The 56,101-nt window shown below is 66.9% G+C and carries 50 protein-coding genes, 7 tRNA genes, 1 pseudogene and 1 riboswitch (1 of these 59 cut by a window edge); of the genes and pseudogenes, 20 read left to right on the top strand and 38 right to left on the bottom strand.

Annotation, left to right across the window (positions count from 1 at the left end; all coding sequences use genetic code 11):
- The 8 genes and pseudogenes from ACYQ1Z_RS15180 to ACYQ1Z_RS15145 form a co-directional block, all read right to left on the bottom strand.
- Nucleotides 1–1,509, bottom strand: the 5' portion of a protein-coding gene (locus ACYQ1Z_RS15180) for a bifunctional 3-(3-hydroxy-phenyl)propionate/3-hydroxycinnamic acid hydroxylase (RefSeq protein ID WP_459793378.1). 135 nt of this gene lie to the left of the window's left edge; the window shows 1,509 of its 1,644 coding nt (coding positions 1–1,509); its start codon is at nt 1,507–1,509; its stop codon lies off the left edge, out of view.
- Nucleotides 1,506–2,258: an HpcH/HpaI aldolase family protein gene (locus ACYQ1Z_RS15175; RefSeq protein WP_459793377.1), complete on the bottom strand. Its 753-nt coding sequence runs from the start codon at nt 2,256–2,258 to the stop codon at nt 1,506–1,508. The genes ACYQ1Z_RS15180 and ACYQ1Z_RS15175 overlap by 4 nt, the downstream gene beginning before the upstream one ends.
- On the bottom strand, nt 2,255–2,707 hold the full coding sequence (locus ACYQ1Z_RS15170) for a nuclear transport factor 2 family protein (RefSeq protein WP_459793376.1): 453 nt from the start codon (nt 2,705–2,707) through the stop codon (nt 2,255–2,257). The genes ACYQ1Z_RS15175 and ACYQ1Z_RS15170 overlap by 4 nt, the downstream gene beginning before the upstream one ends.
- Nucleotides 2,700–3,494, bottom strand: coding sequence for a 2-keto-4-pentenoate hydratase (locus ACYQ1Z_RS15165; RefSeq protein WP_459793375.1), 795 nt, complete (start codon nt 3,492–3,494; stop codon nt 2,700–2,702). Before ACYQ1Z_RS15165 ends, ACYQ1Z_RS15170 begins: the two co-directional genes overlap by 8 nt.
- Before the next feature lie 5 nt (nt 3,495–3,499).
- Nucleotides 3,500–4,360 carry an alpha/beta fold hydrolase gene (locus ACYQ1Z_RS15160; protein ID WP_459793374.1) on the bottom strand — a complete coding sequence of 287 codons (861 nt, stop codon included), beginning with the start codon at nt 4,358–4,360 and terminating at the stop codon, nt 3,500–3,502.
- The gene (locus tag ACYQ1Z_RS15155) at nt 4,357–5,298 is read right to left on the bottom strand and encodes a 3-carboxyethylcatechol 2,3-dioxygenase (RefSeq protein WP_459793373.1); all 942 of its coding nucleotides are present in this window, start codon (nt 5,296–5,298) and stop codon (nt 4,357–4,359) included. The genes ACYQ1Z_RS15160 and ACYQ1Z_RS15155 overlap by 4 nt, the downstream gene beginning before the upstream one ends.
- Nucleotides 5,299–5,659: 361 nt before the next feature.
- Nucleotides 5,660–6,811, bottom strand: a pseudogene (locus tag ACYQ1Z_RS15150) (IS30 family transposase).
- Between the two features lie 950 nt (nt 6,812–7,761).
- Nucleotides 7,762–7,843: transfer RNA gene (locus ACYQ1Z_RS15145), tRNA-Leu, on the bottom strand.
- 202 nt (nt 7,844–8,045) lie between these two features.
- Between ACYQ1Z_RS15145 and ACYQ1Z_RS15140 the strand changes: the two genes are divergently transcribed.
- Complete coding sequence (locus ACYQ1Z_RS15140) at nt 8,046–8,651, top strand: ANTAR domain-containing response regulator (RefSeq protein ID WP_459793372.1); 606 nt, start codon at nt 8,046–8,048, stop codon at nt 8,649–8,651.
- Nucleotides 8,652–8,780: 129 nt separating this feature from the next.
- On the opposite strand, the gene pyk is transcribed toward ACYQ1Z_RS15140, so the two are convergent.
- From pyk to hisI, 11 genes are all read right to left on the bottom strand, one after another.
- Nucleotides 8,781–10,286: a pyruvate kinase gene (gene pyk, locus ACYQ1Z_RS15135; protein ID WP_459793371.1), complete on the bottom strand. Its 1,506-nt coding sequence runs from the start codon at nt 10,284–10,286 to the stop codon at nt 8,781–8,783.
- 70 nt (nt 10,287–10,356) lie between these two features.
- Nucleotides 10,357–11,814 (bottom strand): glutamate synthase subunit beta, encoded by a 1,458-nt coding sequence (locus ACYQ1Z_RS15130; protein ID WP_459793370.1) that lies wholly within the window; start codon nt 11,812–11,814, stop codon nt 10,357–10,359.
- Nucleotides 11,807–16,420 carry a glutamate synthase large subunit gene (gltB, locus tag ACYQ1Z_RS15125; protein WP_459793369.1) on the bottom strand — a complete coding sequence of 1,538 codons (4,614 nt, stop codon included), beginning with the start codon at nt 16,418–16,420 and terminating at the stop codon, nt 11,807–11,809. The genes ACYQ1Z_RS15130 and gltB overlap by 8 nt, the downstream gene beginning before the upstream one ends.
- Before the next feature lie 260 nt (nt 16,421–16,680).
- Entirely contained in the window at nt 16,681–17,862 is a 1,182-nt protein-coding gene (lgt, locus tag ACYQ1Z_RS15120; RefSeq protein WP_459793368.1) for a prolipoprotein diacylglyceryl transferase, read from the bottom strand.
- 5 nt (nt 17,863–17,867) lie between these two features.
- Nucleotides 17,868–18,713 (bottom strand): tryptophan synthase subunit alpha, encoded by an 846-nt coding sequence (gene trpA / locus ACYQ1Z_RS15115; protein WP_459793367.1) that lies wholly within the window; start codon nt 18,711–18,713, stop codon nt 17,868–17,870.
- Nucleotides 18,710–20,029 (bottom strand): tryptophan synthase subunit beta, encoded by a 1,320-nt coding sequence (gene trpB, locus ACYQ1Z_RS15110; protein ID WP_459793366.1) that lies wholly within the window; start codon nt 20,027–20,029, stop codon nt 18,710–18,712. Before trpB ends, trpA begins: the two co-directional genes overlap by 4 nt.
- 130 nt (nt 20,030–20,159) lie before the next feature.
- Nucleotides 20,160–20,981 (bottom strand): indole-3-glycerol phosphate synthase TrpC, encoded by an 822-nt coding sequence (gene trpC / locus ACYQ1Z_RS15105; RefSeq protein ID WP_459793365.1) that lies wholly within the window; start codon nt 20,979–20,981, stop codon nt 20,160–20,162.
- Complete coding sequence (locus ACYQ1Z_RS15100) at nt 20,981–21,268, bottom strand: HGxxPAAW family protein (RefSeq protein WP_459793364.1); 288 nt, start codon at nt 21,266–21,268, stop codon at nt 20,981–20,983. The genes trpC and ACYQ1Z_RS15100 overlap by 1 nt, the downstream gene beginning before the upstream one ends.
- Nucleotides 21,269–21,373: 105 nt before the next feature.
- Nucleotides 21,374–22,021, bottom strand: a complete 648-nt coding sequence (locus ACYQ1Z_RS15095) for a Trp biosynthesis-associated membrane protein (protein ID WP_459793363.1) — start codon at nt 22,019–22,021, stop codon at nt 21,374–21,376.
- Nucleotides 22,021–23,583: an anthranilate synthase component I gene (locus ACYQ1Z_RS15090; protein WP_459793362.1), complete on the bottom strand. Its 1,563-nt coding sequence runs from the start codon at nt 23,581–23,583 to the stop codon at nt 22,021–22,023. The genes ACYQ1Z_RS15095 and ACYQ1Z_RS15090 overlap by 1 nt, the downstream gene beginning before the upstream one ends.
- A gap of 131 nt (nt 23,584–23,714) precedes the next feature.
- Nucleotides 23,715–24,137, bottom strand: a complete 423-nt coding sequence (gene hisI, locus ACYQ1Z_RS15085) for a phosphoribosyl-AMP cyclohydrolase (RefSeq protein WP_459793361.1) — start codon at nt 24,135–24,137, stop codon at nt 23,715–23,717.
- A gap of 123 nt (nt 24,138–24,260) precedes the next feature.
- Between hisI and ACYQ1Z_RS15080 the strand changes: the two genes are divergently transcribed.
- The gene (locus tag ACYQ1Z_RS15080) at nt 24,261–24,905 is read left to right on the top strand and encodes a TIGR03085 family metal-binding protein (protein WP_459793442.1); all 645 of its coding nucleotides are present in this window, start codon (nt 24,261–24,263) and stop codon (nt 24,903–24,905) included.
- Between the two features lie 67 nt (nt 24,906–24,972).
- On the opposite strand, the gene hisF is transcribed toward ACYQ1Z_RS15080, so the two are convergent.
- The 14 genes from hisF to ACYQ1Z_RS15010 all read right to left on the bottom strand — a co-directional run bounded on the left by hisF (nt 24,973) and on the right by ACYQ1Z_RS15010 (nt 36,247).
- The gene (hisF, locus tag ACYQ1Z_RS15075) at nt 24,973–25,749 is read right to left on the bottom strand and encodes an imidazole glycerol phosphate synthase subunit HisF (protein WP_459793360.1); all 777 of its coding nucleotides are present in this window, start codon (nt 25,747–25,749) and stop codon (nt 24,973–24,975) included.
- A gap of 56 nt (nt 25,750–25,805) precedes the next feature.
- Entirely contained in the window at nt 25,806–26,666 is an 861-nt protein-coding gene (gene hisG, locus ACYQ1Z_RS15070; protein WP_459793359.1) for an ATP phosphoribosyltransferase, read from the bottom strand.
- A 90-nt stretch (nt 26,667–26,756) separates the two neighbouring features.
- Complete coding sequence (locus tag ACYQ1Z_RS15065; protein WP_009358176.1) at nt 26,757–27,020, bottom strand: phosphoribosyl-ATP diphosphatase; 264 nt, start codon at nt 27,018–27,020, stop codon at nt 26,757–26,759.
- Between the two features lie 107 nt (nt 27,021–27,127).
- On the bottom strand, nt 27,128–27,616 hold the full coding sequence (gene ribH, locus ACYQ1Z_RS15060) for a 6,7-dimethyl-8-ribityllumazine synthase (RefSeq protein ID WP_459793358.1): 489 nt from the start codon (nt 27,614–27,616) through the stop codon (nt 27,128–27,130).
- A gap of 18 nt (nt 27,617–27,634) precedes the next feature.
- Nucleotides 27,635–28,399, bottom strand: a complete 765-nt coding sequence (gene ribA, locus ACYQ1Z_RS15055) for a GTP cyclohydrolase II (RefSeq protein ID WP_459793357.1) — start codon at nt 28,397–28,399, stop codon at nt 27,635–27,637.
- Entirely contained in the window at nt 28,396–29,085 is a 690-nt protein-coding gene (ribB, locus tag ACYQ1Z_RS15050; RefSeq protein WP_459793356.1) for a 3,4-dihydroxy-2-butanone-4-phosphate synthase, read from the bottom strand. Before ribB ends, ribA begins: the two co-directional genes overlap by 4 nt.
- Nucleotides 29,082–29,735 carry a riboflavin synthase gene (locus ACYQ1Z_RS15045; RefSeq protein WP_459793355.1) on the bottom strand — a complete coding sequence of 218 codons (654 nt, stop codon included), beginning with the start codon at nt 29,733–29,735 and terminating at the stop codon, nt 29,082–29,084. Before ACYQ1Z_RS15045 ends, ribB begins: the two co-directional genes overlap by 4 nt.
- Nucleotides 29,735–30,868, bottom strand: a complete 1,134-nt coding sequence (gene ribD / locus ACYQ1Z_RS15040) for a bifunctional diaminohydroxyphosphoribosylaminopyrimidine deaminase/5-amino-6-(5-phosphoribosylamino)uracil reductase RibD (protein WP_459793354.1) — start codon at nt 30,866–30,868, stop codon at nt 29,735–29,737. The genes ACYQ1Z_RS15045 and ribD overlap by 1 nt, the downstream gene beginning before the upstream one ends.
- A 173-nt stretch (nt 30,869–31,041) precedes the next feature.
- Nucleotides 31,042–31,199: riboswitch (FMN riboswitch) on the bottom strand.
- A gap of 39 nt (nt 31,200–31,238) precedes the next feature.
- On the bottom strand, nt 31,239–31,916 hold the full coding sequence (gene rpe / locus ACYQ1Z_RS15035) for a ribulose-phosphate 3-epimerase (protein WP_459793353.1): 678 nt from the start codon (nt 31,914–31,916) through the stop codon (nt 31,239–31,241).
- Nucleotides 31,917–31,984: 68 nt separating this feature from the next.
- A complete protein-coding gene (locus ACYQ1Z_RS15030; protein ID WP_459793352.1) occupies nt 31,985–33,595 on the bottom strand; it encodes an RsmB/NOP family class I SAM-dependent RNA methyltransferase in 1,611 nt (536 codons plus the stop codon).
- Nucleotides 33,592–34,512 carry a methionyl-tRNA formyltransferase gene (gene fmt, locus ACYQ1Z_RS15025; protein ID WP_459793351.1) on the bottom strand — a complete coding sequence of 307 codons (921 nt, stop codon included), beginning with the start codon at nt 34,510–34,512 and terminating at the stop codon, nt 33,592–33,594. The genes ACYQ1Z_RS15030 and fmt overlap by 4 nt, the downstream gene beginning before the upstream one ends.
- On the bottom strand, nt 34,509–35,117 hold the full coding sequence (def, locus tag ACYQ1Z_RS15020; protein ID WP_459793350.1) for a peptide deformylase: 609 nt from the start codon (nt 35,115–35,117) through the stop codon (nt 34,509–34,511). The genes fmt and def overlap by 4 nt, the downstream gene beginning before the upstream one ends.
- A 92-nt stretch (nt 35,118–35,209) precedes the next feature.
- Complete coding sequence (locus ACYQ1Z_RS15015) at nt 35,210–36,070, bottom strand: cytochrome (RefSeq protein WP_459793349.1); 861 nt, start codon at nt 36,068–36,070, stop codon at nt 35,210–35,212.
- Nucleotides 36,071–36,172: 102 nt separating this feature from the next.
- A tRNA-Val gene (locus ACYQ1Z_RS15010) sits at nt 36,173–36,247 on the bottom strand.
- A gap of 302 nt (nt 36,248–36,549) precedes the next feature.
- Between ACYQ1Z_RS15010 and ACYQ1Z_RS15005 the strand changes: the two genes are divergently transcribed.
- The 7 genes from ACYQ1Z_RS15005 (at nt 36,550) to ACYQ1Z_RS14975 (ending at nt 38,986) form a co-directional block, all read left to right on the top strand.
- A tRNA-Gly gene (locus tag ACYQ1Z_RS15005) sits at nt 36,550–36,622 on the top strand.
- A 47-nt stretch (nt 36,623–36,669) separates the two neighbouring features.
- Nucleotides 36,670–36,740 (top strand) — tRNA-Cys (locus ACYQ1Z_RS15000).
- A gap of 40 nt (nt 36,741–36,780) precedes the next feature.
- Nucleotides 36,781–36,852 (top strand) — tRNA-Val (locus ACYQ1Z_RS14995).
- Between the two features lie 51 nt (nt 36,853–36,903).
- Nucleotides 36,904–36,976 (top strand) — tRNA-Gly (locus ACYQ1Z_RS14990).
- 36 nt (nt 36,977–37,012) lie between these two features.
- Nucleotides 37,013–37,084 (top strand) — tRNA-Val (locus ACYQ1Z_RS14985).
- 204 nt (nt 37,085–37,288) lie between these two features.
- On the top strand, nt 37,289–37,549 hold the full coding sequence (locus ACYQ1Z_RS14980) for an antitoxin (protein ID WP_459793348.1): 261 nt from the start codon (nt 37,289–37,291) through the stop codon (nt 37,547–37,549).
- A 195-nt stretch (nt 37,550–37,744) separates the two neighbouring features.
- The gene (locus tag ACYQ1Z_RS14975) at nt 37,745–38,986 is read left to right on the top strand and encodes a benzoate/H(+) symporter BenE family transporter (protein ID WP_459793347.1); all 1,242 of its coding nucleotides are present in this window, start codon (nt 37,745–37,747) and stop codon (nt 38,984–38,986) included.
- Here ACYQ1Z_RS14975 and zapE read toward each other — a convergent pair.
- The gene (gene zapE / locus ACYQ1Z_RS14970; protein ID WP_459793346.1) at nt 38,983–40,020 is read right to left on the bottom strand and encodes a cell division protein ZapE; all 1,038 of its coding nucleotides are present in this window, start codon (nt 40,018–40,020) and stop codon (nt 38,983–38,985) included. The two genes, ACYQ1Z_RS14975 and zapE, sit on opposite strands and share 4 nt — an antisense overlap.
- 229 nt (nt 40,021–40,249) lie before the next feature.
- Here zapE and ACYQ1Z_RS14965 point away from each other — a divergent pair, with 229 nt between their 5' ends.
- Genes ACYQ1Z_RS14965 through ybaK form a run of 3 tightly spaced genes read left to right on the top strand, consistent with a single transcriptional unit; the run spans nt 40,250 to nt 42,196 of the window.
- Entirely contained in the window at nt 40,250–41,176 is a 927-nt protein-coding gene (locus ACYQ1Z_RS14965; protein ID WP_459793345.1) for a sulfurtransferase, read from the top strand.
- Between the two features lie 31 nt (nt 41,177–41,207).
- Complete coding sequence (locus ACYQ1Z_RS14960) at nt 41,208–41,669, top strand: SufE family protein (protein ID WP_459793344.1); 462 nt, start codon at nt 41,208–41,210, stop codon at nt 41,667–41,669.
- 17 nt (nt 41,670–41,686) lie between these two features.
- Nucleotides 41,687–42,196: a Cys-tRNA(Pro) deacylase gene (ybaK, locus tag ACYQ1Z_RS14955; protein ID WP_459793343.1), complete on the top strand. Its 510-nt coding sequence runs from the start codon at nt 41,687–41,689 to the stop codon at nt 42,194–42,196.
- Here ybaK and ACYQ1Z_RS14950 read toward each other — a convergent pair.
- Nucleotides 42,165–43,739: a succinic semialdehyde dehydrogenase gene (locus ACYQ1Z_RS14950; RefSeq protein ID WP_459793342.1), complete on the bottom strand. Its 1,575-nt coding sequence runs from the start codon at nt 43,737–43,739 to the stop codon at nt 42,165–42,167. The two genes, ybaK and ACYQ1Z_RS14950, sit on opposite strands and share 32 nt — an antisense overlap.
- Before the next feature lie 48 nt (nt 43,740–43,787).
- Nucleotides 43,788–45,059: an alpha/beta hydrolase family protein gene (locus ACYQ1Z_RS14945; RefSeq protein WP_459793341.1), complete on the bottom strand. Its 1,272-nt coding sequence runs from the start codon at nt 45,057–45,059 to the stop codon at nt 43,788–43,790.
- 113 nt (nt 45,060–45,172) lie between these two features.
- Here ACYQ1Z_RS14945 and ACYQ1Z_RS14940 point away from each other — a divergent pair, with 113 nt between their 5' ends.
- From ACYQ1Z_RS14940 to ACYQ1Z_RS14905, 8 genes are all read left to right on the top strand, one after another.
- Nucleotides 45,173–45,664: a hypothetical protein gene (locus ACYQ1Z_RS14940; protein ID WP_459793340.1), complete on the top strand. Its 492-nt coding sequence runs from the start codon at nt 45,173–45,175 to the stop codon at nt 45,662–45,664.
- A gap of 14 nt (nt 45,665–45,678) precedes the next feature.
- Nucleotides 45,679–46,218 (top strand): peptide-methionine (R)-S-oxide reductase MsrB, encoded by a 540-nt coding sequence (gene msrB / locus ACYQ1Z_RS14935; protein WP_459793339.1) that lies wholly within the window; start codon nt 45,679–45,681, stop codon nt 46,216–46,218.
- A 143-nt stretch (nt 46,219–46,361) separates the two neighbouring features.
- On the top strand, nt 46,362–47,729 hold the full coding sequence (locus ACYQ1Z_RS14930; RefSeq protein ID WP_459793338.1) for a DUF6421 family protein: 1,368 nt from the start codon (nt 46,362–46,364) through the stop codon (nt 47,727–47,729).
- Nucleotides 47,726–48,445, top strand: coding sequence for an SDR family NAD(P)-dependent oxidoreductase (locus ACYQ1Z_RS14925; RefSeq protein ID WP_459793337.1), 720 nt, complete (start codon nt 47,726–47,728; stop codon nt 48,443–48,445). The genes ACYQ1Z_RS14930 and ACYQ1Z_RS14925 overlap by 4 nt, the downstream gene beginning before the upstream one ends.
- A 41-nt stretch (nt 48,446–48,486) precedes the next feature.
- Nucleotides 48,487–49,584: a threonine aldolase family protein gene (locus tag ACYQ1Z_RS14920; protein ID WP_459793336.1), complete on the top strand. Its 1,098-nt coding sequence runs from the start codon at nt 48,487–48,489 to the stop codon at nt 49,582–49,584.
- A gap of 55 nt (nt 49,585–49,639) precedes the next feature.
- Nucleotides 49,640–50,290, top strand: a complete 651-nt coding sequence (locus ACYQ1Z_RS14915) for a DUF3000 domain-containing protein (RefSeq protein WP_459793335.1) — start codon at nt 49,640–49,642, stop codon at nt 50,288–50,290.
- A gap of 24 nt (nt 50,291–50,314) precedes the next feature.
- Nucleotides 50,315–51,640: an HRDC domain-containing protein gene (locus tag ACYQ1Z_RS14910; protein WP_459793333.1), complete on the top strand. Its 1,326-nt coding sequence runs from the start codon at nt 50,315–50,317 to the stop codon at nt 51,638–51,640.
- Between the two features lie 124 nt (nt 51,641–51,764).
- A complete protein-coding gene (locus tag ACYQ1Z_RS14905) occupies nt 51,765–53,930 on the top strand; it encodes a 3-hydroxyacyl-CoA dehydrogenase NAD-binding domain-containing protein (RefSeq protein WP_459793332.1) in 2,166 nt (721 codons plus the stop codon).
- A gap of 12 nt (nt 53,931–53,942) precedes the next feature.
- Here ACYQ1Z_RS14905 and ACYQ1Z_RS14900 read toward each other — a convergent pair whose 3' ends face one another.
- Entirely contained in the window at nt 53,943–55,484 is a 1,542-nt protein-coding gene (locus ACYQ1Z_RS14900; RefSeq protein WP_459793331.1) for an ABC transporter ATP-binding protein, read from the bottom strand.
- A partial coding sequence (locus ACYQ1Z_RS14895; protein WP_459793330.1) for an energy-coupling factor transporter transmembrane component T occupies nt 55,481–56,101 on the bottom strand: 621 nt, incomplete at its 5' end. The genes ACYQ1Z_RS14900 and ACYQ1Z_RS14895, both read right to left, overlap by 4 nt.

Here is a 56,101-nt window from a genome sequence, read left to right as displayed (position 1 = left end):
GTCGAACCAGGACTTCAGGACTCCGCTTTCGTCGCCCACAACGCGAACCCCGGGCGCGGCGGCAGCTTTGGCCCACGGCAGCTGCGTAGCAGGCACTGCGTGGACAAGGACGCCGCCAAGCCTTGAAAGCTTTTCCGCGTCGACCTCACTCACGAACGCCATGGGATCGTTGTTCCAGACCACCACCCGCCAACCTTGTCCTGTGGCGTCGTCCAGCAGGACCGACTTGCCGTCCTCGTTGCGGACCGTTGGCTGCGGGAACAGTGTTCCGACCGTACGTGGCGCGTCTTCCCTGTCCGGCAAGGACTTCCATGTGGGGAGCTTGGACGGAACCACAATGCCGTGATCGTACTTTGGCATGGGTTTGTAGCCTTGGCTGTTCAGGCGGGCGCGGGCTCTGGGGAGCCGGTCCACCACGGCGGCAGCCATGTCCCGGACGGCCGTGCGCAGTCGGTTGTGGTCCGTGACGAGGTTTGCCATGTTCAGCGACAATGCCACCATGGCCTTCACGTGTTCACGGCGCTCGACTTCATAGGAATCAAGCAGGTGGTCGCTGGCTTTGCCCTGGACAACAGCTGCAAGTTTCCAGCCCAGGTTCAAGGCATCCCGGATGCCGGAGTTCCACCCCTGGCCCGCCACGACCGGCATAACGTGCGCGGCATCGCCCGCCAGCAGGAAACGTCCCACCCGGAACTTCTCAGCGACGCGGGCATGATGGGCATAGACCCGACGGCGGATGATATTCAGGCTCGCGGGGTCGGGCACGTGGGGAGCCAAGAGAGAGAAGACGAACGCATCGTCCTGGGCCACTTCTTCCGATTCACCCTCGAAGAGCGTGAACTCCCAGCGCCGGATACCGTGGGGCAGGCTGAGCGTTGCGTAGCCGCGGCTTGGGTCTCCACCGAATACCGCGTGCGGTGTGCCGATGGGATCGTTTGCGACGTCGATCACGAGTCCGCGCGTCGATCGGGTTTCGCCTTCAAACTTGAGCCCAAGGTGCTGGCGCGTCAGCGAGCGGCCGCCGTCGCAGCCCACGACATAACTACCGGTTACCCGCTCCTCACCGGTGGGCGTGCTCACCATGGCGGTGACGCCGTCGGAATCCGACTCGAAAGCCTCAACCCGGCAACCGAAACGCACCTCGACGTGGGAGTAGCGTGCCAAGCCCTCCAGCAGCGCCTTGTCCACCAGAGGCTGGATAAAGCCGTTCCGTCGAGGCCAGCCGAACTCACGCGTCGTGGGATTGATTTCCGCCAGCACCTTGCGGTCGCCGTTGACGATCCGGATTTTCTGATCCGGTACGGTGTGCGGCAGCACCTTGTCGACCAACCCGATGGTCTGCATGGTCCGGAGCGCCTCATCATCAATGCCCACGGCCCGCGGGTAGTCGATGAGTTCATCGCGGCTTTCAAAAACCACGGTGCTGACGCCGTACTTGCCCAAGAGGTTGGCCAGCGTCAAGCCGACCGGGCCGGCTCCGATGATAATAACGTCCTTGCGGTCGCTCATTCCGTGCCCCTCAGGGTCTTGATGGATTCCTGTGCCGCACGGCTGAGGAATACGAGGTCGATGCCGAGGCCCACGTAGTCGACGAGTTCCCGGTCAAGAAGGTCCGCTGCATAAGTACTGGAGCCCGAATAGATGCCCAGGGTGACGCCGCGCTTCCTGGTCAATACTGACAACTGGACTATGGCTTCGTGGACGGGGCCGTCTTCCCAGTCTCCCCTGCCCGGAAGGCCGAAGGACACTGCGAGGTCCGCCGGTCCGATGTAAATGGAGTCAAGGCCGGGAGTCGTCACGATCTCTTCGGCGTTCTTCAGGCCTGCCACTGTCTCAATCTGCGCGATGGTGGAAACCGCACGGTTCCCTGCCTCAGTGTAGGACTCCCCCTCGTATAAGGCAGGCCTGCTGGGACCGAGGCTGCGGTTGCCCACACCGGGGTACTTGGTAGCTTCCACAAGCATTCGTGCCTGCTCACCGGACTCGATAGTGGGTGCGATGATTCCGCGCGCGCCACTGTCGAGCAGGCGAAGGATGGGAGCCGAATCCAGGCTTCCCACTCGTGCATAGCTGTAGGCGGAGTCACGGGGTGTTGCCCGCAGCATGGTGCAGGCTGCTTCCAATCCCACTTCGCCATGCTGCAGGTCCACCACCACGCCGTCGTAGCCGGCGGCCAGCGCCCACTCGGTGACGGACAGGGAGGGAATCGCCTGGTGCAAGAGTGCCGGCGGCCGTCCGCCGCGGCTGTCCCACTTCACTTCGCGGCGCTTTCGGTCAGGCGCTTTGCGTGCGCGGCAGCGTTTACTCCGCCGAAGATGGGGTTGATCTCGCGTCGTGCGATCTTCCACTCCCCGTCCACTTCCCGGTAGACCTCCCGGAATTCGCCCACACTGGCAGGCATGAGTGGGTTGTCCGAGGAGTCTCGGAACGTCAGGTACTGTGTCCAACCGTAGAGCTCTTCGCCGACCCATTCCAGGCGGATGCCGCCGATGAGGTGGCGCCCTATTACTCCAGTGACTTTGGCACGGCGTTCACCCCAGGCCTTGATAGCGTCACGGCCGTCCATGTCCCCCAAGGGACCGGTCGATACAGCGTCTTCCGTGTAGAGCTCCCAGGTAGTGTCAGCTTTTCCATGGTCGAGGCGCCACAGCAACTCCGCTATGAGCGCTTCAACGGCAACGCGGGTTTCGACCGTCACCTTACGCATTAGTACCTTCCTTCAGTGTTGCGACGACGTCTCCGAACCCGTGTGAGTACTTCGCCGTGTAGGTGACATTGGGGTCCCAGTCCATAATCAGGCCGATGGATCCGGAGAGCAGGAGTTCGCCCGCACGGAGGGGCTTGCCGATCGTCAATGAGGTTTCCGCCAGCCACTGGACTGCATTGATGGGATCGCCCATCACATTGCCGCCGACGCCGCGCGTCAGTTCTTCGTCGCCGCGGTAGAGGACCATTTCCACCTGCTTGAGATCGATGTCGCCGTAGGGGATGCGGACCGTTCCGGTGACGACTCCTTCGCAGGCGGCGTTGTCGGCGATGGTGTCAACGATGCCCATTTTGTAGCTGTGGTAGCGGTTGTCGACCAGTTCCATTGCGGGCGTGACGTAGTCGATGGCTGCTTCCACTGATTTGAGGTCTGATGTCAGTATGTCCGACTTCAGGACGAAGGCGAGCTCGGCTTCGATCTTGGGGTGGAAGTACGCTGACGAGGGCCGCTCAACCGGGGACTCGAAGACCATGTTGTCGAGGATGATGCCGTAATCAGGCTCGTCCACACCGGCACGCGCCTGGACGACAGGATTGGTCAGGCCAACCTTGCGGCCAACACGACGGCGGCCTTCCGCGGCCTCGCGCTGCTGAGTGACGAGTTCGGAGATGCGGTAGGCGGCGTCCTTGTCCTTTTCAGGCAGCCGGTGGCGCACGAACTCGATAGGGGTGCGCGTTGTTCGCGCTTTGTAGAGATCGTCGGCGATCTCCGTGATGATGTCCGACATCGGGGTCAGGCCTTTCTGCGGAGGAAGTCGAGTGCTTTTTCGTTGAATGTCGCGGGGTCCTCCCACTGTGGCCAGTGGGCGGCGTTGCGGATCAGAACGAACTCGCCGTCCGGAATTGCTGCTGCCAAAGTCTCGCCCGTTGCCACGCCGCCGGTCGGTTCGTGGTCCGTCCATACGAGCAGTGCGGGCACCGGGATGGCAGCGTAGTCTTCCTTGGTCACTTGGTTCCGTGCGCGGATGTCCGGCACTTGGAGCGCCATAATGTGCTCCATGGAGGTGATGAAGCCCGGCCGGCCGTAGACGGCACGGCGTACTTCCACCAGTTCGTCTGTGATCTGTTCGGGGTTGTGGATGACCACCTGGAGCCGTGCCTTGACGTTTTCATAGCTTGGGTCTTCCACCGCCTTGCGGCTCACCGGGCTGACTCGGTCCATGGACTTCGGCCCCACCATCCGGCCGCCGGGGGCGCTCAGGACGATGGTGTGCAAGCGTTCGGGGTGCTGTGTTGCGAACTTGATCGCAATCCAGCCACCGAGTGATTCGCCCAAGAGGTGCACCTTCTCCAGGCCCAGCAGGTCGAGGAGTTCCAAGAGGTGCTCCTCATAGTCCGGGATCTCCAGGTCCGCTTCAGCCAGCGTTGAAAACCCATGCCCGGGGTAGTCGTAGCCAATGACCTTGTAATCCTGCGCCAGTGCACGGATGTTGTGGGTCCACGCTTCGATATGCCCGCTGGTGCCGTTAAGGAGAACCACGGTCTGTTCGCCGGCACCCACCGTCAGTACCCGCGTCCGCCATGCCCCTATCTGGACATACTCAAGGGTGTGGGGAAGGTCGGCGATCGCACCCCACATGGTTAGCTCGGTCATGCGTTCTGGGGAATAGCAGCTGTGATGCCGAAGCCAGCGCCCCAGGTCTTGACCGGCCAGTACCGGTCAACGACCATGCTGTAGTCACCCGCCGTCGACAACGCGCTGAAGGCTGCGATCCAGGAGCGCATCTCGTGCGCTGCGCTTCCGCCTTCGGCGATGAATTCGTCGTTGTCCCAACCGTCGACGTCGCTCAGGGAACCCGAACGGAACACCTTCATCAGTTTCTGGTCCCATTCCTCATTAAGGGGCGCGCTCGATGCGCGACCGTCCGCGATGGCCTGGATGCCCTCAATGATCTTTCCTTCGCGAGCCGCCCGGTCTTCCTTCGACGGTGAATAGGAGACCAAGCGTTGCTGGACAGGCTCGGGCGCGCCGTCGTACTCCGGAATCGGCGGGTTATGGGAAAGCCCTCCGGATGCAACGAGGAGTACGCGCTTGTCCAGTTGCTGTGCAGCGCGACCCAAGGCTTCGCCCATCAGGCGGATGCGGGCCATGGGGGTAAGGGGCTTGCCGATCGCGTTCACGAACACAGGGACGAACGGATTGGTGAAGCCGGAGCCGAACAGAAACTCCAGCGGCTGCATGACGCCGTGGTCAACTTCGAGACGCTCGGAACGCGCGATGTCGATTCCTTGTGCGATGGTCAGCGCGTGCAGTTCCCTGGCGGTTTCGGAATCGACCGGGAGGGGGCCCTCGCCGGTTCCGTAATCTCCAACGCCGACAGCCTGCGCACCGATGGCGAACGGCGGCATCATCGAGTAGAGCACACCGTTGAAGTGGTCGGGTCCGAAGATGACGGTAACGTCCGGGGCGAAGTCCTCCACGAATGAACGCAGTTCCCGAAGCGTCTCATTGATTTCTGCGAAGATCTCTCCGCCAGGATCGACGTTTCCAAACGATGGCGCGTGTGACAACGCGGCTAGCGCAAGCGACATTGCTTTCCCTCTCAGTGATGGCGGCCACATCCGGCCTTCCCTAGAGTGTAGATTCTAGATTCGTCAGTAGCAAGAGTCCTGAACCAAGTATTCCGTGATGTGGGTGGCGTAAAAACTGGTCAGAGGGGCGTTCCAGCCTCAATTTCTTTTTGTGGAAGCGCCCCTCACGGAATGGGCACAGTGCGGCAGCCATGTAAGCGACGGAACGTCAGCCTCTCAACTTCCTTGCTTAGCGGGCCCGAAACTCAACACCACAGGTGGAGATTCGGAGGGACCCACCGGCGGGGAAGGAAATCTGTCAGCGCTGGTCGAAAAGTGAGCCATTTCGCGGGCGGCGGAGTTCAGCGGTGGTTGCAACGATTTATGGTTCGGTCGAAGGTGAGACCAGTCTAGTCAGGTGCTCCAAAGGGCTTTGCCATCCGAGGATTTCGCGTGGTCGCTGATTGAGTTCGGCGGCGACCATAGCCAGGTGTCCGCGGGTATGGACGCTGAGATCTGTTCCTTTCGGAAAGTATTGGCGGAGCAGGCCGTTGGTGTTCCCGTTGGATCCGCGTTGCCAGGGGCTGGCTGGGTCGCAGAAGTAGACAGGGATGAGTGTTTGCCGCGTGAAATCCTGGTGGCAGGCCATCTCAGTGCCCTGATCCCAGGTTAGAGATCGGCGCAGATGGGCCGGTAGCGGTCCCATCGCTTCGGCTAGTCGATCGCGCAGATTCTCCGCTCCGCGGTTACCGGCCAGGTGTACGAGGACGATGAAGCGTGTGGTCCGTTCGACCAGCGTGCCGATGGCAGAGCGGCCTCCCTTTCCAATGATTAAGTCCCCTTCCCAATGCCCTGGTACTAATCTGCCGATTGCTTCTGCCGGCCGGTCTCGGATCATGACCATGTCCGGGAAGCGCCTGGTTCGGTGTTCCTTCCGAGGACGCGGCCGGCGACCGGTCCGTCCGGTGCGCAGGGAGACTGCAGGATCAACGGCCAATTCCAGGCTTCCGCGCCCGTACAGGGCTTGATAGACGGTCTCCGGCACGACGTGCATTTCTGTTTGTCCAGGGAAAACAGCGCGCAAGCGGTTGCTGATCTGACGGGGACTCCAGCGCTGTTTCAGGTGTTCGCGCACGAACTCCCGCAGCACGGGATTGGATGCGATCTTCCCGGTCCGCTGGCGGCTCCGTCGACGCTCGGCATGGCGCTGGGCCGTGCGCGGACGGTAGTTACCGGAGGGCTCGTGCACGTTCCGGCGTATTTCCCGGCTCACTGTTGATGGACTTCACCCGAGCTCTGTGGCGATAGCGCGAATGCTGCGCCCGGCATGCAGGAGGTCCGCGATCGTGATTCGTTCCATCTCCGAGAGAAACCGGGCGGAGATGACGGCCGGCCTCTGATGCGAGATGGGAGCAACCTTTTTGATGTCTCCGGACTTCAGGACAACCGAGTGGCCGTGCCGCCATCGCGTACCCGAGCTACGGCTGATTCCCACAATTCGGCAGGCCTCAGAATTGCCTATTCCCTCTTTCATCAGCTGATCATAGTGAGCCCGAGCGGCGTTCTTTGGAGGGGCGCCCCGGGACTTTCTTGCTCTTTTCATCTCTGCCAATTGCAACTCCTACAAGCTCAGGTGTTGCAACGACCACTAGACGCCAAGCCGTCACAATGGCTCACTTTTCGACCGTCACCGACAAAATCGGGGACGTGGGCCCCTGAACCCCGACGAGGTACGCCAGTGTGATAGCTGCGTATGGACGAATCCCTTGGACGTGGCTCGCGTAGTGACGCATCGATGCCCTGAGTGACTGAACTGCGGCGCTCTACTCGGGTTGGTGCATAGCTGGACCGGCCGGCTCGTGAAGTGATGACCTCCGCGCCTTCACCCGTGATTACGCGCTAGGTTGCGGTGAAGTTCGCCAGAGCGAACTCGGTCTTCCAGGCAACGAACCAAATGGCCAACATCGTTCCTCCGGCAATGAGCGCGATTTCAAAAGTTACGGCATTTCCTCACCAGTGAACGCCAGCGGGAAGGTATCGCCCTTGCTCGGGGCGCTGCTCCTTGGCGGCGCGAAGAAGACCCAATAACAGGAGTAGGCAGAAGAGTGGGGTCCAAGGCGCTAGCGGTGTTCGGAAAGTGGTCCTGGGCGCAACTGCTGGACCAGCCGAGACTTGGTCTGCAGTATCTACGCTGAGCACCGCTGGACGGGAACTGGCCCCAGTCATGTTGTTCCCGCTCCCCCGGCCCATAAACAGGTGTAGGCCACCCAGGGCCCACCCGACAGAACCGGAACGAGGAATCACATAACCCCAGCCCAGCAGGCGGAGCGCCCATCAGTCAGGGCACTGAGCCCGCCACCCCACACATCTGCATCGGCTCCGCGGCAGCCAGGCCAAAGCCCGCACCCCTAGCGTAAGAGGCGCCTCAGCGCAAGCTTTGTCCACACGTCAAAGCAAAAAACCCTCTGACGAGGGAATCCACTGTGCCCGAGGTGGGACTCGAACCCACACACCTTTCGATACCGCATTTTGAGTGCGGCGCGTCTGCCAATTCCGCCACTCGGGCGCGGAATACATGGAGCAAACCGTACGCCCACAGCTGATTGTGAGCAACGCGATCGCTTCACGTACGCGGAATTACTCTACATGCAGATAGGCTGAATTCCAGAATCGCGCCGCTGACGCCGCAACCGACCATCCAGACCAAGTACCGGACCGGGCGCACCTAAAATAGTGATGTTCCCGCCGTACCTTTCCAAGGAGATCCCGTGACTGAACAGACGGAGTCAAAGCCATCGCCCCAGCCGGCGCGCCGCGTCGTCGTGGCCGAGGATGAAACGCTCATCCGCCTCGACATTATCGAAATCCTGCGCGGCGAAGGCTATGACGTCATCGGCGAAGCAGACAACGGCGAAAAGGCCGTTCAGCTCGCTGAGGAACTGAAGCCGGACCTTGTCCTCATGGACGTCAAAATGCCCGTTATGGACGGCATCTCCGCGGCCGAGAAGATCGTCAAGGCACGCATCGCCCCCGTCGTGCTGCTGACCGCGTTCAGCCAGAAGGAACTTGTGGAGCGCGCCCGCGACGCTGGCGCCATGGCCTACGTGGTAAAGCCCTTCACCCCCGCCGACCTCATCCCCGCACTCGAGATCGCCCTCTCCCGCCACGAGGAGATCAAGGCCCTCGAAAGCGAGGTCTCCGACCTGCAGGAGCAGTTCGCCACCCGCAAGCTTGTGGAACGCGCGAAGAGCCTCCTCACCACCAAGATGGGCCTGACGGAGCCGGAAGCGTTCCGCTGGATCCAGAAGACCTCGATGGACCGCCGCCTCAGCATGCGCGAGGTTGCCGAGACCATCATCAACCAGGTCAACTAGTCCCGGCAGCCCGGCAGGCAGCGCACGACGGCGGCCTGCCGGGTTCCTGCCGCCCGGCGCCACCCGCGGACCCCGCCAACGCGAAGGACCCCTGCCAACCGGCAGGGGTCCTTTGCGTAGTCCGAAGCCCTAGGCCTGGGCGGCCTGGTTCTTCTTCTTCTTTTCCGGCCAGGGGCCGAGCTTTTCCTTGTTGCTGGCGAGTTCCCCAGCGCGGGTGGAATCGGCGAGGTCGCCCACCTTGTGCACCTTCAGGGAGTTGGTGGAACCGGCCTTTCCGGGAGGGGAACCGGCGGCGATGACCACCAGGTCACCGTCCTGCACGAGTCCCATTTCCTCGAGGCTGCGGTCAACCTGCGCGGTCATCGCGTCGGTGTGATCCACCATCTGCACCAGCACCGGCTGGATGCCCCAAGTCAGTGCCAGCTGGTTCCAGACCTGCTCCACCGGGGTGAACGCGAAGACCGGCTTGATCGGCCGGAGGCGCGACAGGCGGCGTGCCGAGTCACCGGACTGGGTGAACGCACAAATGTACTTGGCGTCCAGCTGGTCCGCGATTTCGACGGCGGCACGGGTGATCGCGCCGCCACGGGTCTTGGGCTTGGTCCCCAGCGGGGGGACGCGCTCCAGGCCGTGGACCTCGGTGGACTCAATGATCCGCGCCATGGTCTTCACGGTGTCGATCGGGTACTTGCCCACACTGGTCTCACCGGACAGCATCACAGCGTCCGCACCATCGAGCACGGCGTTGGCGCAGTCAGACGCCTCCGCACGGGTCGGGCGCGGGTTGTCGATCATGGACTCCAGCACCTGGGTGGCCACGATCACCGGCTTCGCCCAGCGGCGGGCAAGCTCAATGGCACGCTTCTGCACGATCGGCACTTCCTCCAGCGGAAGCTCCACACCCAGGTCGCCACGGGCCACCATGATCGCGTCGAACGCGTCAATGATCTCGGGCAGCTGCTCAACAGCCTGCGGCTTCTCGATCTTGGCGATGACCGGCGCACGGCGGCCTTCCTCGTCCATGATCTCGTGCACGCGGGTGATGTCCTGCGCGTCACGGACGAAGGACAGCGCCACCAGGTCCACGCCGCGGCGCAGCGCCCAGCGCAAGTCGTCCTCATCCTTCTCGCTCAGGGCCGGAACATTGACCGCAACACCGGGCAGGTTAATGCCCTTGTTGTTGGACACCATCCCGCCCACGGTCACCTCGGCAACAACCTTGACGTCGTCGACCGCGACGGCGCGCAGTGCCACCTTGCCGTCGTCGATCAGCAGGGCGTCGCCAACGTTGACGTCCTCCGTGAGGCTCTTCAGCGTGGTGGAGCAGATGTCCTTGGTGCCCGGAACGTCCTCGGTGGTGATGGTGAAAGTGTCACCAACAGCCAGGGCGTGCGGGCCGTCCACGAAACGGCCCAGGCGGATCTTCGGACCCTGCAGGTCGGCCATGATCGCCACGGCCTTGCCCAGGTCCGCGGCCGCCTTGCGGACGTTCTCGTAGGTGTTGTCATGCACGGAGTAGTCGCCGTGGCTCATGTTCATGCGGGCGACGTCAACGCCTGCTTCGAGCACCGCGAGGGTGTTCTCATAGCTGGCAATTGCCGGGCCGAAAGTAGCCACAATTTTTGCGCGTCTCATATACCTACCCTATTGGTCAGTTGCATTGGTTAAGTTGTCGCGGGGATGAACTTAAACCCCCGGTGCAGCGCTAGAGGACGGCGATGGCACGGTCCGTCGGCGCAACGGGCGCGGGAAGGATGGTGCTTCCCATCAGGTACTTGTCGACGGCGGCCGCTGCGGCGCGGCCCTCGGCGATAGCCCACACGATCAGTGACTGTCCGCGGCCGGCGTCACCGGCAACGAAGACACCCTCGGTGTTGGTCATGTAGTACCCGTCGCGGGCCACGTTGCCGCGGCCGTCGAACTCGGCCTTCACCTGTTCGGTGATGTTGGCGGGCTCGGCTCCGGTGAAGCCCAGGGACAGGAACACCAGGTCCGCGGGAATGATGCGCTCGGTACCGGCCTTGGGCAGCCGCTTGCCGTCGACGAATTCCGTCTCGGCCACCTTGACGCCGGTCAGCTTGCCGTCCTCGCCCACGAACTCAACGGTGGAGGCGAGGTACGTGCGCTCACCGCCTTCCTCGTGCGCACTGGCAACCTCGAAGAGGGTGGGGAACGTCGGCCACGGCTGGTGGCTGGCGCGCTCGGCCGGAGGCTGCTTGCCGATGGCCAGGGTGGTGACGGACGCAGCGCCATGCCGGTGCGCGGTGCCGAGGCAGTCAGCTCCGGTGTCGCCACCACCGAGGATCACCACGTGCTTGCCCTGGGCGTGGATCTGGTTTTCGATGGTCTCCCCCGCCACGACGCGGTTGGCCGGGACCAGGTAGTCCATGGCGAAGTGCACGCCGTCCAGGTCGCGGCCCGGGATCGGCAGGTCGCGGGGCACGGTGGCGCCGGTGGCGATGACCACGGCGTCGTACCGGCGGCGCAGCTGCTCCCAGGTCACGTCGGTACCAACAGCGACGCCGGTGCGGAAGCGGGTGCCCTCGGCCTTCATCTGCTCGAGCCGGCGGTCCACCTGCTCTTTCTCCATCTTGAAGTCGGGGATGCCGTACCGCAGCAGGCCACCGATCTTGTCGTCCCGCTCGTAGACGGCGACGGTGTGGCCAACACGGGTCAGCTGCTGGGCAGCAGCCAGGCCGGCAGGGCCGGAACCGACGACGGCGACCGTCTTGCCGGTGAGGCGGTGCGGCGGCAGCGGGTTGACCCAGCCGTTGTCGAAGGCCTCATCGATGATGGAGACCTCAACCTGCTTGATGGTCACGGCGGGCTGGTTGATGCCCAGCACGCAGGATGCCTCGCACGGCGCGGGGCATAGCCGGCCAGTCCACTCCGGGAAGTTGTTCGTGGCGTGCAGGCGCTCGATCGCTTCCTCGCCCTTGTCCCGCCACATGAGGTCGTTCCACTCGGGAATCAGGTTGCCCAGCGGGCAGCCCTGGTGGCAGAACGGGATGCCGCAGTCCATGCAGCGGCCCGCCTGGGCCTTCAGCGTGCCCTTCTCCTGCGCCTCGTAGACTTCCTTCCAGTCCATGATGCGGACCGGAACGGGGCGGCGCGGCTGGGTTTCACGCTGGCGTACTTTCAGAAATCCGCGTGGATCAGCCACCGGTTACCTCCAGGATTCGGGACCAGACTTCTTCGCCGTCGGGGTCAAGGCCCTCTTCGATGGCGTCGAGACGGGTTTGCAGCACGGCCGCGTAGTCGCGCGGCAGCACCTTGGTGATGCGGGCGGCGGTGTCATCGAAGTTCTCGAGGAGGCGCGCAGCCAGCTGGGAGTCAGTTTCTTCCACGTGCTTGACCAGCAGGCCGTGCACGATGTCGCGGTCCTCGGCGTCCAGCTCGCGGAGCTGGAGTTCGCCGGACTGCAGGGCTTCCTTGTTGACCCTGGCGGTGTCCAGGTCAAGGACGTAGGCGGTACCGCCGGACATGCCGGCACCGAAGTTGCGGCCGGTGCGGCCGATGATCAGCGTCTGCCCGCCGGTCATGTACTCGCAGCCGTGGTCGCCAATGCCTTCGACGACGGCGGTGGCACCGGAGTTGCGGACCAGGAAGCGTTCGCCCACCTCGCCGCGCAGGAACAGTTCACCGCTCGTGGCGCCGTAACCGATCACGTTGCCGGCAATGACGTTGGTTTCCGCCTTGAACACGTTGGTGCGGTCCGGGCGGACGATGATCCGTCCGCCGGACAGGCCCTTGCCGACGTAGTCGTTCGAGTCGCCGTACAGCCGCAGGGTGATGCCCGCAGGCAGGAAGGCGCCCAGCGACTGGCCGGCGGTCCCGTTCAGGGTCACGTCGATCGTGTCCGTGGCCAGCACGTCGGTGCCGAACGTCTTGGTGACGACGTGGCCCAGCATGGTGCCGACGGAACGGTCCGTGTTGATGACGTCCACGGTGATCTTCACCGGGCTGCGGTCCGTGAGGGCTTCGGTGGACATGGTGATCAGGCGCTGGTCGAAGTGCTTGTCCAGCTCGTGGTTCTGGCCGGTCATGTTCCGCAGCGGCGCGTCGTCGTCAAACTCGAGGCCGTGCAGGATCGGATCCAGGTCCAGGCCGTCGGCCTTCCAGTGGTCGACCGCATCGCGGGTGTCGAGGACCTCGGCGTGGCCGATGGCCTCTTCCAGGCTGCGGAAGCCCAGCTCAGCGAGGATCTCGCGGACTTCCTCGGCCAGGAACTCGAAGAAGTTGACCACGAATTCGGGCTTGCCGGTGAAGCGGGCGCGCAGTTCCGGGTTCTGCGTGGCAACACCCACAGGGCAGGTGTCCAGGTGGCAGACACGCATCATGATGCAGCCTTCGACCACCAGCGGCGCGGTCGCGAAACCGAACTCCTCGCCGCCCAGCAGGGCTGCGATCACAACGTCGCGGCCGGTCTTCAGCTGGCCGTCAACCTGCACCACAACGCGGTCACGCAGGCCGTTCAGCATCAGCGTCTGCTGGGTCTCGGCCAGGCCGAGCTCCCACGGTACACCGGCGTGCTTGAGCGAGTTCAGCGGCGAGGCGCCGGTTCCGCCGTCGTGTCCGGAGACAAGTACGACGTCGGCCTTCGCCTTGGTCACGCCGGACGCCACGGTGCCGATCCCGACTTCCGACACCAGCTTGACGTGCACCCGGGCGGAGGGGTTGGCGCGCTTGGCATCGTAGATGAGCTGCGCCAGGTCCTCGATCGAGTAGATGTCGTGGTGCGGGGGCGGGGAGATCAGTCCAACGCCGGGCGTCGAGTGGCGGGTGCGGGCCACCCAGGGGTAGACCTTCTGCGCCATTAGCTGGCCGCCTTCGCCGGGCTTGGCGCCCTGGGCCATCTTGATCTGGATGTCGTCGGCGTTGGTCAGGTACAGGCTGGTCACACCGAACCGGCCGGACGCAATCTGCTTGACGGCGGAACGGCGCTCCGGATCCATCAGTCGCTCCACGTCCTCGCCGCCTTCACCGGTGTTGGACTTGCCGCCCAGCCGGTTCATGGCGATCGCCAGGGTCTCGTGGGCCTCCTTGGAGATGGAGCCGTAGCTCATGGCACCGGTCGAGAACCGCTTGACGATGCTGGAGACGGGCTCCACTTCCTCGAGCGGAACAGCCGGACGCTCATTTTTGAACTTGAGCAGGCCACGGAGGGTCATCAGGTTGGTGGACTGGTCATCCACGCCCTTGGTGTAGGCCTTGAAGATGTCGTAGCGGCGCTCACGCGTGGCGTGCTGCAGCCGGAAGACCGTCTCGGGGTTGAACAGGTGCGGCTCGCCGTCGCGGCGCCACTGGTACTCGCCGCCGCCCAGCAGCGGGCGGTGCGGCTGCTCGATGCCGCCGTCGGGGTACGCCATCTGGTGGCGCGCCGAAACCTCGGCCGCGATGACGTCGAGGCCGACGCCGCCCAGCTGGGAATGGGTGCCGGCAAAGAACTCGTCCACCAGCTCCTGCCCGAGGCCAAGGGCCTCGAACGTCTGCGCGCCGGTGTAGGAGGCGACGGTGGAGATGCCCATCTTGGACATGATCTTCAGGACGCCCTTGCCGAGGCCCTTGATCAGGTTGTAGACGCCGTCCTGCGGGGTGACGCCGGTGACGTCGCCGGCAGCGATGAGCTGCTCCACGGACTCCATGGCCAGGTACGGGTTCACGGCGGAGGCGCCGTAGCCGATGAGCACGGCCACGTGGTGCGTCTCGCGGACGTCGCCGGCCTCGACCACCAGGGCGGTCTTGGTGCGGTTGGCGCTGCGGAGCAGGTGGTGGTGCACGGCGCTGACGAGCAGCAGCGACGGGATGGGCGCCCACTGGGCGTTGGAGTCGCGGTCCGAGAGCACGATGTACTGGACGCCACGGTTGATGGCACCGGACACCTGCTCGCAGATCTCGGTCAGGCGGGCGCGCAGGGCGTTCTCGCCGCCTTCGGGCCGGTAGAGGCCGCGGACCTTCATGGCCACGCGGTTGCCGTCGGCATCCTCGATGTTGGCGATCTTGGCGAGCTGGTCGTTGTTGATCACCGGGAACGGCAGCTGGACCTGGGGCTGGCGGACCTGCTTGGTGTCCAGCAGGTTGCCGTTCGGGCCGATGGCGCACGTCAGCGACGTGACCAGCTCTTCGCGGATGGCGTCCAGCGGCGGGTTGGTGACCTGCGCGAAGGACTGCACAAAGTAGTCGAACAGCAGGCGCGGCCGCTTGGACAGCACTGCAACCGGGGTGTCGGAGCCCATGGCACCGAGCGGCTCGGCACCGGTGCGGGCCATCGGGCCCAGCAGGATCTTCAGTTCCTCGGTGGTGTAGCCGAAGGTGCGCTGGCGGATGTTGACGGACGCAGCGGTGTGCACCACGTGCTCGCGCTCGGGCAGTTCGTTGAGGTCGATCAAGTTGTCCTTGACCCACTCCGCCCACGGGTTGGCCGCGGCAACCTCGGCCTTGACCTCTTCGTCGTCGATGATGCGGCCGGCCTCGGTGTCCACCAGGAACATCTTGCCCGGGGAGACGCGGCCCTTCTTGACCACCTTGGAGGGCTCGACGTCGATGACGCCCACCTCGGAAGCGAAGACGATCAGGCCGTCTTCGGTGATCCAGAACCGGCCCGGGCGCAGCCCGTTGCGGTCCAGGGTGGCGCCGACCAGGTTGCCGTCGGTGAACGACACGGCGGCGGGACCGTCCCACGGCTCCATGAGCAGCGAGTGGTACTCGTAGAACGCGCGCCGGGCCGGATCCATGGTGGCGTGGTTTTCCCAGGCCTCCGGGATCATCATCATGATCGAGTGCGTGATGGGCCGGCCCGAGAGCCAGAGGAGCTCGGCCACCTCGTCGAAGGACGCGGAGTCCGAAGCGCCCGGGGTGCAGATGGGGTACAGCTCTTCAGGTGAGTCGCCAAGCAGCGGGTTGGCCAACTGCGACTGGCGGGCACGCATCCAGTTCCGGTTGCCCTTGACGGTGTTGATTTCGCCGTTGTGCGCGATGGTGCGGAACGGCTGTGCCAGCGGCCAGGACGGGAACGTGTTGGTGGAGAAGCGTGAGTGGACGATCGCCAGCTTGGTCTTAAAGCGCTTATCCGAAAGGTCAGGGTAGAACGGCTCCAGCTGTGCCGTGGTCAGCATGCCCTTGTACACGATGGTCCGCGACGACAGCGACGGGAAGTACACACCGAACTTGTTCTGCGCGCGCTTGCGGATCCGCCAGGCGCGGGAATCGAGCTCGTTGCGGTCCAGCTCCTCCCCCGTGGCGGAGGCCAGGAAGGGCTGGGAGAAGTACGGCATGCAGGCACGGGCCATGGCACCGACGAGGTCCGCGACGACGGGCACTTCGCGCCAGCCGAGGACCTTCAGGCCCTCGTCCGCGGCGAGGCCCTCGATGCCTGCCTTCGCGGCGTCCGCCTCGCGCTGCTCGGCCGGCAGGAACGCGGTACCGGCAACGTACTGGCCAGGTGCGGGAAGTTCGAATTCGGTGACGGCCCGGAAGAACTCATCCGGGATCTGCATCAGGAGGCCGGCACCGTCACCGGTGCCTTCGTCGGCGCCCACGGCGCCGCGGTGCTCAAGGTTGCGCAGGGCGGTGAGGGCGGCGTCAACAATGTCGTACCCGGGCTCTCCCCGGAGCGTTGCGATGATCGCAAGGCCGCAGGCGTCCTTCTCCTGCTCGGGGTTGTACAGCCCGGCGGCTTCCGGCATGGCTGCAAACCGCTGGAACGGCGACATGGCAGTCTCAGGCTGATCCGGTTCGGACCAGCTGGGAGTATGCAGAGTTTGGGTCATGGGAGACGTCCTTCCTCCTGATCGTGCGTATGGAAGGGACACCGTTGGCCCCACTCGTCGGCGCCGCAGTTGAGGGCACAACAAAGTGTTACTTACTGGAATTGTAGGTCAGCCCGGCCTGCTGAACTAACGGTTACGCAGGCCCCTGCCCAAGGCACCACCGGCCAGCAGCTCTTGCTTTCCGTACGGTGCCCCATGCCACGACATTGTGGTTTCGGGCCCTTCGAGCGGTGGCTCTGCTGCCCTGCGCGGCCGGCGTTCTACTTGCTGGTGCCGGCCTCCGGCGCCGTTCCTCTGGCCGTGCTTCCGGAGTGTCCGGAAGCCGCTGCATCGGGTCCGGGCGCACTGCCCGCCGCCGGTGCTGCCGCGTCCTGCTCCGCGGGGACGGAGGCAGGCGTGGAACCGCTTTGGTTATCAGGGAGATTATCACGCGATTCACTATCTGAGACAACCGGGTCCGGATCACGGACCTCACTGGTGCTGCCTCCGGAAGCGGTGTCCGCGGCCGTTCCGGCCACTGTTTTCGCAGGTTCCCGGCCTGGCAGATACACGGTGTCCGGCTCGGGGCGGCCCCTCCTGCCCAGGTAGATAAAGATCGCCAGGGCAGTCACAAACACGAAAATACTGGTCCAGACATTCAGGCGCGTGGTGATGCCGAACAGCGAAATCTGCTCGGCTTCATCGATCCGCATGGCCTCGATCCACACCCTGCCCAGAGTGTAGTACATGGCGTAGAGCCAGAAGAGGCGGCTGCGGCGGAAGTTAAACCGGCGGTCCAGCGCAAGCAGGAGGACGACGCCGGCAAGGTTCCAGAGCGATTCGTACAGGAACGTCGGGTGGAACAGGGTGTCCGCGGGGACGCCGGCGGGGAAGTTCGCGTTGTCGGGGTCGATCTCCAGACCCCAGGGCAGCGTGGTGGGCCCGCCAAAGAGTTCCTGGTTGAACCAGTTGCCCCAGCGGCCGATGGCCTGGGCCAGCAGCAGGCCGGGGGCCGCGGCGTCGAGGAACGCGGAGAGCTTGACGCCGCTGCGGCGGCAGCCGATCCAGGCACCAACGACACCCAGCACCACGGCCCCCCAGATTCCCAGTCCGCCGCGCTGTATCTGCGGAATGAGCGAAAGGTCGCCGGTGCCGTCGAAGCCGGGGCCGAAGTAGGCGTCCGGCGACGAGAACACGTGGTAGAGCCGTCCGCCGATGATCCCGAACGGGATGGCCCAGACGACGATGTCCCAGACGCTTCCTTCAGGGGCGCCGCGCTTCGCCCAGCGGGCCGAGGTGAGCCAGAGGCCCGCCACGATGCCGGCCAGGATGCACAGGGCGTAGGCGTGGATGCGCAGCGTTCCCCAAGGAAGGGGGATGTCGAAGCCGGACCAGTCCGGGCTCGGAATGCTGGCGGGCACCAGTGCGGGGGCCAGGGCCGCCGCCTGAAGGAGGGTCTGCATCGGTTTTAGGCTTCTTCCCTCGAGAGTCCGGTGCTCAGGTCCTTGGTGAGCGCCGCGACGGCGTCCACGCCGCCGTCGCCCAGGGTTTTGACCAGGGCGGTGCCGACGATGACGCCTTCGGCGTAGGCGGCGATTTCGCGGACCTGGTCGGCGTTGGAGACGCCGAGGCCGACGCAGACGCGCTCGGCGCCGGCGCTGTGGGCCGCGGACACCACGTCCCTGGCGGCGCTGCTGACCGACGAACGGGCACCGGTGACCCCCATGATGGACACGGCGTAGACGAAGCCGCGGCTCGCGTCGACGGTCCGCTGCATACGCTCAGCAGTGGACGACGGGGCGACCAGGAAGACGCGGTCCAGCCCGTGCTTGTCCGAGGCTTCCATCCATTCGGCGGCCTCGTCGGGGATGAGGTCGGGGGTGATGAGGCCCGCTCCTCCGGCTTCGGCGAGGCGGCGGGCAAACTCATCCACGCCCATCCGCACCACAGGGTTCCAGTAGGTCATGACCAGCACGGCGGCGTCGGTCTGGCTGGTGATGCCGGCAACGACGTCGAAGACCTGGCTGACCCGGAAGCCGTTGGCCAGCGCCTCGGTGGTGGCGGCCTGGATGACCTGGCCGTCCATGACGGGGTCCGAGTACGGGATGCCGATTTCGATCAGGTCAGCACCGTTTTTGGCGGCTGCGATGCCGGCGGCGATGGATTCCTCCACATTGGGGTACCCGGCGGGCAGGTAGGCGATCAGGGCGGCGCGGCCCTGGGCCCGGGCGCGATCGATGGCCGCTGCCGACTTGCTGGCCACCTGCGCCTTGCCGGCCGTCCGGGCGCTGCCGTTAATTCCTGCGCTGCTCACAGCTGCTCCCCTTCTTTGCCGATCTCAGATTCGGCGGAATTCTTGTCCAACAGGTCGAACCATTCGGCGGCGGTGGCCACGTCCTTGTCGCCGCGTCCGGACAGGTTGACGATCACGATCTTCTCAGCGGCGGTGGCGGGGTCATCGGCCGCGAGCCGCCGGCCCACCTTGATGGCACCGGCAAGGGCGTGCGAGGACTCGATGGCGGGGATGATGCCTTCGGTGCGGCAGAGCAGCCGGAAGGCGTCCATGGCCTCGCTGTCGGTGATCGGCTCGTAGCTGACCCGGCCGATGTCCGCGAGGTAGGAGTGCTCCGGGCCCACACCGGGGTAGTCGAGGCCGGCGGAGATGGAGTGGGACTCGATGGTCTGGCCGTCGTCGTCCTGCATCAGGTAGGAGCGGGCACCATGGAGGACGCCGGGCTTGCCCAGGGTGATGGTGGCAGCGTGCCGTCCAGTGTCCACCCCGTCGCCGCCGGCTTCAAAACCGTAGATCTTCACGGACGGGTCGTCGAGGAACCCGTGGAAGATGCCGATCGCGTTGGAGCCGCCGCCGATGCAGGCGCAGACAGCGTCGGGAAGCCGGCCCTCCTGCTCCAGGATCTGGGCGCGGGCCTCCTCGCCGATGACCTCATGGAAGTACCGGACCATGGCGGGGAACGGGTGCGCGCCCGCGGCGGTACCCAGCAGGTAGTGGGTGTTGTGGACGTTGGCCACCCAGTCGCGGAGGGCGTCGTTGATGGCATCCTTGAGGGTCTGCGATCCGCTGGTCACCGGGATGACGGTGGCGCCCAGCAGTTCCATCCTCGCCACGTTCAGGGCCTGGCGGCGGCAGTCCTCAGCACCCATGTAGACCACGCATTCCAGTCCCATCAGGGCTGCGGCGGTGGCGCTAGCCACACCGTGCTGGCCGGCACCGGTTTCGGCGATGACCCGCGTCTTGCCCATGCGCTTGGCGAGCAGGGCCTGGCCCAGGACGTTGTTGATCTTGTGCGAACCGGTGTGGTTGAGGTCCTCGCGCTTGAGGAACACCCGCACTCCCCCGGCGTGCTCCGAAAACCGCTTGGCCTCGGTCAGCAGCGACGGACGGCCGGAGTAGTTCTTGTTCAGGTCCGCGACCTGGGCGCGGAACTCGGGGTCGTCCTTGGCCTTGTCGAAGGTTTCCTCGAGCTCGTCCAGGGCGGCGATGAGGGACTCCGGCATCCACCGGCCGCCGTAGCTGCCGAAGTACGGGCCGGGCGCGTGCCGGAGGGAGCCGCCCTCCAGGAATGCTTCGGCGGCGTTGTTGTCAGCGTTTCCTGAGGGTGCGTCGGCCATCAGTCCCGTCCTGTTCGAAAGTTGAGTCGTCAAATGGTGCGCTGTACCGGCTGGCAGCCGGAACAGCAGGTGCGCGCTGCAGGACCGGCACCGCCGGCTCCGCAGTGTGCCTATAGGCAGTTGCGGTCCGTCAGCGGCGCGCGGCGATGGCGGCCGCGCCGGCCGCGCTGAACTCCGCGATCCGCTCGCGCGGGGTGGAGTGGCTCACCAAAGCCTCACCGACCAGCACCGCGTTGGCGCCGCTGGCCGCGTAGTGTGTGACGTCGTCGACGTCCCGGACGCCGGACTCGGCAACAACCAGCGCCCCGGCCGGAATGCGTCCGGCAAGGGACGCGAATACGGAACGGTCGACGTCGAGCGTCTTCAGGTTCCGAACGTTGACGCCGATGATCCGGGCGTTGGCGGCCGCAGCACGTTCGATTTCTTCTTCCGTGTGCGTTTCCACCAGTACGTTCATGCCGAGTTCGGCGCTGAGCGCACTGAACCCGCTGAGCTGGCTGTCGGAAAGGGCGGCAACGATGAGCAGGACCAGGTCCGCCCCGTGGGCACGGGCTTCCCAGATCTGGTACTCGTCCAGCGTGAAGTCCTTGCGCAGCAGGGGGACGTCGACGGCGGCGCGGACGGCATCGAGGTCCGCCAGCGAGCCGTTGAAGCGGCGCTGCTCGGTGAGGACGCTGATGACGGCGGCTCCGCCGTCGGCATACTGCCGTGCGAGCGACGCGGGGTCGCCGATGCTGGCGAGGTCGCCCTTGGAGGGGCTGCGGCGCTTGATTTCGGCGATGACCTTGAGCTGGTCGCGCGCCGCAGAGGGTCCGCCGAGCGCCGCCCAGGCGTCGCGGGCGGGCGGTGCGGCCTGCGCCCGGTCCTTCAGTTCAGCCAGCGAAACGAGCCGCTTCCTGGCCTCCATATCCTCCCGGACACCGGCATTGATGTCGTCGAGAACAGTTGCCATCAGTGGCCGGAGTTCTTCAGCTTGCTGCCTTCGACGCCGTAGCCTGCCTTGCGCATAACGTAACCGAGGATCAGGCCCACGACCATAACGCCTGCACCTGCGATGAAGATGGGGGTGTTGGCGATGATGAAGGCGATTGACATGATGAGGGCGCCGACCAGCATAACGATGACGCAGGTCCAGGCTGCAGGGCTGTTGCCGTGGCCAAGTTCCTGGCTGTGGTCGATGGCGCCGGGGGCTACCTGTCGGGTACCGGACTTGGAAACGGACGCAGGTGCTTTGCTCATGGAAAATCTCCTCAGGGTGGATACTGCTTATATTCTGCCATTTTTTGTCCGTCGACCCGTTATCGGCGGGCCGCCGCGCGAAGTGCGGGCGGCGGCAGGAACTGGTCAGGTGGGGTCGTCGCCGCGTGAGAGCCGGTCCCAGCTGTCGATTTCGTCAACCGGGCCGGCCGCGCCGCTGTCCCCGGCGGTTCCGGCGGCCCCGGGCGCGTCGTACTTGGTCCGCGTCTTCCAATGCCTTCCCGCGGGAATGACGAGGAGCCCGGCAAGGGCAAGGAGGCAGCCGGCGGCGACGGCGAGCGTCGGGAACGCGGTCACGGCCACCTGGGCCTGGCTGCCGCTGACACCCGTTGCGGCGGCGATGGATCCCTGGGCGGCGGCAAGGGGGTCGGAGAGGACCGTGCCGGCCGCGGCGACGATGCCTGCCGACGCCAGGACGATGATCGCGGTGATGATCCAGCGCGCGATCCGGCCCGCGATGGCCGCTGCCAGCCCGCCCGCGAGGGCCACCAGGGCAAGCGCGGTAACCGCGGTGGCCGCGTCGCTGCCTTGGACATCGAGGGGTCCTTGGGCCGGACCTGCCTGGCCCAACTGGTTTGGATCCAGCGCCACACTCAGCCAGGTCTGTGTGGTGGTGCCGAAGACTGCCAGGGCCAGCACGGCGATCAGCAGCACCAGCGTTGACTTCCGCGCCCAGGCCGGGGTGGCCTTCTTCGCGGCGCCCGCCTGTCCAGTGGCGGATCCCGGATCAGGCATCAGGCGCCCGTCCCGCCGGGGAGGGAGTCTGCCGAGATGTCCTGCAGGGAGCCGGCAGTGTGGACCGCGCGGAGCGGAGCCGCGGCTTTGTTCACGGTCTCCAGGGCCTCGGTGGGGTTCACCGAATCGGCGACGATGCCGCCGCCGGCCTGGACATAGGCCCGTCCTTCACGCAGCAGTGCCGAGCGGATGGCGATGGCCATGTCCATGTCGCCGGCGAAGTCCAGGTAACCCACTACACCGCCGTAGATGCCGCGGCGGTGCGGTTCCAGTTCGTCGAGCAGCCGCAGTGCGCGTGGTTTGGGGGCACCGGAGAGGGTGCCGGCCGGGAAGGTTGCCTTCAGGACGTCGTACGCCTTTGCCTCCGGCGCCAGCCGGCCCACGACGGTGGACACCAGGTGCATGATGTGGCTGAACCGCTCCACCTCCATGAACTGGGTGACGTCCACGGTGCCCGCCACGCAGACCTTGGAAAGGTCGTTGCGGGAGAGGTCCACCAGCATGAGGTGCTCTGCGCGTTCCTTCTGGTCGGCCAGGAGCTCCTCGGCGAGGGCCTTGTCCGCCTCCACGGTCTTGCCGCGCGGGCGCGACCCGGCGATGGGGTGGGTGATGACCTCGCCGCCGGTGACGGTGACCAGGGCTTCCGGGGAGGAACCGACAATGGAGTATTCGCGGCCGTCGGCGTCCTCGAGGCTGAAGATATACATATAGGGGCTGGGGTTGGTGTTCCGCAGCACCCGGTAGACGTCCAGTGCGGAGGCCTTGCACTCCATTTCGAAGCGCCGCGAGATAACAACCTGGAACACCTCGCCGTCCACAATGGCTTCCTTGCCCCGGTCCAGGGCTGCCAGGTACTCGTTTTCATCCCAGCGCTCCTGCACGCTCGAGGCGAAGTCCAGGGCTGCGGGGGCAAGGACCGAGACGGGCTGGGCCACGGGGGTGCTGACCTTGGCCAGGAGCTGCTTCACCCGGGCGACGGCGTCGTGCCAGGCCTCGTCCACGCGTTCGGAGCTGTTGTCGAAGTTGATGGCGTTGGCGATCAGCAGCACCGTGCCGTCCACATTGTCGTGGACAGCCATGTCGGTGACCAGGTTCAGGGCCAGCTCGGGCAGTTGCAGGTCGTCCTCGGGCGGGCTGACCAGCCGCTCCCAGTGGCGGACGGTTTCCCAGCCGAGGAAGCCCACCAGGCCGGAGGTAAAGGGCGGGAGCCCTTCAAACCTGTCAGTGCGCAGGGCATCAATGGTGTCGCGGACCGCGTCCACCGGGCTGCCCGAGACGGGAACCCCGGCGGGCGGTTCACCGAGCCAGTGCGCGTTTCCGTCCTTGGTCGTCAGGGTGGCGCGGGACCTGGCGCCAATGAAGGAGTAGCGCGACCAGGCGCCGCCCACGGCCGCGGATTCCATCAGGAAGGTACCGGGCTGGCCCTGCGCGAGCTTGCGGTACAGGCCGATGGGTGTCTCCGCGTCCGCGAGCACCTTGAGCCGGACGGGAATGACACGGCTGTGGCCGGCCAGTTCCCGGAACTCCTCCAGGCTGGGGCTGATGATTCCAAGGTCCTGCATGGCTATGGTTTTCCGCCTAATCTTGTCGGGGCCCGGGCAGTGCCGGACGCCTGTGTTTCCTGCGAAGCCTGTATTTCCTGCGAAGGGTTTGGGCTGCCGTCCGGGCAGTGGTGCCCGGCCGCGCCGCCGGTTCAGACCGCTTCGGCCGTGGTGACGTTCAGTTCCCTGCCGTCAAAGCAGGTCCGGGTGCCTGTGTGGCAGGCGGCACCCACCTGGTCCACGCGCACCAGCAGCGCGTCGCCGTCGCAGTCCATGGCGACGGACTTGACCCACTGCACATGGCCCGAGGTGTCCCCCTTGCGCCAGTACTCCTGGCGGGAGCGGGAGTAGAACGTGACCCGGCCAGTGGTCATGGTGCGGTGCAGGGCTTCATCGTCCATCCAGCCCAGCATCAGTACCTCGTTGGTGTCGTACTGCTGCACGACGGCGGCCACCAGGCCGGCGGCGTCACGCTTCAGGGCGGCGGCGAGTTCCGTGGGCAGGGGGCTGGCGTCGGCGCGGACATTGGTTTGTCCCTGGACGGCGGTTTGGGAAGGGGCGGGCTGTTCAGACATCAGGTCAAGTCTAGTGCCTCTGCCGGGGCCGGACCGGATGTGAACTCTGCCCCGGCCGGCGGCGCGCCAGGCGCAGCGGGGACGCTGCCCAACTCCGTGCCGGTCATGCTAGTTTTCCAAGTGATGCATTTCGTCGAACCGTCCCGAGAAGTCCTGGCCGAGACCCTGCTTGCGGCCGGTCCTGATGCGCCCACGCTGTGCAAGGGCTGGCGCACCAGGGACCTTGCCGCGCACCTTTACCTGCGGGAGCGGAAGATCTCCGTCGGCCTCGGCCTCATCATCAAGCGGTTGTCGAAGGCTTCGGACCAGGCCACGGCGAGGCTCGCAGCGAAGCTGGGCACTCCCGAGGAGTACGCCGGGCTGGTGAACACTTTCCGTGCCGGTCCCCCGGCGCTTTCACCGATGAACATCAAGGCGCTGGACGAGAGCTCCAACCTCATCGAATACTTCGTGCATACCGAAGACGTGCGGCGCGCCGTGGACCGGTGGGCGCCCCGCGCCCTGGACGAGGCCTACTCGGACGCCCTCTGGGACGAGCTCGTCAAGCGGGCCGCCATCCTCTACCGCGGTGTCGACCTGGGCATCGTGCTCGTGCGCCCTTCGGGTCCCCGCCATGTTGCCAAGCGCGCCCCCGTCTCAGTGGCGATCGTCGGTGAGCCCGGCGAACTGCTGATGCACGCCCATGGCCGCACCCGCCATGCCCTGGTCACCTTCGAAGGCCAGCCGGACGCCGTCGCGCTCCTTCAGTCAGCCGAGGTGGGGCTTTAAACCCAACTGACTCGCAATAGTTGTCGTTATGGGCGGCCAGAACGACAACAACTGCCAGTAAGTTGGGTTACCTTACTTCGAAGCCTGCGTTGCGGATGGCGTCCTTGACCTGGTGCATCATGTCGTTGGGGCCCCAGTGGAAGATCGAGGCGGCCAGGACGGCGTCGGCCCCGGCGGCTACGGCCGGCGGGAAGTGCGCCGGCTCCCCGGCGCCACCGGACGCGATCAATGGAACCTTCACGGCAGCGCGGACCATTTTGATCATTTCGAGGTCGAAGCCGTCCTTGGTGCCGTCGGCGTCGATGGAGTTCAGCAGGATCTCGCCGACGCCGCGGTCTGCCGCTTCCTTGGCCCATTCGATCGCGTCGATTCCGGTGCCGGTACGTCCGCCGTGGGTGGTAACTTCAAAGCCCGACGGCGTGGGCTTTGAGCCGGGGCGCGTGCGGCGGGCGTCCACGGAGAGCACCAGGACCTGGGATCCGAAATGCCGGGTGATTTCGTCAATGACGTCCGGGCGTGCGACGGCGGCCGTGTTGATCGCTGCCTTGTCGGCACCGAAGCGGAGCAGCTTGTCCACCTCGGCCACGCCGCGGACGCCGCCGCCGACGCACAGCGGAATAAAGACTTCCTCCGCGGTGCGGCGGACGACGTCGAACGTGGTTTCGCGGTTGCCCGAGGAGGCCGTGACGTCGAGGAACGTCAGTTCGTCGGCTCCGGCGTTGTCGTAGCGGTGGGCCAGCTCCACGGGGTCGCCGGCGTCGCGGAGGCCTTCGAAGTTGACGCCCTTGACGACGCGCCCGGCGTCGACGTCAAGGCAGGGGATGACGCGGACTGCTACTGCCATGGAAACTCCTGGAAAATCTGTGCTGCTGTGGATGCCCGGTGCTGTGGATGCCGCCGCTAGATGCGGCAGGCGTGGATGCTGCTGACCAGGATGGCGCGGGCTCCGAGGTCGTACAGCTCATCCATGATCCGGTTGGTTTCCTTCTTGGGCACCATGGACCGGACGGCGACCCAGTCGGAGTCCCTGAGCGGGGACACGGTGGGTGATTCCAGGCCGGGCGTCAGGGCGGCGGCCTTTTCCACGAGTTCCTTGCGGATGTCGTAGTCCATGAGGACGTACTGCCGGGCCACCAGGACGCCCTGCAGGCGCCGGATGAGGACATCGATTTCCCGGGCGGTGCCGTTCGCGGCCCCGCCTTCGCCCGTGCGGCGGATCAGGACGGCCTCGGACTTCAGGATGGGTTCGCCGAAGATTTCCATCCCGGCGGCCTTGAGGGTGTTGCCGGTTTCCACGACGTCGGCGATGGCGTCGGCGACGCCGAGGCGGACCGAGGACTCCACCGCACCGTCCAGCCGCACCACCTTGGCGTTGATGCCGCGCTCGGCGAGGTAGCCGCGAAGCAGCCCGTCGTAGCTGGTGGCGAGGCGCTTGCCTTCGAGTTCCTCTGCTGCCTTGAAGTCGCCGACGGGGCCGGCGAAGCGGAAGGTGGAGGCGGCGAATCCCAGCGGCAGCAGTTCTTCGGCCTCAACCTCGGCGTCGAGCAGCAGGTCGCGGCCGGTGATGCCGACGTCGAGCGTTCCCTGTCCCACGTACACCGCGATATCGCGGGGGCGGAGGAAGAAGAACTCGATGTCGTTGTCCGGGTCCACCATCACCAGCTCGCGGCTGTCACGGCGCTGGCGGTATCCCGCCTCGGACAGCATCGCGGAGGCGGCTTCGGACAGGGATCCCTTGTTGGGGACGGCTACTCGCAGCATGGGAAAGTCTTTCTGGATTTGGAAGGTCTGGATGTTCAGGCAAAGCAGGCCACAGCGGGCACGGCGGCAGGAGGCGCGCTGGACCGGTGGCTACAGATGCTTGTAGACGTCTTCCAGGGTCAGGCCTTTGGCGAGCATCAGGACCTGCAGGTGGTAGAGCAGTTGGGAAATTTCCTCGGCCGCGGCTTCGTCGGATTCATATTCGGCAGCCATCCACACTTCGGCTGCTTCTTCAACGACTTTTTTGCCGATGCCGTGAACACCGGACTCCAACTCAGCGACGGTGCGGGAGCCTTCCGGGCGGGTGGCTGCCTTCTCGCTGAGCTCAGCGAACAGCGTCTCGAAATTCTTCACACCCTCCAGCCTACTTGGTACGGCCGGAACCACGCTTCCCGGGCGGTTGCATGACGGGCGCGATGTGAGGGAACACACACCGCGCCCGACCCGCCTGTTGCTGCCGCCTACTTGCTGTACTGCTTGAGGACGACGGCGGTTGCCAGGGCCGCGGTGACGGCTTCGTGGCCCTTGTCTTCCTTTGAGCCCGGCAGGCCGGCGCGGTCCAGGCCCTGCTGCTCGGTGTCGCAGGTGAGTACGCCGAAGCCTACCGGGACTCCGGTGGCGACGCTGACGTCGGTGAGTCCCGACGTCGCTGCCTGGCAGACGTAGTCGAAGTGCGGGGTGCCGCCGCGGATGACGACGCCGAGCGCCACGACGGCGTCAAAGTGCGGTGCGAGCCGTGCGGCGGCGACGGGAAGCTCGAAGCTGCCCGGGACGCGCAGGACGGTGGGCTCGGCGATACCGGCGTCCTTCGCGGCGCGCAGGGCACCGTCCAGGAGGCCGTCCATGATCTGGGTGTGCCAGCTGGCCGCGACGATCGCCAGCCGCAGCTGGGACGTTTCGGCGGGGTTGAGGGTGGTGAGGTCGATGTCGGGGGCGCCGTGTCCGCTCATGGGTTTCGTTGTATCCGTTCAGTCTTGTTCGTGGTTGAAAGTGTCCGTGGTGAAGGTGTCCGGGGTGGTGACAGGCACCGGGCCCACATGGGTGTCCAGGAGGAGCCGGTGCTCCATCCGGTCCTTTTTGGTCTGCAGGTAGCGGATGTTCTGCTCCCGGGAGGGGACCTCGGTGGGAACCATCTCCACCACCTTGACGCCTGCCCTCGCCAGCCGGTTCTGCTTGTCGGGGTTGTTGCTCAGGAGGCGGACCTCGTGCAGGCCCATTTCGGCAAGGACCTGGGCGGCCGCGTTGTAGGAACGCGCGTCCACCGGCAGGCCCAGCTGCTCGTTGGCTTCGACGGTGTCGAAACCGGCTTCCTGGAGGGCGTAGGCCTTGATCTTGTTCGCCAGGCCGATGCCACGGCCTTCCTGGCCGCGGAGGTACAGCAGGGTGCCGCCGTGTTCATGGATGAGTTCCAGGGCGTAGGCCAGCTGTTCTCCACAGTCGCAGCGGTAGGAGCCGAAGATATCGCCGGTCAGGCATTCGGAGTGGAGCCGGACCAGGGGTGCCTTGCCGTCCTTGGGCGGGTTGGGGGAGCTGACCGCAAGGTGCTCCACGCCGGTTTCCAGGTCGGTCCAGGCCTGGGCCACGAAGTCGCCGAACGCGGTGGGCAGCTGGACAATCGGGCCTCCGCTGACCGGATGGGGCGCCGCGCCCTTGCCCGTGTGCTGGTCCTTGCCCATGTATTGGGGGTGGCGGCCGTTCGGGGTGCTGCCGTTGCTGGCGGCGGATGCCGTCATCGTTTCTCCTTCTCCCTGAGGTAGGCCACCAGGTCTTCAATGGAGACCAGGGGGCAGCCATGCTCCGCCGCGAACGCCCGAAGTCCGTCGAGGCGCATCATTTCACCGTCGTCGTACACCACTTCGGCGATGACGCCCGCCGGTTCGAGGCCGGCAAGGCGGCACAGGTCGACCGCGGCCTCGGTGTGGCCGGGGCGTTCCCGCACACCTCCGTCAACTGCGCGCAGCGGAAAAATATGCCCCGGCCGGGTCACTGCCGCCGGCCCGGAGTGCGGGTCCGCGAGGACCCGGGCGGTGAGCGCCCGGTCGGTGGCGGAAATGCCTGTACTGACGCCGGTGGCGGCGTCACAGGAGACAGTGTAAGCAGTGCCCTTGGCGTCTTCGTTGACCGCCACCATCGGGGGCAGCGCCAAAGCGTCGGCCCGCTCGCCGGCCAGCGGGACGCAGATGACCCCGGAGCTGTACCGGATGGTCCAGCCCATCAGCGCGGGAGTGGCGTGCTGGGCCGCGAAGATGATGTCGCCCTCGTTTTCCCGGTCCTCGTTGTCCACCACCAGGACGGGCTTTCCTGCAGCCATGGCGCGGACGGCGTCTTCGATGCTGTCCAGTGCCGGACTGTTCCCCGGGACGTTGTTCCGGGAGGTCTCCGTTGCGGTCTCCGGCTCGAGCCGGACTGCGGCGTTCATCGTGCATCACCCGTCGAAGCGGAGTAGCCGGCTGCGGATGACCCGCGGAAGGCGAGCAGCCGCTCGGTGTACTTGGCCAGGACGTCGACTTCGAGGTTGACGCGGCTGCCCGTGTCTTTGGCGCCCAGGCCGGTCTCGGCCAGGGTGGTGGGGATGAGCCCGACTTCGAACCACGGCTCCTGCTCGGCGGCCGGGCTGACGGCGGTGACAGTGAGGGATACGCCGTCGATGGCGATGGAGCCCTTTTCGGCGATGTAGCGGGCCAGGTTGGCGGGCACGCCGAACCGGAGCCGTTCCCAGTTGCCCAGCGGTTCGCGCTCCAGCAGCACCCCGACGCCGTCGACGTGGCCCTGGACCACATGGCCGTCCAGCCGCCCGCCGGCGGGGACGCAGCGCTCAAGGTTGACCGGGTCACCAGGCGCGAGCTCACCAATGGTGCTGCGGACCAGGGTCTCCCCCATCACGTCCACGGTGAATTCCTTGCCGTCGATGGCAGTGGCTGTGAGGCAGACGCCGTTGACTGCGATTGAGCCGCCCAGGGCCAGGCCCTCGGTGCTGCCGGGTGCTGAGAGGCGGACGGTGGCACTGGTGTCGCCATCCCGCTCCACGGACAGCACCTGCCCCTGCTCGGCGATAATTCCGGTAAACATCAGTAGCCTCCCTGGGCTTGGTCCGCCGTGTGGCGGGACGGTTGTGGGTCTAGGGCAACGGTTCGTTGCGGTCGGAGGTGAAGGCGGAGGTCCCGGCCAAGCGTTCGGACTGCGCCGCCGTCGGCAGCGTCCCATTCCCACTGCTGGGCGTCGGAGAGGCTGGTGATCCCCAGCCCGTCGAGGGACGGGGTTCCCGATCCGAGGAGTGTCGGGGCGAGGTACACGATGAGCTCGTCCACCAGGCCGGCCGTGAGGAAGGCGCTCAGGATGCGGGAGCCGCCTTCCACCATCAGGTGCCGGGTCCCGGACGCATACAGCAGGGACAATGCCTCGCGGGGATCCCGGGTGGGAAGGTGCACGGCCAGGCCGTCCTCGCCGCGGATGGCGGCCCCGGCGGGAATATCGCGCAGCCCCATGACCGCGCGCACGGGCTGGCTCGCGGCGGGCCTCCCGTCGGGATCACGGGCCGTCAGCCGGGGGTTGTCCACCCGGACCGTTTGGGTGCCCACCAGGATCGCGTCGATCCTGCTGCGGATGGCATGGTTGTCCGCCAGGGACTCCGGGCACGAAATCCACTGGCTGGTGCCGTCCTCGGCCGCTATCCGGCCATCCAGCGTCTGGGCGATGTGCAGCGTGACGAATGGCCGCCGGGCGGCGACCGCCTCGAACCATTGCCGGTTCAGGTCCAGGGATTCTTCCGCTCCGAGGCCGCTGCGGACGCGGATGCCCGCGTTGCGGAGCGTCGCTGCTCCACCCGCAGCCGGATCGTGGGGGTCGTCCACCGCGTAAACCACGTCCGCGATTCCGGCCGCGATGATCGCCTTGGCGCAGGGGCCGGTGCGTCCGACATGGTTGCAGGGTTCCAGCGTCACCACCATGGTGCAGCCGGTCAGGTCGATTCCCGCGGCTTTGGCCTGGGCAATGGCGTCGGCTTCAGCGTGTGCCGTTCCGGCCCCACGGTGGTAGCCGGTCACCAGCTGCCGCCCGTCAGGATTTACGACGACGGCGCCCACCAGCGGGTTGGCACCCCGCGGTCCCCGCAGGGCCGCCTGGAGGGCAGCCTCCATGGCAGCGGATTCCTGGTCGCTGAAGGCGGTGACCACACCGGCCGGACGGACGTGGGTGGCCGTCATGCGGGCACCGCTGTGAAGATCTGGGCTACCGCGGATGCAGCAGCGTGTTCGGCATCAAAGAGCCATCGCTTGGGGTTCATTCCTGCGTCGTTCCTTCCCTCTCGAACCGCGATGGCTCCGGGGGTATACGACAGCAGAAGGCTGCGGGGCCAGATGGCCCTGCAGGTACAGCTGTACGTGCTTCTCTCATCCAGACTTTAACTGTCGGTACCGGAATTTCACCGGTTCAACCGTCCGCCGGAGATTTTTCTGGCAACCAGGAAAACCACCGGCTCGCGGGTCGCGGACTGTCACCGCCGGTTCGGACTTACACCGACCCCGGAGCACGTATGTGTGTTGTTATTGTGCCACAACCGGAAGGTGCCCCCGGTTATTCCGACGCCGCACGTAACGTCCGCGCACCTTCCGCCCGCAACCTGTCGATGGCGGCAGCGGGATCGTCGGCCCCGTACACCGCCGAACCGGCCACAAAGACGTTGGCGCCCGCCTCCGCCGCCCGGGTGATGGTTTCTTCGGTGATCCCGCCGTCCACCTGGATGGCCACCCCGATCCCGGAGCCGTCGATGGCAGCCCGGGCACGCCTGATCTTGGGCAGTGTCACGTCGAGGAAGGCCTGGCCGCCAAAGCCGGGTTCCACCGTCATGATGAGCAGCATGTCCAGTTCGGACAGCATGTCCAGGTAGGGTTCGACGGCGGTCGCCGGCCGAAGCGCCATTCCCGCCTTCGCGCCCCTGCTGCGGAGCTCCCGGGCGAGCTTTACCGGCGCGATGGACGCTTCGGCGTGGAACGTGACCGAGGCGAGGCCGGCGTCGGCGAATCCGGGCGCCCAGCGGTCCGCGTCGGTGATCATGAGGTGCGCGTCCAGCGGGACCGGGCTGACCGCCTGGATGCGCTCGACCACGGGCAGGCCAATGGTCAGGTTGGGGACAAAGTGGTTGTCCATGACGTCCACGTGCACGGCATCGGCGTTGCTGATGCGCTGCAGCTCAGCCTCAAGGTTGACGAAGTCGGCGGAGAGGATGCTCGGGTTGATGCAGCATTCCGTCACGAGGATGCCTTTCTGTTGTTCTTGGATGCGTATGGAAGACAGGCCGTCAGCCTTGAAAGCCGGGCCTGTCAGCCCTTCTTCCTGATGAGGGCCAGGAACATGGCGTCGGTGCCGTGGACGTGCGGCCAAAGCTGCGCGGTGGACTCGTGTCCGGCTCCCAGGCTGCCCGTCAGGCTGACGGCATCAAGGGCGGCACCGGCGTCAAGAAGCTCGAGGTCGTCCCGTTTGCGGAGTGCGTCGGCCACCACTGCCTTGGTTTCGGCGGGGTGCGGGGAGCAGGTCACGTAGGCCACGACTCCCCCGGGCCGGACCGCCGCCAGCGCGGACGCGAGAAGTTCCCGCTGCAGCGGGGCAAGATCGGTCAGGTCCTTGGGTGAGCGGCGCCAGCGGGATTCCGGCCGCCGCCGCAGCGCGCCGAGTCCGCTGCAGGGGACGTCCACCAGGACGCGGTGGTAGGACGCGGGCTGCTCGACGCCCACGTCCCGCCCGTCACCGGTGCGGACCTGCCAGGTGTCCCGCGGCACGGCGGACAGCGCCTGGCTAACGAGTGTGGCCCGGTGGGGTGCCGGTTCGTTGGCGAGCAGGGTGGCTCCGCGTTCCCGGGCGAGGGCACCCAGGAGGGCGGCCTTTCCGCCCGGGCCGGCGCAGAGATCGAGCCAGGACTCGCTGCCCGCGTCGGCGGTGCCGGCCGGGCCAAGGTCAACTGCCGCCATGGCACGGGCCACCAGCTGCGAGCCGACGTCCTGCACCCGGGTGGTGCCGTTTCGGACGGATTCGAGCCTGCCGAGATCTCCACCGCTGGAGAGGGCCGACCCTTCCACGAGTTCCCCCGGGGTGGCGCCGTTTTCCAGGGCCTCGTCCAGGCTCCCCAGACCGGGCAGTGCGACAAGGTTCACCACGGGGGCGGCGTTGTCAGCCTCCAGGAGGTCGGTGATTTCGGCTGCAGAGCGGCCGTGGGCCACCAGGGCCTGGCGCATCGCACGGACTATCCACTCGGGATGGGCATGCCGGAGTGCTGCGACCCTCGTTTCGTCGGTTTCGCCGGCCACCAGGAGGTCCAGCCATTCGTCCAGGTTTCGGGCGGTGACTTTGCGGAGGACCGCGTTGATCAGCGACGACGGCCCGGCACCGATGACGGCACGCGCCAGCCCGACCGTCTGGTCCAGCGCGGCGTGGGCCGGGACCCGCATGGCGAGCAACTGGTGCGTCCCGATCCGGAGGGCGTCAAGGATTGCGGGGTCCAGCTGGTCCAGGGGCCGGTCCACGCACCGGGCCAGGATGGCGTCATAGGTGCCCTGGCCGCGCAGTGCGCCGTAAGTGAGTTCGGTGGCGAACCCGGCGTCCCGTTTGTCGAGGCGGTGGTGGCGGATCCGGGCCGGCAGGACCAGGTTGGCGTAGGCATCCTCGGCCGCAACAGCCCGCAGGACCTCGAAGGCCACCAGGCGTGCAGGATCCGCGCGCCTCGTGCGCTGCGACGGGGCGCTTTCGGTGTAATTCCGCTGCGGGCCCCGGTTGCGTTCACGGCCCTGGGCATTGCGCCGGCTGGTGTCGCGGGGACCGCCCTTGCCGCGGCCGCGCTGCGCGCCGTTTCCGCCCTGGCCGCCGCGGTGCCCGCCCTGCCCGGAGTTACCGCCGCCTGAATTTCCAGGCCCTCCCGGGTTGCTGCCGGAACCGCTCATTCGAACACCACGCCTTCCAGTGAAGCCAAGCCGCGTGCCCAGTCGGCAGCGGACATCATCTTTTTCCCGGCGGGCTGGATCCGGGTGAGTTCCACCGCGTGCGATCCCGTGCCCACCAGGACGCTGTTGCCGTTAATGGCCACGGATCCCGGCCGCAGGTCTGTGACGTCAGGGCGGAGGCGGACGGGTTCGAGCTTGACGCGCTGCCCCGCCAGGACAGTCCAGGCGCCCGGTTCGGGAGTGACGCCGCGGGCCTGCCGTCCGATGGCGAGGGCAGGGTGGGACCAGTTGATATGGCCGTCCTCGAGTGTGAGTTTCGGGGCGACTGTGACGTCACCGCTCTGCGGCACGGGCGCGGCCTTTCCGGCTTCGATGGCGGACAGCGTCTGGGCAAGGAGCACCGCGCCGCTGTGCGAGAGCCGCTCCAGCAGTTCCCCCGCGGTGTCCTCCGGCCCTACCGTTTCGGTCAGGGTGCCAAAAACAGGGCCCGTGTCCAGGCCCTCTTCCAGCTGGAACGTGACGGCGCCGGTGACGTCGTCTCCGGCAATCACCGAACGCTGGACCGGAGCGGCCCCGCGCCAGGCCGGCAGCAGGGAGAAGTGCAGGTTCACCCAGCCGTGGGAGGGAACGGCGAGTGCGGCAGGTGGAACCAGCCCCCCGTACGCGACGATGGCCGCGACGTCGGGCCTGGCCGCCGAGATCTGTTCGGTGGCTTCGGCATCCACGCGGGCAGCGCGGATGACGTCGATCCCCAGTTCCGCGGCACGGGCCGCAACCGGCGACGGCGTGAGGACGCGTTTGCGGCCGACCGGCGCGTCGGGACGCGTAAGGACGGCCACGACGTCGAATCCGGCCTCCACCAGGGCGTTGAGTGACGGGACTGCGACGGCGGGGGTTCCCGCGAAAAGGACCCTCACCCGGCGGCGCCAAAGCTGGAGCCGGAACCGGCTGCGCCCGTCCCGCCGAAGCTTGCCCCGCCGAAGCTGGATCCGACTGTCTTGGCGCGCTGCGACGTCGTCCGTTCCGTCACGGCGTCATAGCCGGCGTTCCGGATGGACCGCAGGGCAGCCTTCCGGTCCTCCCCCTCCAGCCTGTCCGTGTAGAGGATGCCGTCCAGATGGTCGTTTTCGTGCTGGAAGCACCGGGCCAGCATGCCTTCCGCCTCCACTGTCACCGGGTTGCCGCGCATGTCCACGCCGGTGAGGCGGGTGGCGCGGAAGCGGCGCACCGGGAACCCGAGGCCCGGGATGGAGAGGCAGCCTTCCATGTGGTCCGGCTGGTAGTCCTCGCTGTTTTCCAGCACAGGGTTGACGATGTGCCCCTCGATGCCGTCGATGCGGTAGGTGAAGACACGCTGGCTGACACCGACCTGGGGTGCGGCGAGGCCTGCGCCGTCCACGTCTTCCATGGTTTCGGTCATGTCGGCGACCAGCTTGGCAAGCTCAGGCCCGAATTCCGTCACGGGATCGGCGACTGTGCGCAGCACAGGATCACCAATGATGCGGATATTCAGAATAGCCATGGGCTGTTTTTCCTCACGGTTGCAGCAAAAGGGAACCAATCCAGTTTAGGTGCAGTCCCGGTGGCCAGGCGGCCCCCATCTGGCGGGCCGTACTAGGCGCGCACGGGCTGGGCCAGGGGCGGCGGGGCGATGGGCAGCAGCGCAGCGCCGGCGCTGATGGTGTCCGCGGACAGCTCCCAGACCCGGCGCAGCGCGCAGAACTTCCACCAGTGGTGCTTGAGGACGTCGGGATTCGCACGGACCGGGCGGACCTCGGTTTCCCCGATAGCCACGGCCAGCAGCACCGGGTTTTCGCCGTACTTCCACGGTTCCCAGGTGCCCGCCACCGGATCCACCAGGCTTTCTTCCGCTTTCATACCGGCCACCAGCTGCATCACCACCTTGTCATCGAGGGGCTTGACCTGGCCGTCGCGGGTGGTGCCCTTGGTCTTGTAGTCGATCAGGCAGACGCGTCCGTTGATGCGCGCTACGAGATCCAGCGTTCCGGCATAGCCCACGGAGTTGTTCCACACCGTGATCTCCGGGGCTATGGGTTCCACCCGGAAAAGCTCCCACCACTCATCAAAGCGGACAGCGAAGGCCTCTTCACCATTGGCGGCCAGCGCCTCCCGGGCTTCCTTCATGGCGTGGGGCCTGCCCAGCGCCCGCAGCGCCACCTGCTCACAGTAGTAATGCACCCTGTCCCCACGCCGGGCGGCGTCATCCCGGTAGGCTTCAGCGGCTTTGGCGGCCCGGTTGATGGCCTGCTTGATCTTCGCCGGGCTGCCCAGGCAGTCCGAGAGCAGGGGATCGTTCGCCAGGCTGCTGGCGCCCATGTATCCGAACCAGCCGTCCAGTCCGTGCGGCTGCTGGCTGATCACGGTGGTGATGGACGGCACGGAGAACTGCTCCGTTGTGGAGCGCGCGTACATCCGGCCGTATTCAGTGGCATGGGCGAGAAGCGGATCTGTCATGGAAAAGACTCTTTCACAGGGGGCCGACAAAGTCTCCGGGCGGAGGTCCGGGCACAAAAAAGGTCCGTCTCCGCTGTATTCGAGCGGAAACGGACCAATCTTTGGTGGGCGATACTGGGTTCGAACCAGTGACCTCTTCGGTGTGAACGAAGCGCGCTACCACTGCGCCAATCGCCCTGACGCATTGAATGCTAGCCCACCTTCGGGCCAATTCAAAAATCAAAGGATGCGCCGCTGAACGGAAGCCCGGCGGCGACCAAATGGACCGCCTTTTCAGCCGCCCCCTCCCCTGCCGGCCGTCCGGCCTCCGCCGGAAATTACACGCCTGTAAGTCCCTAAATCCGCGCGGATAAAGGGAAGAAGCCACATGGCAGCCAGGGCGGCAACCCCCGATTTGGAGATTCCCGGAACCTCCTATATTGTTTTTACTCGTTGGAAGCGAGGAAATGCCGAAACGGCAAGGAAATCACCTCCAAAATGCGGACGTAGCTCAGCTGGTAGAGCACCACCTTGCCAAGGTGGATGTCGCGAGTTCGAATCTCGTCGTCCGCTCGCAGGACACTGTCACGGCTGGGATTCCCTGGAATCTACGCCTACACGGTGGGTTGGCCGAGAGGCGAGGCAGCGGCCTGCAAAGCCGTATACACGGGTTCGAATCCCGTACCCACCTCGGTGAAAACCATGGTTTCCGGATTTTATCCGGGTGCAATGGGCGATTGGCGCAGCGGTAGCGCGCTTCCCTGACACGGAAGAGGTCACTGGTTCGATCCCAGTATCGCCCACTGGCAAGTTTACTTGCCACAACGCAGTCCGGCTCCGGCCGGAACGCACATGCGGACGTAGCTCAGCTGGTAGAGCACCACCTTGCCAAGGTGGATGTCGCGAGTTCGAATCTCGTCGTCCGCTCTCTTTATGTTTTACCCTTGCCGGACTTCCGGTTCCGGGCGATTGGCGCAGCGGTAGCGCGCTTCCCTGACACGGAAGAGGTCACTGGTTCGATCCCAGTATCGCCCACGAAAATCAGCAGCTCCCTGTGGGGCTGCTTTTTTGTTGCCCGCTTCCTGCCGCCGGCCGCCCGGCCTTCCTACTGGCTGAAAATACGGCAGTCCGCTGCGGGCGAACGGTGAACCGGCCCATTTTCCTTGGCATGACTCCCCCTCGGGTCTAGGATCGTATGCGCATGGAGCGACCTGGCTCCGCGATTGAAGGGAGGTGCTCGTGGGACTATTTGGCGACTTAAAGGGCAAAGCTCAGGGTCTTATCCGTGGCAACGAGCAGGCCATCAAGAACGGCATCAGCAAGGCCGGCGATCTCGTCGATTCCAAGACCGGAGGCAAGTACTCCGGGCATATCGACAAGATCCAGGATGGCGCTTCCAAGCTCATTGACAAGAACGGAACACCGGGCCAGGCATCAGCCCCCGGGCAGGTTCCTCCGGCTCCCGTCAACCCGGTTCCGCCGGCGGACAGGACTCCGTAAAGGATTTGGCCAGGGCTTAGCCCTTGTGCGTCAACGGGGCGCGGGTCCCGCCGGGAGGCGGCGCCCGCGCCTTTGGCGTTTAAGAAGGCCGGATCCGCCCGGCCGGCCGGATCCACTCAATCCCGATTCCGCCCCCACCCGATTCCTTCCCGACCCGATTCCTTCCCGGCCCGGGCACGCCGGTAACCTGCGGTTATGCCGAAGTCCCCCGCGCCGTCCACAACACCCCGGCCAGTCCAGTCCACGACTGAAACGTCCCGGCCCGTCGCAGCAGGTATCGTCACAGCCCTGGTGGGATTCACGTCATCCTTCGCCGTGGTGCTGGCCGGCCTTAAGGCGGTTGGGGCGGACCCCGCCCAGGCGGCGTCCGGACTCCTGGCACTGACGCTCACTGTCGGCGTCGGTATTGTGGTCCTTGCCTGGCGCTCCAAAGTGCCGGTGACGCTCGCCTGGTCCACGCCGGGCGCGGCCCTGCTCGCGGCATCAGGACCGGCCGACGGCGGGTGGCCTGCCGCCGTTGGCGCCTTTCTCGCCGTCGGGGTGCTGATAGCCCTGACGGGCCTGGTTCCCGCCCTCGGCCGGGTGATGGCCCGGATTCCCGCCACCCTGGCGCAGGCGATGCTGGCCGGGGTCCTGCTGCAGCTTTGCCTTGCACCGTTCAAGGCACTGGGTACGGTACCGCTGTTCGTGGCGCCGGTGATCGTCTGCTGGCTGCTGCTGATGAAGTTCGCACCGCGCTGGGCTGTGCCGGGCGCCCTGCTGGTGGCCCTGGCCGTGATCGGCGTGTCGCTGGCGGCAGGCGGAACCGCGCCGGGAGAAGGCGCGTTGCTGCCCACCCTGGTATGGACGGCGCCGTCGTTGAGTATGCAGGCACTCGTGGGTATCGCCGTCCCGCTGTTCGTGGTGACCATGGCATCCCAGAACGTCCCCGGCGTGGCGGTACTGCGGTCCTTCGGCTATGACGCGCCGTGGCGTCCCGCGATGCTGGTGACCGGCGCCGGCACTGCCCTTGGCGCACCGTTCGGCGGCCATGCGATCAACCTCGCGGCGCTCAGCGCCGCGCTTGCTGCCGGTGAAGAAGCCGGGCACGACCGCAGCAGGCGCTGGGTGGCAGGTGTCACCGCGGGCCTCGCCTACCTGGTGCTCGCCGCCTTTTCCGCGGCCCTGGTGACGCTGGTGAACGCAGCGCCGGCTGGGATGCTGGAAGCGGTGGCCGGGCTGGCGCTGCTGGGAACCCTTGCGGCGGCCATTTCCGCGGCGCTGTCGGATCCCGAGGACCGTATCGCCCCGTCCGTAACCTTCCTGATCGCCGCTTCCGGGCTGGCCTTCGCGGGAATCGGGTCGGCTTTCTGGGCCCTGCTGGCGGGGCTGGCAGTGCGATGGCTGCTGCTGCCCCGGCCGGAACGCGACCTGGAAACGTCAGGACGGGAGAACTAGGACGGTTCGTGGTTCTGGCCTTCACGGGCCAGCGCGGTCAGTCGGGAGACGGCACGGAAGTACTTTTTCATGTACCCGCCCGTCATCATGTCCTCGGTGAAGAGCTTGTCGAACGGCACCCCGCTGGCCAGGATGGGGACGTCCTTGTCGTACAGACGGTCGGCGAGGACCACGAACCGCAGCGCCACGGCCTGTTCGGTGATGGTTTCGACGTTGCGCCACACCACGCCGTCGATGCCGTCAATGAGCTGGCGGTAGCGGCTGGGATGCACGCCGGCGAGGTGGTGGATCAGGGTGGAAAACTCGTCCTGGGCCACGGTCTTGCCGTCGAACTCGGCCTTCATGTGCGACGACAGTTCGCTGTTCTTCAACGGCGCCGGAGCGGCGGGCAGGCCGCGGTGGCGGAAGTCTTCGCCGTCGATCCGGATGACGTCGAACTGGTCCGCCAGGACCTGGATTTCGCGCTGGAAGTCGACGGCGGCGAAGCGTCCGTCGCCCAGCGAGCCGGGCAGGGTGTTGGAGGTGGCAGCGAGCTTGACCCCCGCGTCGGCCAGTTCCCGCATGAGCCGGGACATCAGGACGGTGTCACCCGGATCGTCCAGTTCGAATTCGTCAATGCAGACAAGCTTGTAGCTGCTGAGGGCGTCCACGGTCTTGCGGAAGGACAGTGCTCCCACCAGGTTGGTGTATTCGACGAATGTGCCGAAGGCCTTCGGTCCCGGAGCCGCGTGCCACAGCGAGGCGAGCAGGTGCGTTTTGCCGACGCCGAAACCGCCGTCCAGGTAGATCCCCGCCCGGCCGTCTTCCTTCTTCCCGAACAGCTTCTTGAAAAGCCCGCCCCCGTTGCCCGCGCCCACGCCGTCGGCAAATCCCTGCAGGGCGCGCACTGCGGCGGCCTGGCTGGGCTGCTTCGGGTCCGGCCGGTAGCTGGCAAAGGAAACCTGGCCGAACCGCGGCGAGGGATAAAAGCCCTGGAGGAGTTCATCCACCGAAACTGCCGGAGTGCGGGCGGCAAGCTGTTCGATCTGTACCAAGGTGGTCCGTTCTGCTGGTAGGAGGTCCCCAGAAAGGATACCGGCAATGCCCGGTTGCCCCGGGCGTCCGCTGTGCGGGAGGGGCCAAGGGTGATCAAGGCAACATTTCGCCCTGTTAACGGAATACGGACAACATCCGGAGCGCTGGCTAGTGTGGAGACGGTCCCAACGCCGGCGCCATGTTCCGGATCCGGCAGACCTGCCGTGTTCTCAATGAAAGGCCACCGCCATGCCCTACCCCGTTGAACAGAACGAGAAGTTTGCCGCCTACGCGCACCCGGAGCGGCTGGTGTCCACTGAGTGGCTCGCCAAAGCCCTTGAGGACGGCGCCGTGGACAACGGCGACCTGGTCATCGTGGAGTCCGACGAGGACGTTCTGCTGTTCGAAACCGGCCACATTCCCGGCGCCGTCAAGATCGACTGGCACACGGACCTGAACGACGAAGTCACCCGCGACTACGTCGACGGTGCCGCTTTCGCCGAACTGGCCGCGTCAAAGGGCATCTCGCGTGACAGCACCGTCGTGATCTACGGCGACAAGTCCAACTGGTGGGCCGCCTATGCCCTGTGGGTCTTCACCCTGTTCGGCCACCAGGACGTGCGCCTGCTCGACGGCGGACGCGACAAGTGGGTCGCCGAAGGCCGTGCGCTGACCAAGGACAAGCCCGCCCCTGCCCGCGGGACCTACCCCGTGGTGGAACGTGACGACACCCCGATCCGCGCATACAAGGAAGACGTCCTGGCGCACCTGGGCAAAGGCCCGCTGATCGATGTCCGCTCCCCCGAGGAATACACCGGCCAGCGCACGCACATGCCTGCCTACCCGGAGGAGGGCGCCCTGCGCGGCGGCCACATCCCCACCGCAGCGTCGGTTCCGTGGGCCCGCGCCGCCGCCGAGGACGGAACTTACAAGAGCCGCGCCGAACTCGAGGCCATCTACCTTGGTGAGGCCGGGCTGTCCGAGGGCGACAACGTGGTGGCCTACTGCCGCATCGGCGAGCGTTCCAGCCACACCTGGTTCGCCCTGAAGTACCTGCTGGGCTTCGACACCGTCCGCAACTACGACGGTTCGTGGACCGAGTGGGGCAACGCGGTGCGCGTTCCGATCGTCAAGGGCGCAGAACGCGGCTCCGTCCCCGTCGCGGCAGGAGTCTGACGGGAGGCACGGCCCGCGTAAACTTGTACCGATGACTACTCAAGCACTGCCTGCCGCCCTTGCGGCGATCGTGGATGATTTCCAGGCCCTGTCCGAACCCGAGAGGCTCCAGTTGCTGCTGGAGTTCTCCGAGGGGCTCCCAGAGCTGCCCGAACGGCTGACCAACCATCCGGAACTGCTGGAACAGGTTGTGGAGTGCCAGTCGCCGCTGTTCCTCACCATTGAGACGGAAAAGAACGACGACGGCCCGGCGGCTTCGGTGCGGCTCTTCTTCAAGGCGCCTGCCGAGGCCCCCACGACCCGCGGCTTCGCCGGTGTCCTGCACGAGGGCCTGGACGGCTTGTCCGCGCAGGAGATCCTCTCGGTCCCGGACGACATGCCGGAGCTCCTGGGGCTGACCCGGGCCATCACACCGCTGCGCATGCGGGGCATGACGGCGATGCTGGGACGGATCAAGCGCAAGGTCGCCGCGGCGGCCGGCACCAGCGCCTAGCGTCCGCCCGGGAACCGGTGGCACGCAAGAACACAGCACAGGGAACCCCGGCCACTGCGGTCTTGACCGCGGCCGGGGTTCCCTTTGTGCTTCACCCGTACACGCACGACCCGGCCGCGGCCAGCTATGGCGCCGAGGCTGCCGAAGTGCTGGGCATCAATCCTGCCCGGGTCTTCAAAACGCTGATGGTCGAGGTGGAGGGAAGGCTGGCGGTAGGCATCGTCCCCGTAAGCGGAAGCCTGGACCTAAAGGCCTTTGCCGCCGCCTTAGGGGCCAAGAAGGCGGCGATGGCTGATCCAGCTGCCGCCCAGCGGCGCACCGGGTACGTCCTGGGCGGGATCTCGCCACTCGGCCAACGGCTGCCCTCCCCCACCGTCCTGGACGCCAGCGCCCTGGCGCTGGAAACCCTGCTGGTCTCGGGCGGAAAGCGGGGCCTGGACATCGAGCTCGCTCCGGCGGACCTCGTGCGGCTGACAGCCGCCGTCACCGCACCGATCAGCAGCGCTTCCCGGCAAAGCGGGTCATGACCCTGACCGAACCCCGCACGATCCGTGCGTAGGTTTTGTTCGACATGCCGCGCGGGGGCGCTAACGGCAGGAGCCGCTGCTCAGCGATGGTCTGCGGCTCGGTGTACTTCAGGATGCCCTCGCGCCCGTGCCGGCGGCCGGCCCCAGAGTCCTTCATTCCGCCGATGGGGGCGTCGTGCGACGCCCACGTGGCGGCGTAGCCTTCGTTGACGTTGACGGTACCTGCCATCAGCCGACGTGCCACCCCGCCACCACGGCGCGCGGACCAGACGCTGGCATTGAGTCCGAAATCCGAATCGTTGGCACGCGCCACCGCCTCGGCGTCGTCCGCCACCCGGTGCACCGCAACGACGGGCCCAAACGTCTCCTCCCGGGCCAGCAGCATGTCCTCTGTGACACCGGTCAGGACCGTCGGTTCATAGAACAGGGGCCCCAGGTCAGGCCTGGTCCGGCCGCCGGCTACCAGCTGCGCCCCCTTGTCCAGGGCGTCCCGGACGTGCCGGTCGACCCGGCCAAGCTGTTCCTTGCTGATCAGCGGTCCCATGCCGATGTCCCAGTCCGGTCCGGCGCCCAGCCGGATGTTCCCCACCTGCGCCGTGAATGCTGCCATGAACCGGTCGTAAACAGCCTCATGGACATAGATCCGTTCGATACTGACGCACAGCTGGCCGGAATTCGAGAAGCATGCCTGCACGGCACCGGCCGCCGCCCTGCCAACGTCGGCATCAGCCAGGACCAGCATCGGATTCTTTCCGCCAAGTTCGGCGGAAAATCCGATCAGCCGCTCCCCGCACTGCCGCGCCACGGCCCTACCGGTCGCCGAAGACCCCGTGAACATCACGAAGTCCACCCGCCCGATCATCGCCGGTCCCAGCGTCGGCCCATGCCCGGTGACGATCTGGAACAAGCCTTCGGGCATGCCTGCGTCGCGGAGCAGCCTGAGCATCAGCAGGGCCGTCAAGGGCGTCTGTGCGTCCGGTTTCAAGAGGATGCCGTTGCCGGCGAGCAGGGCGGGGATGGCATCCGAGACCGCAAGGGTCAGCGGGTAGTTCCAGGGGCTGATGACGCCGACCACCCCTTTGGGCACGCGGTGGACCGTCGTGCGGGTCAATCCAGGGGCGGCACCGGCATGCCGCGCAGGACGGAGGAACTTTTCGACGGTGCGGCCGTAATAGCGGGCCGTCAGGACGACGTCGGCGAGCTCCTCGAAAGCGCCCAGCCGGGGCTTGCCGCTCTCGGCCTGGACCACATCCAGGATGTCCTTTTCCTGTTCCAGCAGCAGTCCGGTAAACCGCCGGAGGACTCCGCGCCGCCGGGCCATGGGGAGGCCGGCCCAGGAATGCTGGGCTTTACGGATACCGGCCACGGCCGTGTCCACGTCCTGCTGCGTGCACACCGGCACCTTGCCCACGACGCTTCCGTCAAGGGGTGAGACGGACGCCTGCAGCGGCCTGCCCGCCGCGGCCGTCACCAGGCCGGGAAGTCCCGCGGCCAGCTCCGGAATCCGGCGCATCATCGCGGCCGCCCCGTCCGGCCGTGTCACAGCCCGGCCCGTGTCCACTGCGCAGCCCGTGTCACAGCGCAGCCCGCTTCATACCGCCGCCCGGGCTGCGCCCGGGTTGAGCCTTGGTGCCAGCTGCTGCCGCAACCACGCCTTCACCAGCCGCTCCCACCGTTCGGGGTCGACGTTCCACTCCTTGGTGTGCCGGGCGCGGTGGAACGTCTCGAAGGTCACCATTTCCGGGTTCCGCTCGGCCAACAGCGCCGAAGGTTCATAGGGAACATACTCGTCGTCAACGCTGTGCAGGATCAGGGTGGGGGTACGCAGTTCCACCGCCCGGGAAACCCAGTCCATTACTTTCAGGTCCACGGGTGCGGCGAGCCCGGTGAGGCGGCGGCCCAGCGGATGTCCCAGCATCAGCTGCCCGTAGCGGCCCACCAGCGACGGAATCCGGTTGATCTGCGCGTGGTGCGCCAGGACGTTCACCCAGTCGATGACGGGCGCATCGAGGACCATCGCGCGGATCAGGTGCCGGTAGCGCGACAAGTCGGCGGTCTGCAGGCAGATGGCGCCGCCCATGGACCAGCCGAACAGCACAATCTCCTCCGCTCCGTTGGCGAGTGCGTATTCGACGGCAGCCTCGATGTCGCGCCATTCCGTGGAGCCCAGGCCGTACCGGCCGTCGTCCGCCGAGGGCGCCAGCCCGTCGTTGCGGTAGGACACGAGCAGGCTGGTCAGCCCCAGTTCCAGCGCGGGGCCAACGGCGCGCAGTGCCTCCTGCCGGTTTGCCCCCCGTCCGTGGACCATGATGGCCCACGTCCGTGCGGTGCCGCCGGCACGGACCAGCCAGGCGGGAGCCTCTCCACGCTCCACCGGGATCACCACATCCTCGGCAGGAATTCCGACGGCGGCGGGGTCCGGATAAACGGCCCCGCTCCACCAGCCCCAGCGCGCAGCGGCGAGGTCACCTGCGTAGACGGCCTCCACTTCGCGCAGCACGGTCCGCTCCGCAGGTGACCACGACACTATGCGCCCTATGCGCGCGTGCCCCCTGCCGCCGTCGAAGAAGAACCCGTACACCCCGTCCACGGTGGTGTCGTCCGTGGCAGCAAGGATTACCTGCTGTTTGTTGCCGTCGCGGATGACTGCCAGCACCTCCTGGTCCGCGGTGCGCTGCCGGGAAGGAGTTATGACCCGCCGCGCGAAGTACACCGCGAGCGCTGAGGAACCGGTGGCCAGCAGCGACGCGAGGGCACCGCCGCCGATCGCTCCGCCAAACGCCCATTTTGCCCGCAGTGACATCCCGCCACCGTCCGGCGTGCCGTTGACGGGTGCGGAACGGGTGCGCTGGAAAAGAGCCATGGCTCTATTCTTACCGCCCCGGGACGGCAGGGCGCACCCGTGGTCCCGGCGCTCCCGGAATCCCTGTCCCGGGACCTGGTGCGGCTGCCCACGCACAGGGCTAGGCTAAGGCCATGAGTGATCCCATCGTCATCCTGACCGAAGAACCCCTGGGGGCGGATGACCGCCTGAATATCGAGCGCCTGGTGGACGGCACGGACGCCCGCCTGCTGGTACTGGTTCCGGCGAACACTGAACGGCACCTGCTGGTGGACTTCCTTGAGAACCTCTCCATGCTGGACATTGCCAAGGCTTTCCGGGAGCTGACCGGACACACCCCGGATCCCACTACCGAGCGCGCACAGGCCGCCGAGACGCTGTCCGCGTCGCTTGCGGCCCTGGAGGGACTTGGCAGCGGAGTCACAGGGGAGGTCGTGGAGGGCAAAGCCGTTGATGGCCTGGTCGCCCGGGTCCGCGAGACAGGCGCCACACAGGCTGTGGTGATCACCCGCCCGCATGCCGTCGCCGACACCTTCCATACCGACTGGGCCAACAAGGCGCAGGACCGATTGGGGGTTCCTGTGCTGCACCTGTACGCGGGGTCGGGATTTATCGGCGACTCCTGAGCGTTGACATACCCATGAGCATCTTCGGAAACAGCATTTTCGGAAACAAGGCCACCCACGCCGTCAATGATCCGGCGGCAGCGGACACTGCCGCTGAAGCCAGGGGCAACGCGGCCCCTGAACCTACGGTCCGGAAGTCCGATGCCGAGTGGCGGGAGGAACTCACCCCCGAGGAGTTCTACGTCCTGCGCCAGGCCGGCACGGAGCGTCCGTTCACCGGTGAATACTGGGACACGCACACCTCGGGCGTCTACCAGTGCCGGGCCTGCGGGGCTGAACTGTTCACCAGCAACGAGAAGTTCGATTCCCACTGCGGCTGGCCGTCCTTCTGGGCGCCGCTGGCCGACGGCACGGTCCGCTACATCCACGACCGCACCCTGGGCATGGACCGCATCGAGGTCCGGTGCGCCACCTGCGACTCCCACCTTGGCCACGTCTTCGAAGGCGAGGGCTACGGCACGCCCACGGACCAGCGCTACTGCATCAATTCGGTATCCCTGAAACTGGTGCCGCGGGAGGAACCGCAGGCCACCGGCCAGGATGCGGCCGGCTGATCCCCCAGCGCCACAATGGCTCCGGGTCATTCCGGCCATCATTAGCAACAGCTTTTCTTAGGCTAAGCCGCTTTTTGAATTAGTTCTGCTGGTTGCTTGCTACGCTCCAAACAGACAGCAAGCAACCAGAAAGGCAGCCGACAATGACTGAAACCCTGACCACTCCGGCCACCGGGATCTCCGCAGCCAACGCGGACTGGCTCCGGCTCAAGGCTGCGGCCACGGCGCTCCAGTCCCTGCAGGAGCAGGAGGGCTCCATCGCCGAAACCACCGCCCACCCCGACGCTGCCCGGCATGTGGATGCGATCGTGGACGCAGTCCGTTCCCTCGCCCCGCACTTCCCCCACGACGCGGAGTACCTGGACGCTGTCTGCGCAGACTTTGCCGCATGGGCGGCCGGCGGGTTCGGTGTACCGGACTTCCTGCCCTCTCTCCTCGCGTTCCAGCCGCAGGAGCAGCGCCGTGACGGGCTGCAGCACCTGGTGGTGTTCCCCATGTACACCCAGAACGGCAGCAGCAGCCGCCTGGTGGAAGCGGTCCTGATCGAGGTCATCTGGCCCAAGTTCATCGACGGCCTGGAAAGCGGGGACTACTCCAACAAACTGTTCGTCCCCATCCGTTTCCTGGACTTCACCGCCGGCTATGACACCAACTCCGCCGTCCTGTTTCCGGAGACCGTCGCCGTCAGCAGAACCCCCACCTTCACCTGGGGAGCGATCTTTGCAGACCGTGAGGCGGCACGCTTCCGCCGGGTCCTCAAGGCTGCCGCGGAAACCACCCAGCTCGAGCTTCCCGAGGGTGCGGCGGAGATGCTCGCGGACCAGGACCTCACCGAAGCCACCTTCGTGATGTGGGACCTGATCCACGACCGCACGCACATGCGGGGGGACCTGCCCTTTGATCCGTTCATGATCAAGCAGCGCATGCCGTTCTTCCTCTACTCCCTGGAGGAGCTGCGCTGCGACCTCACCGCCTTCCGCGAGTCGGTACGGATCGAGAAGGACGAAGACGCCGATCCCGAGGCACGCCGCCACGCAAAGCTGGTCCAGTACGCCATCATCTTCGACCGGATCTTCCGCTTCGCCATCACCGGAAGCCGCGTCCGGAACTATGACGGCCTGGGCGGGCAGCTGCTCTTCGCGTGGCTCCACCAGCAGCACGTCCTGCATTGGACCGACACCCGGCTCACCATTGACTGGGACCAGGTGGCGGAGGCGGTCATCGCCCTCGGCGCCCGCATCGACGACCTGTACTGGCGCTCCATCGACCGGCCCAAGACGGCCCACTGGCTTGCGGCGTACCGGCTGATTTCCGCCACCGTGACGCCCCACCCGGCGTCGGTCTGGGCCAAGGGACCGGAGGCGCTGCCCCTCGCGGGCGCACCCCGCGGCCTGACGGACCAGGTCCTTGACGATGAGTTCCCGCTGTCCATGTTCTACGAAGCACTGGAGAAGAAGATGCGCCCCGTCATCGAATCCACGGCCGGGATCACCGGCGCAACCGCGCTGTGAGCGGCGCCGGGTCACGGTTGACCGTCCTGGTCACGGGCGGCAGCAGCGCGTCGGGGATCGCGGTCGCCCGGGCCCTGCACAAGGCCGGGCACAGGGTGTTCACCGTCGGCTCGGACCAGGCCCGGATCGAGGCTGCGGCCGCCGAAGCAGGCGGCGGGGTCACGCCCCTCACCTGTGATCTTGCAGCGCCCGACGGCGTCCGGCGGCTGCGGGCCGACGTCACCGCGGCCGCCGGGCCCGTGGACGCGGTGATCCACCTCGTCGGCGGCTGGCGCGGCGGGAAGGGCATCACCGACCAGTCCGATGAGGACTGGGAGTTCCTGCACCGCGGCGCCGTCACCACCCTCCGCAATGTCTCCCGGGTCTTCTACGACGACATGGCCGCCTCCCCCACCGGAAGGTTCGTTATGGTGTCGTCGACATCGCTCGACAAGCCGGCAGCCGGGGTGGCCAGCTACGTCGCCGCCAAAGCGGCCGCCGAAGCCTGGACCATGGCCGTGGCGGACGGCTTCCGGACAGCAGCCGGCGACGGCGGTGACGCGGCCGCCGTCGTGCTGGTGGTCAAAGCGCTGGTGGACGACGCGATGCGGCGCAGGAACCCCGGCCGAGGCTTCCCGGGGGCGACGGATGTGGAGGACCTGGCCGCCGCCGTCGTGGAACTCTTCGACAGGCCCGGCAGTGAACTGAACGGCACCCGGCTGCGGCTGGCGGACTGACCGCCGCGGCTGAACCTAGACTTGAAAGCGTGAGCAAAGGCATGACAACCACAGCAGAGACACTGGCGGCCGCGCGGCTGCACGACCCCGGCGTGCGGGGCTTCGCGTCCGACAACTACTCGGGCGTGCACCCCGAAATCCTCGCGGCCCTGGCCGCCGCGAATGACGGGCACCAGGTTTCGTACGGCGAGGACGACTACACGGCCCGGCTGCAGGAACTGATGGTGGAACACTTCGGACCCGGCATTGAATGCTTTCCGGTGTTCAACGGCACCGGCGCCAACGTGCTGTCCCTCCAGTCGCTGCTCCCCCGCTGGGGTGCGGTGGTCTGCGCCTCCACTGCCCACATAAACATGGACGAGAACGGCGCGCCGGAGCGTGTTGGCGGCATCAAGCTGCTGCACGTCCCGACCCTGGACGGCAAACTCACCCCGGAGCTGATCGACCGCGAGGCCTGGGGCTGGGGCGATGAACACCGCGCGCAGCCGCTTGCCGTGTCCATTACGCAGACCACCGAACTGGGGACCTGCTACACCCCGGAAGAAGTCCGGGCCATCGCAGACCACGCGCACGCCCGGGGCATGAAGCTCCACATGGACGGTGCGAGGCTGGCGAACGCCGCTGCGCACCTCCAGCTTCCGCTGCGGGCCTTCACCCGCGACGCCGGGGTGGACATCCTTTCCTTTGGCGGGACGAAGAACGGCCTGCTCTTTGGCGAGGTGGTGGTGGCCCTGAACCCGGAGGCTGCGCACGGGCTGGTCTACCTGCGGAAGATGAACATGCAGCTGGCCTCCAAGATGCGCTTCCTGTCCGCCCAGTTCATCGCCCTCCTCGAGGGCGGCCTCTGGCTGCGCTCGGCATCCCACGCGAATGCCATGGCGGCCCGGCTGCGCGCCGCCGTCGACACCATCGACGGCGTGCGGCCTACCCAGAAAACCGAATCCAACGGGGTCTTCGCCGTCCTGCCCGCCGGCGTGGCGGACCGGTTGCGGGAATCCTTCCGCTTCTACGACTGGGATGCAGCGGCCGGAGAGGTCCGCTGGATGTGCTCCTTCGACACCACCGAGGAGGATGTGGATGCCTTTGCTGCCGCCATCCGCCAAGAGCTCCGCGACTTCCCGGCCGGCCAGTCCAGCTAGGCCGCCGGCGGCGAGCCTTCCCGCCCCGCCCGCGACGGTTGCGTAATCTGCCAAGGTGAACGCACTTGACCAGGTTCCTCCGGCTTTCCTCCACGCCTTGGGAACCCTCAGGAAAGCCCAGTGCCGCAAGGAACTGCGCCTCGCCGAAATCCCGGCGCCGGCCCGGCTGGCACCCTTCGCCGTTGCGCTCGGCGCCGAGGTCATGGCACCCGGCGCCGGGACGCCGGCCACCCCGGTGCACGGCCCCGCCGCCATGGCCCTTGCCGCCGCCGCGGGCACGGGGGACGACACCGAAACCGAACTGGCCACGGGCCGCTTTATCCTGCTCCACGACCCGGACGGGTCAGCCGTCTGGGACGGCGAATTCCGGATCGTCACCTACATCCGCGCCGAGCTGGAACCGGAGATGGGCAATGACGAAATGCTCGGAACCGTCGCGTGGACCTGGCTGGTGGAGGCTCTGGAAAACCACAAAGCCGAATACCGGGCAGCAGGGGGAACGGCCACCCGGGTCCTGTCGGAAAGTTTCGGGACCCTCGCCGAACGGCCGGGCTCAATTGACATCGAACTCCGCGCGTCCTGGACCCCCGCCTCGTCCGATGTCACAGCCCACCTGGAGGCGTGGTCCGACATGGTGTGCACCTTCGCCGGCCTGCCACCCCTTCCGGACGGCGTGACGCCCCTGCCCCACCGGCGCCGGAACTAGGTTGCCCGGTAAACTAAGGGCATCATGACCCCTAACATTCCGGAAAACACCACGGCCGGCGTCCCGGCTGCTGATACCGCACCCCACATCACGGTGGAAGGCTTCGACAGCCCCATCCCAGAAATCATTGAACTGGCAACGCCCCGCGAGGGCGTGCCCCTGGTCATCGAAACCCAGGCCGGGCTGGAGCGCTGCGCCGCCGCCATCGCCGCCGGCACCGGCCCGGCCGGCGTGGATGCCGAACGTGCTTCCGGATTCCGTTATGGGCAACGGGCATTCCTGGTCCAGATCCGCCGCGAGGGGGCGGGCACGTGGCTGATCGATCCCGAACCCTTCGAAAACCTTTCCATCATCAACGACGCCCTCCGCGGCGTCGAATGGATCCTGCACGCGGCCAGCCAGGACCTGCCCTGCCTGCTGGAACTTGGCATGTGGCCGGACAAACTTTTCGACACCGAGCTCGCCGCGCGCCTCGCCGGGCTGCCAAGGGTTGGCCTGGCCGCCGTGATCGAGCAGCTCCTGGGCTTCGGGCTCGCCAAGGAGCATTCGGCCGCAGACTGGTCAACCCGGCCCCTGCCGGAACCGTGGCTTCGTTACGCGGCGCTCGACGTCGAAGTCCTCACCGAGCTGCGCGAAGAACTCGTGGAACTGCTGGAGGCAGACGGAAAACTCGAGTACGCCGAGCAGGAATTCGCCGCCATCCTCGCCGCCGGTGTGGCCCCGCCCCGGGTGGACCCCTGGCGGAAAACCTCCGGGCTCCACCAGATCCGTGACCGCCGCCAGCTCGCCGCCGTCCGCGAACTGTGGCTGGAACGCGACTCCCTGGCACAGAAGCGGGATGTGGCGCCGGGCCGGCTGATCCCCGATTCCGCGCTCGTTGCAGCCGCCAAGGCGATGCCCGCCACCGTGCCCCAACTGCTGGGGACCAAGGGGTTCCACGGCCGGGCCGCGCAGCGTGAAGCCCCCCGTTGGCTCCGGTGCATCGCCGCCGCCCGGGACCTTGAGGAACTGCCTCCGCTGCACCTGCCCACCAACGCGCCGCCGCCGCCCCGGGTCTGGGCGGACCGGGACCCCGACGCCGCCGCCCGGCTCGCCACCGCCCGCCCACTGCTGCAGGAAAAGGCCGAACAGCTGAACCTGCCATTGGAAAACCTGCTGACACCGGATTACCTCCGGCGCGTGGCATGGCGCCCCCCGGCGGAGGTCACTGAAGCCTCCGTGGCCGGGGAACTGCGGGCCCTGGGGGCCCGGGATTGGCAGATCGGGATTGCGGCGCCACTGATCACCAGGGCGTTCCTGAATCCGCAGCCGCTGCCGCCAAAGGAAGCAAAGCCTGCCGCTGCACTGTAGGACGGGTAGGGCGCTCCGCGGAGCAGGGCCGGCGGAATGCCAGGAGCTCCCTTGCAGGCTAAGTTACCGGCGAGTAACATCGGGGCTGTTGTCCACGTTCCACCCCAACTGAAGGAGCCCCGGTATGAGCGCTGCAGATTTCACCGCATTCGCCAACCTCTTCACTGACGAAACCGTCACGCACTCGCATGTCCGGGACATTCCACTGCCCGCCGGTCCGGGACAGGAAAGCCCCGGAACCTTCGCCCTGATCACCCTCGATAACGGCCTGGACCACATGAAGCCCACCACGCTGGGGCCCCGGACGCTGGTCGAACTGGGTACCGTCCTCGAAGAACTTCGGGACCGTGCCGCCCGCGGTGAGATCGTCGGTGTGGGGGTTACCGGAAAGCCGCACTACCTTGTGGCGGGCGCCGACCTGTCCGCGGTGAAATCCCTGGCACAGCGCGAGCACGGCCTGAAAATGGCGCAGTTGGGCCATGACGTGTACAGCACCCTCGCCAACCTGGGTGTTCCCAGTTTCGCCTTCATCAACGGCGCGGCACTGGGCGGCGGGCTGGAGCTGGCGCTACAGTCCACATACCGGACGGTGTCCGGGGAAGCCGGCGCCCTCGCGCTTCCCGAAGCGTATCTCGGCCTGGTGCCGGGCTGGGGCGGCGTATACCTCTTACCCCGCCTGATCGGCCCGGACATTGCCGTCAAGGTCATGATCGACAACCCGCTCGGGGGCAACCGCACCCTGACCGGCGCCGAGGCATTCAAGCTCGGCATTGCGGATGCGCTGTTCGGACCCACGGACTTCCTGGAGCAATCCCTGTCCTGGGCGGCCGCCGTCATCGCCGGGCAGGTCGTCCCGGAGCGGCCCAACGCCGTCGATCCTGCCGCGCCGGACACCGCCGCGCGCTGGCAGGCTGCGGTGGCGGCAGGACGGCGGACCGTGGAGGCGAAGACCTCCAACGCCGCACCCGCCCCCGGCAAGGTCCTGGACATCATGGAAGCCAATCGCACCATGTCCCGGCAGGAATCGGCGGCACTGGAGTGCGAAACCCTGGCCGGGCTCATGCAGACGGACGAATTCCGCGCCACGGTGTACGCCTTCCTCGACCTCGTCCAGAAGCGGGCCAAGCGGCCGGCAGGTGCCCCCGCCCGGGAACTGTCCCGGAAGGTTAAGAAGGTGGGCGTGGTCGGCGCCGGCCTGATGGCCAGCCAGCTGGCCCTGCTGTTTGCCCGCCAGCTCCAGGTCCCGGTGGTGATGACCGACATCGACCAAACCCGCGTGGACAAGGGCGTGGGCTACGTGCACGCCGAGGTGGACAAGCTCCTGGCCAAGGGCAAGATCAACGCGGAAGCCGCCGCCGGCACCAAAGCCCTGGTCAGCGGCTCCGTGTCCAAGGCGGCGTTCGCTGACGCCGACTTCGTGATCGAAGCCGTCTTCGAGGAACTGGGGGTGAAGAAGCAGGTCTTCGCCGAGCTGGAAGGAATCGTGCGGCCGGACTGCATCCTGGCCACCAACACGTCCTCGCTGTCCGTGACGGCCATGGCGGAGGACCTGCAGCACCCGGAACGGCTGGTGGGCTTCCACTTCTTCAACCCGGTGGCCGTGATGCCGCTGCTGGAGATCGACCGCGCCCCGCGCACCGGCGACGAGGTCCTGGCCACCGCGTTTGAGCTGGCCAGGAGCCTCAGGAAAACCGGTGTGCTGGTCAAGGACGCCGCCGCGTTCGTGGTCAACCGCGTGCTGCTGCGGCTGATGGGCGAAGTGACCGCCGCCTTTGATGAAGGCACGCCGGCGGACGTAGCGGACAACGCATTGCGCCCGATGGGCCTGCCGATGACCCCGTTTACGCTGCTGGCCATGGTGGGACTGCCGGTGGCGCAGCACGTCCAGGAATCACTCCACGCCGCCTTCGGTGCGCGGTTCGCGGTGTCCGCCAATCTCCAAAAGCTCATTGACAACGGCGTGAAAGGCCTGTGGGAGACGGCCCCGGACGGATCCCGTTCCATCCCCCCGTCCACACTGTCACTGATGTCCTTCGGGACCAGTCCTTCCACCGGGGACGAAGTGCTGCGCCGCGTCCAGGATGCCCTCGCCGGCGAGATCGGCCTGATGCTGGACGAGGGCGTCGTGGCCGGTCCCGAGGACGTTGACCTCTGCATGATCCTGGGCGCCGGATGGCCGCTGTTCCTGGGCGGCATCACCCCCTACCTGGACCGGGTGGGCGCCTCGGAGCGCGTGAACGGGAGGCGCTTCCTGGCTCCGGGGGTGGCGTCCGGGCCGGCTGCGGGCTAGCTGCACTCTGGTTCAGGCGGGGGTAAGGCGGCCGTCGTCGAGCCTCAAGACGCGGTGGGCCGCCGCATGGGCGTACGCCAGGTCATGGGTGACCAGCACGACGGCGGCACCGTCCGACGCCGCGGACCGCACCGCAGCGTCGAGCACGGCGAGGCCATGAGCGTCGAGCGCGACCGTCGGTTCGTCCAGCGCCAGGACGGAGGGCCTGCGGACCAGGACCGTTGCCAGGGCCAGCAGGCGCTGCCGGGATGCGGAAAGCTCGGCGGGATGTTCCCCCGCTGAGTCCGCAAGCCCGACCGCGGCCAGGGCGGCCTGTACCCGGTCTCCGGCCTCCGGCTGGCCGCACAGCCGGTCCAGCCCGAACCGGACCTCCCGGAGCACGGTCCGTTCAAACAACTGGTCCCGGGGATGCTGGAACAACAGGCCGACGGAGGCTGCCGTCCTGCCAACCGGTGCCCCGGCGATGTCAGTGCCCGCCACACGGACCGCTCCGGAGCGGGGCCGCAGCAGGCCGTTGAAGTGGCGCAGGAGGGTGGACTTGCCGGCTCCGTTGGGGCCGGTCACGGCCACGATCTCGCCAGGGCGGACGTCAAGGTTAACCTCCCGCAGCACTGCGGCCCGTCCAGCGGCCTCCTCCCCGGCACGGGACCTGCTGCGGAAACGGCGTCCGGCCCGGGGCACCGCGTGCCCGTACCCGAAGGTGACACCGCGAAGCTCCAGGGCCGGTGCAGCGCCACTGATGGTCCGGGTTGCGGCGGGTGTTCGGGGCTGCGTTCCGGACCCGGCCCGCCTGATCCCGGCGGGCACCAGACCGCCGGATTGCAGGAGTGCCGGCGTTCCGCTGGCACTGGCCGTCCCGCCGTCGAGGACAAGCCAGGTGTCCGCTTCAAGCAGCAGGGTGTTGGTTTCCTGGCTGAGGATGACGACGGCGGTGCCGGCGTTGACGAGGCCACGCACCAAGGCGGCGAGTTCGCTGGCGCCCGCGGCGTCCAGCGAGGCGAACGGTTCGTCCATGACCAGCACCGGCGGGCCGGTGATGATGGCGCAGCCGATGGCCAGGCGCCGCAGCTGGCCGCCGGACAGCCGGGCCGGATCGCGCTCGAGCAAGCCGGCAAGTCCCAGGAGCCCGGCGGTGCGTTCCACGGCGGCTTTCATGGCGACGGGGTCCACGCCGGCGTTTTCCAGGCCGAACGCCAGCTCTTCGGCCACTGTTGCCCGGACCGTGGACAGGGCGGCGGACGCGTCCTGCGGTACGAAGCCCACCAGCCTGCCCCACCTGGCCGGGTCAACCCGGGGATCTGCATCGCCGCCGCCGAACTCGAGCCGGCTCCCGGCCAGTTCAAGATACCCGGTGAGGGTGCCGCCCTGGCCCGGAGTGAGCCAGCCCGCGAGGAGCCGGCCGATGGTGGTCTTACCGCTTCCGGAGGCGCCCAGGACGGCGGTGAGTGTTCCCGGCGCGACGGCGATAGCCACCCCGCAAACGACGGGCTGGCCGCCGTCGTGGAAGGCAAAGCTGTCGATGCCGGCCGCCAGCACCGGCGTGGAGGGGCTCATGGGGTTCCTCCCGCGGCCTGCCACAGGCGCAGGGCCACCGCCGCTGCTGCTGCCAGCACAAAGAGGACGCGGAGCAGCCGCTGCGGAACGGTGTCCGGTACGGTGCGGTAGCTGGTACGCGGCCCTGCACTGCTGAAACCGCGGGCTTCCAGGGCCGCCGCGCGGGTGCCCGCGTCGTCAACGAGGGACAGGACCAGCGGGATGGCCTGCAGGCGGAAGGCGGCGGCCTTGTGCGGCAGGCCGGGGCGGATGACCAGCCCGCGGGACTCCTGGGCCTGGCGGATCCGGCGAAGCCGGTCGCTGGCGGCGGGAAGCAAGGTCAGGGTGGAAGCGAGCACAAAGCCGAACCGGCCGGAGATGCCGCGGGCGGACAACGCCGCGACCAGGTCAGGGACGCTGACGCTGAACGAAAAGACCATCAGGACCAGGACCACGGCCGAGACTGCGGCTGCACGCTCCAGGGCGAAGCCCAGGCCCTCGGCGGTGATGCGGACCGGGCCCCACTGGCCGAGGACGGTGCTGCCCTCCGGAAAGGACAGCCCGTGCACGATCAGCAGGGACAGGCCCAGCGGCAGCAGGACGGCGGCGGGTGCCGGCAGCCGCCACCAGGCCGTCCC

The organism is Arthrobacter sp. AD-310, assembly GCF_054656615.1.
This window is presented reverse-complemented; position numbering and strand designations above follow the sequence as displayed.

What these genes read in the sequence shown, in the direction of transcription:
- ribB (WP_459793356.1), bottom strand. Translation starts at nt 29,085, where the DNA reads ATGAACGCCGCAGTCCGGCTCGAGCCGGAGACCGCAACGGAGACCTCC.
- ribH (WP_459793358.1), bottom strand. Translation starts at nt 27,616, where the DNA reads ATGAGCGGACACGGCGCCCCCGACATCGACCTCACCACCCTCAACCCC.
- ACYQ1Z_RS15165 (WP_459793375.1), bottom strand. Translation starts at nt 3,494, where the DNA reads ATGTCGGACATCATCACGGAGATCGCCGACGATCTCTACAAAGCGCGA.
- ACYQ1Z_RS14960 (WP_459793344.1), top strand. Translation starts at nt 41,208, where the DNA reads ATGACTACTCAAGCACTGCCTGCCGCCCTTGCGGCGATCGTGGATGAT.
- ACYQ1Z_RS15045 (WP_459793355.1), bottom strand. Translation starts at nt 29,735, where the DNA reads ATGTTTACCGGAATTATCGCCGAGCAGGGGCAGGTGCTGTCCGTGGAG.
- ACYQ1Z_RS15155 (WP_459793373.1), bottom strand. Translation starts at nt 5,298, where the DNA reads ATGTCGCTTGCGCTAGCCGCGTTGTCACACGCGCCATCGTTTGGAAAC.
- ACYQ1Z_RS15080 (WP_459793442.1), top strand. Translation starts at nt 24,261, where the DNA reads ATGCATTTCGTCGAACCGTCCCGAGAAGTCCTGGCCGAGACCCTGCTT.
- ACYQ1Z_RS15095 (WP_459793363.1), bottom strand. Translation starts at nt 22,021, where the DNA reads ATGCCTGATCCGGGATCCGCCACTGGACAGGCGGGCGCCGCGAAGAAG.
- hisI (WP_459793361.1), bottom strand. Translation starts at nt 24,137, where the DNA reads ATGTCTGAACAGCCCGCCCCTTCCCAAACCGCCGTCCAGGGACAAACC.
- ACYQ1Z_RS15100 (WP_459793364.1), bottom strand. Translation starts at nt 21,268, where the DNA reads ATGAGCAAAGCACCTGCGTCCGTTTCCAAGTCCGGTACCCGACAGGTA.
- ACYQ1Z_RS14965 (WP_459793345.1), top strand. Translation starts at nt 40,250, where the DNA reads ATGCCCTACCCCGTTGAACAGAACGAGAAGTTTGCCGCCTACGCGCAC.
- ACYQ1Z_RS15170 (WP_459793376.1), bottom strand. Translation starts at nt 2,707, where the DNA reads ATGCGTAAGGTGACGGTCGAAACCCGCGTTGCCGTTGAAGCGCTCATA.
- ACYQ1Z_RS15030 (WP_459793352.1), bottom strand. Translation starts at nt 33,595, where the DNA reads ATGAGCGGTTCCGGCAGCAACCCGGGAGGGCCTGGAAATTCAGGCGGC.
- ACYQ1Z_RS14945 (WP_459793341.1), bottom strand. Translation starts at nt 45,059, where the DNA reads ATGGCTCTTTTCCAGCGCACCCGTTCCGCACCCGTCAACGGCACGCCG.
- trpB (WP_459793366.1), bottom strand. Translation starts at nt 20,029, where the DNA reads ATGGCCGACGCACCCTCAGGAAACGCTGACAACAACGCCGCCGAAGCA.
- ribD (WP_459793354.1), bottom strand. Translation starts at nt 30,868, where the DNA reads ATGACGGCCACCCACGTCCGTCCGGCCGGTGTGGTCACCGCCTTCAGC.
- ACYQ1Z_RS14900 (WP_459793331.1), bottom strand. Translation starts at nt 55,484, where the DNA reads ATGAGCCCCTCCACGCCGGTGCTGGCGGCCGGCATCGACAGCTTTGCC.
- trpC (WP_459793365.1), bottom strand. Translation starts at nt 20,981, where the DNA reads ATGGCAACTGTTCTCGACGACATCAATGCCGGTGTCCGGGAGGATATG.
- lgt (WP_459793368.1), bottom strand. Translation starts at nt 17,862, where the DNA reads ATGCAGACCCTCCTTCAGGCGGCGGCCCTGGCCCCCGCACTGGTGCCC.
- gltB (WP_459793369.1), bottom strand. Translation starts at nt 16,420, where the DNA reads ATGACCCAAACTCTGCATACTCCCAGCTGGTCCGAACCGGATCAGCCT.
- hisF (WP_459793360.1), bottom strand. Translation starts at nt 25,749, where the DNA reads ATGGCAGTAGCAGTCCGCGTCATCCCCTGCCTTGACGTCGACGCCGGG.
- ACYQ1Z_RS14930 (WP_459793338.1), top strand. Translation starts at nt 46,362, where the DNA reads ATGACTGAAACCCTGACCACTCCGGCCACCGGGATCTCCGCAGCCAAC.
- msrB (WP_459793339.1), top strand. Translation starts at nt 45,679, where the DNA reads ATGAGCATCTTCGGAAACAGCATTTTCGGAAACAAGGCCACCCACGCC.
- ACYQ1Z_RS15015 (WP_459793349.1), bottom strand. Translation starts at nt 36,070, where the DNA reads ATGACAGATCCGCTTCTCGCCCATGCCACTGAATACGGCCGGATGTAC.
- ACYQ1Z_RS14905 (WP_459793332.1), top strand. Translation starts at nt 51,765, where the DNA reads ATGAGCGCTGCAGATTTCACCGCATTCGCCAACCTCTTCACTGACGAA.
- ACYQ1Z_RS14975 (WP_459793347.1), top strand. Translation starts at nt 37,745, where the DNA reads ATGCCGAAGTCCCCCGCGCCGTCCACAACACCCCGGCCAGTCCAGTCC.
- ribA (WP_459793357.1), bottom strand. Translation starts at nt 28,399, where the DNA reads ATGACGGCATCCGCCGCCAGCAACGGCAGCACCCCGAACGGCCGCCAC.
- ACYQ1Z_RS14920 (WP_459793336.1), top strand. Translation starts at nt 48,487, where the DNA reads ATGACAACCACAGCAGAGACACTGGCGGCCGCGCGGCTGCACGACCCC.
- ACYQ1Z_RS15160 (WP_459793374.1), bottom strand. Translation starts at nt 4,360, where the DNA reads ATGACCGAGCTAACCATGTGGGGTGCGATCGCCGACCTTCCCCACACC.
- ACYQ1Z_RS14910 (WP_459793333.1), top strand. Translation starts at nt 50,315, where the DNA reads ATGACCCCTAACATTCCGGAAAACACCACGGCCGGCGTCCCGGCTGCT.
- ACYQ1Z_RS14940 (WP_459793340.1), top strand. Translation starts at nt 45,173, where the DNA reads ATGAGTGATCCCATCGTCATCCTGACCGAAGAACCCCTGGGGGCGGAT.
- pyk (WP_459793371.1), bottom strand. Translation starts at nt 10,286, where the DNA reads ATGAGACGCGCAAAAATTGTGGCTACTTTCGGCCCGGCAATTGCCAGC.
- def (WP_459793350.1), bottom strand. Translation starts at nt 35,117, where the DNA reads ATGGCTATTCTGAATATCCGCATCATTGGTGATCCTGTGCTGCGCACA.
- ACYQ1Z_RS15090 (WP_459793362.1), bottom strand. Translation starts at nt 23,583, where the DNA reads ATGCAGGACCTTGGAATCATCAGCCCCAGCCTGGAGGAGTTCCGGGAA.
- hisG (WP_459793359.1), bottom strand. Translation starts at nt 26,666, where the DNA reads ATGCTGCGAGTAGCCGTCCCCAACAAGGGATCCCTGTCCGAAGCCGCC.